Here is a 57,671-nt window from a genome sequence, read left to right on the forward strand (position 1 = left end):
ACCCTCGGCGATGCCGACCGCAAGGCCGAGGCGGTCGAGGTCGAGGAGCTCTTCGCTGCCTTCGCGGGCGAGGACATCGTCGTGCGTGGCACCTACGACGTGGCCGGCCTGCGCGCCGACGCCGACGTGATGTTCTGGCTGCACGCCGACTCCTCCGACAAGCTGCAGTCGGCCTACCACCGCCTGCGCCGCACCGCCTTCGGTGGCCGGCTCGTGCCGGTCTGGTCGCAGATGGCGCTGCACCGCCCGGCCGAGTTCAACCGGAGCCACCTGCCCGCGTTCCTCGCCGACGAGCGCACCCACGACTACGTCGCGGTCTACCCGTTCATCCGCTCCTACGAGTGGTATCTCCTCGACGACAAGGAGCGCCGCCGCCTGCTCGCCGAGCACGGCCAGATGGCCCGCGACTACCCGGACGTCCGGGCCAACACCGTCCCGTCCTTCGCCCTCGGCGACTACGAGTGGATGCTGGCCTTCGAGGCCGACGACCTCTCCCGCATCGTCGACCTGATGCGCCACCTCCGTGGCTCCGAGACCCGCCGTCACGTACGCGAGGAGGTGCCGTTCTACACCGGTGCCCGCGTCGAGATCGGCGACCTCCTGGAGCGCCTCCCCTGACGCATCCCTGACCGGCCGGAGATCTCGGAAATTCGCTGTCCGGCCCGGTACGTCTCCACTAGCCTTTCCCGTCGCGGTGGCTCGTGCTCGGGTTCGATTGCCGATCTCGTCATGGTCGCCTGATCTCCAAACGACCGCGGGAGGGCATGAGGATGGGGATGACGATCCCTGGGGAGCTGGATTTCGTTCTCGACCTGCTCGGCTATGAATGGCCGAACGTGGACGAGGATGCCGTCCGTGACGCCGCGCAGCTGCTGCGCGGGCTGGAGTCGGACCTGCGCGGCACTCTCGATGAGCTGCAGATCCGGGTCAACGAGCTCGGCGACGGCGCCAAGGCCCAGTCGACGAATGCCCTGATCAGGGCGTGGACCGAGAACCGTACGTCGAACATGGATGCGGTGCTCGACACGCTGCCCGGGGTCGCGTCGGGGATCGATGTCGCCGCCGATGCGATCGTTGCGTTGAAGATGAAGGTCATCGCCGAGCTGACGATCACGGCCGCCCAGATCGCCGCGGCCGCTGCGAGCGCGGTGGTCACCGCCGGCCTGAGCGTGGTCGGCAACGCAGCGATCATCGCTGCACGGAAGAAGGCCCTCGACATCGCGACCGATATCGCCATGGAAGAGCTGATCGGTCAGCTGGCGACGATGGTGGTCGAGCCGCTGACCGGCACGATCGCCGAGCTCGCCGTGTCGATCGCGGGGGCTCCGCTGGTGACCGACGGCGACGCGACCGCCGCGACCGAGCTCAGCTACGACGTGATGGAGCAGATCGCCACCGCGCTCAACGACTGCGGTGCGGACCAGTACGACCTGTGCACCACGTTCGCAGCCGAAGTGTCCGCCCTGCCCTTCTTCCAGTCCTAGGAGAACTTCGATGGCCAGAAAGATGGATGATGTCGTCGAGGAGCTCCGGGACGCGGCGACCAAGGCTCTCACCGACGTCGGACACTCGCTGAAGAAGAACGCCGACGACGTCGCCGACGGGATCCGGAAGCACGCGGAGGCACGTCGCGACCTGGACAGCGACATGGCGAGATCCGGCTCCGACAAGCCCGGCCGGACCGACAGCCTGCCCTCGGACAAGGGTGGTACGGACAAGGACGGAAATCGTGACCAGCAGGGTTGTGGTGACCCGGTCGATGTGGCCACGGGCGCGGTCTTCCTGCAGCAGACCGACCTGACGCTGCCGGGTGACCTCCCGTTGGTCTTGAGTCGGAAGCACTCGAGCGACTGGACCTACGGTCATTGGTTCGGCCTCTCTTGGTCCTCGACGTTCGACGAGCGGATCGATGTCCACACCGATCTGGTCGGACGACGTTCAGCGGTCGTGGTGGCCGCCGACACCAGGGCGCATGTCTTCAAGAACTTCACGGTCGGCGAGGACGCCCGGCCGGTCGCTGGCGGGCCGCTCCGGCTGCAGGCCACCGAGGATGGTGGCTATCGCGTGCTGGACACGGCGACCGGGGAGACCCGTCATTTCGGCGCCGTCGTGGGCGGGACTGCCTGGCTGTCGTCGATCTCGAACCCGTCGGGCGACTGGATCCGGTTCACCCGTGACGAGCAGGGCGCACCCGCGGAGGTGACCCACAGTGCGGGGTACCGGGTTCAGGTGGTGACCACCGGAAACCGGGTCACCGGGTTGTCGGTGACCCGTTCTGACGGTGCCGACGCGGTACAGGTCGCGGGCTACCGCTACGACGACCATGGCGATCTGGTCGGAGTCGTCAACGGCTCCGGTGAGGAGCTGGAGTTCGCCTATACCCAGCACCGTGTAACCCGCTGGGTCGACCGCAACGGCACCTTCTACGACTACGTCTACGACACCCAGGGCCGCTGTGTCAGCCAGGGTGGCTCCGACGGCGTCATGCGGAACACGTTCGAGTACGGCGAGCCCAACGCCAGCGGCCTGCGTGAGACCAGGGTCACCGACTCCCGTGAACTCACCACGACGTTCAAGATCAACTCCCGCTTCCAGGTCGTCGCCAGAATCGACCCGCTCGGTGGTGCCGCCAGCTCGGAGTGGAGCGGGCAGAACCAGCTGCTCGCGCGCACCGACCCGCTCGGCCGCCGCACGACGTTCGCCTACGACGAAGCCGGCAACCTCATGAAGGTCACTCGACCGGACGGTAGCCAGATCACGATGGAGTGGGTCGACACCGTAGCGGGGCCGCGACCGGCCAGCTACGTGCTTCCCGACGGGTCCGTGACGACGTTGAGCTACGACGAGGCCGGGCGGCGCACCTCGTCCACCGACGCCAACGGTGCGACCACCGAGTTCGGCTACGACGAGCACGGTCACCTGGCCTCGGTCACCGACCCACTCGGTCGAGTCCGCACCATCGAGACCGATGCCGCCGGTCTGCCGCGGCGGGTCGTCGGGCCGGACGGGCGCTGGGCCGAGTTCGAGCGGGACCACTTCGGCCGAGTCGTCGCCAGCACCGACGCCCTGGGCGCCCGCACCGCATACTCCTGGACCGTCGACGGTCAGCTCGCTTCTCGGGTTCTGCCGGACGGTTCGAGGGAGGCCTGGACGTACGACGGCGAGGGCAACCCGGTCTCCTACACCGATCCTGCTGGTCGCACCACCATGACCAGATTCACCCACTTCGACATGCCCGCCGAGGTGATGACGCCCGACGGCGCGACCACGCGCTACGCCTATGACCCCGAGCTGCGGCTCACCAGCGTCACCAGTCCTCAGGGTGCGACCTGGAGCTACGACTACGACGAGGTCGGACGTCTTGCAGCCGAGACCGACTACAACGGCCGGACGCTGACCTACGCTTACGACGCCGCCGGCCAGATGGTCGAGCAGGTCAACGGCGCAGGTCAGCGGCTGGCCTACGACTACGATGCTCTCGGCAACGTGGTCACCGAGCAGGCTGGCGACCAGACCACGACGATGGCGTACGACCCGCTCGGTCGTCTCCTGCGCGCGACCTCTCCAGGCGTCGATCTGGTCATCGAGCGTGATCCGCTCGGCGGGGTGCTAGCGGAGTCGGTCAACGGTCGGCGCGTGGCCAAGACGTACGACGCCCTCGGACGACCGACCCGTCGCTTGACGCCTGCGGGCGTCGAGACCGAGTGGTCATACGGCCTCGGCCTCGCCCCAGAGCGGATGACCGTCGCCGGCCAGGAGATCGCCTTCGAGCACGACCTGTCCGGCCGCGAGACCCGCCGCACCACCGGCGATCTAGTCCTGGAGCAGACCTGGGACCTCCTCGGTCAGCCCCTGACCCAGCGCCTCCAGCGGGAGACCACTTCGACGCCGGGTGATGTGCTCCAGGAGCGCACCTACGCGTACGAGTCCGCCGGTCGTCTGATCGGAGTCGAGGACCGCCTCACCGGCGCCCGCCGCTTCGAGCTCGACCTCGCCGATCGGATCACCTCGGTCGCCCTCGACGACTCCGTGTCCGAGGTGTACTCCTACGACCCGCTCGGCAACATCACCCGCTCCGCCGCCGGCGGCGGCGACACGGAGCGTCGCGACTACGAAGGCACCCTCCTCACTCGCGCCGGCCGCAGCCGCTACGCCTACGACTCCCAAGGCCGACTGGTTCGCCAAACTCGAACCCGGCTCTCCGAGAAACCGGACACGTGGCTCTACGAGTGGGACGCCAACGACCGCCTCACTGCCGTGCGCACTCCCGACGGCACCCGTTGGACCTACCTCTACGACGCCCTCGGCCGCCGCGTCGCCAAGCGCCGCCACGCTGAGTCCGGCGAGGTGGTCGAGGAGACCCTCTTCGCCTGGGACGGCCCGGTCCTCATCGAGCAGACCGATGAAAGCGGCGACACCCTCTCATGGGTGCACCAGGGTTACCGGCCCCTCGCTCAGGTTGAGCTCACCCAGGACGAGGTCGACGCCCGCTTCTACTCGATCGTGACCGATCTGGCCGGAGCACCTTCTGAGCTGGTGACCCCCGACGGAGAACTCGCCTGGCATGCCCGCCGGACGGTCTGGGGTGTGTCTACCGAGTCGACGGCGACCCCGCTCCGCTTCGCCGGCCAGTACGCAGACGACGAGACGGGTCTCTTCTACAACCACCAGCGCTACTACGACCCGGCGACGGCGCGCTATCTCAGCCAGGACCCGCTGGGGCTCGCGCCCGCGCTCAACCCGAACACCTACGTCCACAACCCGACGACCTGGAACGACCCCCTCGGCCTCTCGCCGTGCCGCGACGACATCAGGGACCGGCTCCAGGCGTATGTCGATGAAGCGGTCAGAAAGTTCGACGCAGGGGAGATCACTCTCACGCCGGCGCAGCGATACCTGGCAGACCAGGAAGGCAAGGAGTTCTTCGAAGCCATATTCCGCGGCGAGCGGATCGACAACTGGGTGAAACAGCAGGTCGAGGCCGACCCCAACATCAACGTGGGCGTCACCCCGCGGTTCAGGTACGGCCCGGACTTCTACTCGATCGACGGTGGCCCGAACGCTTGGTGGGACATCACCACGCGAGGAGAGATGAGAGCCCACGAGCGCGACTACAACGCCGACTGGGGACAGGGCCACGGACTCTTCACGAACTAGTGGGACGCGCGCGGGAGCGTCGTCGGCTGGCAGTCGGCCCTCTCGGCCATGTCCTAAGGTAGTGGCGCGTCTCCGACACACACGACTAGGAACGAGTTCAACGTGAGCAAGAAGGATGTCACGCAGCGTTGGAGGGACCAGCCAGGGCTGGCGGCGGCCACTGCGCGCTGGCTGTCGGACACATCAGCGCCACTGCCGGAAGGCATCGGGACGTTCGACGGGCGCGTCGATCTACGTGGCCTGCCGACGTTTCCTGCGGGTGACGTGCGCGAGCTGCGGGGCGTGCGCTGGAGCGGTATCGACCTGACGTACGCAGATCTCTCGGGTCTGTGGTTCTTCGACGTCGTGGTCGAGGACTGCGTCCTCGACCAGGCGAGCCTGAAGAACTCCCGCTTGCTGGGAGTCGAGAGCAGTCGGACGAGCCTCGTCGGTGCTGATCTGCAACAGGCCACCGTGGGCGGAGCGACGGCCGACTCGTGGCCGACGTGGACCGACGTGGACTTCAGCAAGGCCAAGCTCGGTCGTCGGATGTGGTCCGGGGTCACGATCACCAGGTGTACCTTCACCGACACCAAGATGAAGGGCACCGAGTTCTATCGTTGCTCGATCAGCGACACGATGTTCGCCACCGACCTGAGCGAGGTGATCTTCGACGGCAAGCGCTCGGGTCTGGCGCGCGACCTGCCGTTCCCCGAGCAGGAGTCGGTCGTGATGCGGCGGGTGGACCTCTCGCGGAGCAGGCTGATGTTCACCGGCTTCCGCACGTGCACGATGGAGGGCGTGTCGTGGCCAGAGGATCCGAAGGTTCGGGTGATCTTGGAGCCGGCGGACGTGGTCGAGAAGGCGGCCGGATGGCTGGAGGCCCAAGACGGCCGCGGCAACAGCGGCGCCGCGAAGGGGCTCCGTCGGCTGTTGGACGAGGTGAACGTGCTGCTACCCGACGGGACACCGTTCGTCGTCGTCAATCTTGCCGAGTGGGAGCAACCGGCGTACGCCGTCGACATGGAGGCCGCGCTCTTCGGCGAGGGCCAGAGGGATCGTTGACCCGGCTCGAGGGCGTAGGGCTCGGAGCGGGCGGACAGTCTGAGCTGATCCGATCAGCATCTGATCGAGGAAACGCGTGGAGATGGACGAACTGATCGCGCGGGGATTCTGGGGTCCGAGGCAGGAGTCACCGGTTCAGATCGCTGACAAGCTGGTGGCGTTCCTCGCGGCTCTGGACGACGTGGTCGGTGAGGCCCTTCGGTGGTCGTCGCCCCATCTCGCGGACGGGCTGATCGCAGATCCTGCGAACGCCCTGCAGGTGATAGGGGAGGCGTTCCGTCGCAACGTCGACGCACCGCATCTCGGGGTGACCCAGGCGTACGATGCGCGCGGAGAGAGGACCGAGGACTCCTCGATCACGATGAATGTGGGCGGGTATTCCGCGGCCCCGAACGTACGTAACGCCTTTGTGCTCACGTGGCGCGGAGAGGACGCGGGGGTGTTCGCGGACCCGATCTTGCGCCAGCTCATCTCTGTGTGGGAGCCGGACTGGGCCGCTGTGGGCCCGAGGTCCTTCATGCGCGCTCTCTCCGAAGTGCAGCCGGTCGGAACGCCTGAACCGAAGATCGGATGCCTGACCTACCTCTCCGTGGGGAGGGCGCAGGCGCTACCGGGTGGCATCGACAAGTACGTCGAGAGGCTCGATGACGGCGGTGTCGTCCTCGGGTCGGGTGAGGGTGACGGCTTCCTGTCCGTGGACGAGGCCACCGAGCTCGCCAAGATGCTTCGGCTCAGCGCTGCGTTCTCACCGACGTCCACCTCGCGCAGCAGGTTCTGAGCCAGGACGACGGCCGCGGACCTTCGCCAGCGCGCTCATCCCGTGGTAGATCACGACCGCGGCGATGGTGCCCAGCGCGATGCCGGTGAAGGTGAGGTCGCCGAAGGTCAGGGTGAGGTTGCCGATCCCGATGACCAGGGCGACGGCGGCGGTGAACTGGTTGACCGGGTCGGCGAAGTCGACCCGGTTGTCCAGCCAGATCCGGATGCCGATCAGGCCGATCAGGCCGTAGAGCGCGACGGTGATCCCGCCGAGCACGCCGGCGGGGATGGTGTTCAGGAGCGCCCCGAACTTCGGCGACAGCGACAGCAGGATCGCCACCACGCCGGCGACCCAGTAGGCGGCGGTCGAGAAGACCCGGGTGGCGGTCATGACGCCGATGTTCTCGCCGTACGTCGTGGTCGCCGAGCCGCCGAAGCCGCCGGCGATGGTGGTGGCGAGGCCGTCGGCGAACAGGGCTCGGCCGGTCTCGCGGTTGATGGTGTCGTCGCCCGCGAGGTGGGCGACGCTGCGTACGTGGCCGACGTTCTCGGCGACGAGGACGAGCACGACCGGCAGGAACATGGGCACCACTGACCAGGACACGGTCGGGGTGGAGAAGTCGGGGAGCCCGAACCAGGCGGCCTCCTGGAACGCCGAGGTGTCGATCTGGCCCATGACCAGCGCGGCGAGGTAGCCGACGACGACACCGACCAGGATCGAGAGTCGAGCGATCAGGCCGCGGAAGGCGACGGCGACGACCAGCACGGTCGCCAGGGTGATCGCGGCGACCAGCACGGCGCCGTTGTCGGGGTTGGCCGGGTCACCACCGACCACGTTGTTGGTTGCGGCCGAGGCCAGGTTGAGGCCGATCAGCGCGACGATCGCCCCGGTCACCACCGGCGGCATCAGCGCCTCGATCCAGCCGGTGCCGGTGACCATCACGATCACCCCGACCAGCGCCAGCAGCGCACCGGTGACCAGGATGCCGAAGAGCGCCGATCCCATCCCGCCGCCACCCATCGCGGCGCCGATCGGCGCGATGAACGCGAAGGACGAGCCGAGATAAGAGGGCAGCCGGTTGCGCGTGATCAGCAGGAACAGCAGGGTGCCGAGGCCGGAGAAGAACAGCGTCGTGGTCGGCGGGAACCCGGTCAGCAGCGGCACCAGGAACGTGGCGCCGAACATCGCGACCACGTGCTGGCCGCCGAAGCCGATCGTCCGGGGCCAGCTCAACCGCTCCCCGGGCTTGACGATCGCCCCTTCGCGTACGTTCTTGCCGTCATCGTGCAGATCCCAGCCGAGTCGCATCTCGCACCCTCTTCAGCTCTCGTACGGCGCGATTCGCCGCCTGCCGAACGATAGGGCCGATTCGCGCGGGGACGGAAGCCAGGCGCTCCGTAGGGTTGGACACATGACGATCCGAATCGGAGTCCAGATCCAGCCCCAGCACGCCGACTACGCCCAGATCCGCGATGCCGCCCGCCGCGCGGAGGAGATCGGCGTCGACATCCTCTTCAACTGGGACCACTTCTACCCGCTCTACGGCGAGCCCGACGGCAAGCACTTCGAGGCCTGGACCATGCTCGCGGCCTGGGCCGAGCAGACCACGCGCGCCGAGATCGGCTGCCTGGTGACCTGCAACTCCTACCGCAACCCTGAGCTGCTCGCCGACATGGCCCGCACCGTCGACCACATCTCCGAGGGCCGGCTGGTCTTCGGGATCGGCTCGGGCTGGTTCGAGCGGGACTACACCGAGTACGGCTACGACTTCGGCACCGCCGGGTCGCGCCTCGACGCGCTCGGCGAGGCGCTCCCGCGCATCGAGAAGCGCTGGTCCGAGCTCAACCCCGCGCCGACGCGCAAGATCCCGGTGATGATCGGTGGCGGCGGGGAGAAGAAGACCCTGAAGTACGTCGCGAAGCATGCCGACATCTGGCACTCCTTCTCCGACGTGGAGACCCTGGAGCGCAAGCGTGGCGTGCTCGCCGGCCACTGCGAGGCGATCGGCCGCGACGTGAACGAGATCGAGATCTCGACCGCGGCCAACAGCGCCGAGGCCGCCAAGCCGCTCTACGACGCCGGTGCCCGGCTGTTCACCTATGGGGTCGGCGGTCCCGACTACGACCTCAAGCCGCTAGAGGACCTCGTCGCCTGGCGTGACAGCCAGTCGAGTGCAACTTGAGCCTCGCCTCGGCCGTCTACAGGGTATGTGGCGATATGGATGGGTGCTGCTCCTCGCGGCGGCGAGCGCATGTGGGAACGACCAGGTGCTCGACCCTGCCGCGGGGAGCGGCACCGTCCGCTCCACGGGCACCGTGACGGTGCTCGACGACGGCGGTGGGCCGCAGCTGTGCCTCGGGGCTGTCGCGGAGTCGCTGCCGCCACAGTGCGAGGGGCTCGAGGTGACCGGCTGGGACTGGGCCGACCATCCCGAGCACGAGGAGGCCGGAGGCACCCGCTGGGGCGACTTCCAGGTCACCGGCACCCTCGACGACACCACGTTCGCCGTGACCGACGCGGTGCCGGCCGACGATGCGTCGGTCGCGCCGGAGGAGGAGGTCGTCGACTTCAGCAGCCCGTGCCCCGAGCCCGAGGGTGGCTGGAAGGTGATCGACCCCGAGCGGACCACGTTCGAGACCCAGGAGGCGACCGTGTCCGCCGCCCACCGGCTGCCGGGCTACAGCGACCTGTGGCTCGACCAGACCCGGGTGGAGCGTCCGATGAACGACCCGCGCAAGCTCATCCTCAACGTACGCGTCACCGGTGACCCCGCCGCGGCCGAGAAGGAGCTGCGCAAGACCTGGGGCGGGATGCTCTGCGTATCGCGCGCGACCGTGTCCCAGGAGGAGCTCGCCGACATCCAGGACGAGCTCGCGGACCAGCCTTACTACGTCGGCAGCGGTCTGTCCCGTGGTGCCGTCCACCTGCGTGTGCTGCTCGACGACGGCAGTCTCCAGCGGCGCCTCGACGAGACGTACGGCAAGGGCACGGTCGTTCTCGAGAGCGCCCTCTTCGAGCGGGTCGGGTGAGGCGTCAGGCGACGACCGTCCCGGTCGTCGCCTGCAGATCCGCGTACGCCTTCGAGAGCTGCTGCGTCATCGGCCCGCGCTCGATCGGCCGGCCGTCGAGGGAGACCACCGGGGTGAGCCCGCCCATCGTGCCGGTGACGAAGGCCTCGTCGGCCGTGTGGGCATCGGTGAGCGAGAAGTCGCCGACGTCCACCGGCAGGCCCAGCTCGGCGGCGAGGTCGAGGACGGTGGCGCGGGTGATCCCCTCGGGGCACGCACGGGTCGTCGAGGTGCGCAGCACGCCGTCGCGTACGTGAAAGAAGTGGGTGGCGTTGGTCTCGGCGATGAAGCCGGCGTCGTCCAGCATCAGCGCGTCGTCGGCGCCCGCGTTGGTCGCCTCGACCTTGGCCAGGATCGAGGGGATCAGGTTGTTGTGATGGATCTTCGGGTCGAGCATGTCGGCGCGCGGGCGGCGCTGGGCCGCGGTGATCAGCGTGATCCCGGAGTCGTCGTAGACCGGTGACTTGAACTCGGCCAGCACGATCAGTGTCGGACCCGACTGGTTGAGCCGCGGGTCCATGCCGGAGGTGACCTTGACGCCGCGCGAGAGCGTCAGCCGGATGTGGACGTCGTCGTGCATCTCGTTGGCGGCCAGGCACTCCCGGATCGCCTCGGTCATGTACGCGTCGGAGGGGATGTCCGAGAAGGCGAGAGCTCGCGCCGAGCGCCGCAGCCGCTGCAGGTGCTCGTCGAGCTTGAAGATGCGTCCCCGGGTGAGCCGCAGCCCCTCCCAGACGCCGTCGCCGCCCTGGGCGAGCGAGTCGAACGGCGAGATCCGCGCCTCCAGGCGGTGGCTGAGCTCGCCGTTGATCCAGACCTGGAGGTGGTCGTTGCGGGGGTCGTAGGTCTGAAGCATCAGTCGCCGTTCTTGATATCGGGGGCCATGACATAGGGGGCGAGGCGATCGTAGTAGGGCAGGCAGCGCTCCAGCAGCGGCTCCAGGCGCGCGGGCAGCGGGTCGGCGGCGCCGGGGGAGGAGGCGGCGAACCCGGTCGAGGCCCACACCCCGGAGTACCAGTGCGGGGCCCACACTCCGTCGGAGTCGCGGCGGCCGGCCGGCCACGACAGCATCGCCTCGTCGAAGCCGATCCCCAGCGCCTCGCACAGCCCGACGAGAGCCGCCCGCGGCGAGGCCAGGATCGAGGCGGCATCGACCACCGGCCCGCCGAACTCCTCGAAGAGCGCCACCTGCTGCGGCAGTCCGAGGTCCTCGAGCGTCGGCTCCTCACGGACCTTGGCGTACGAGGTCAGCACCCGCTCCGGGTCCCGGACCAGGAACGCGTGCGAGAGTCCGGCGAACGCGCCGTGGTCCATCTCCGGGAGCAGGTGATGCGTCATGTGCTTCTGGTACTGCACCGCCGACCCGACCGGCCCGGACGTGATCTCCTCGGCCACGACCCGCCAGTCGTTCGGCTGGGAGGCGAGGACGTCGTCACGGCCCGGGTGATCGAGGCCTGTGGCCGCGAGGTAGGCGGCGTACAGCGGCTCGTCGAGGACCGTGCAGTCCGGCCGGTTCTCGAACGAGCGCATCAACGCCGTGGATAGGTTTCTCGGTCCTGACCACATCGCGATCCGCACAGTCACGGCGCAACGCTAGCCGGGTCAGGCCTCGTCGGCAGGCTCCAGCGAGATCGAGATCGAGTTGATGCAGAACCGGTCGCCGGTCGGGGTGCCGTAGCCGTCGGGGAAGACGTGGCCGAGGTGGGACCCGCAGTTGGCGCAGCGGACCTCCACGCGGTCCATCCCGTGCGACTTGTCCTCGATGTACTCGATCGTGTCGCTGATCGGCTGGTAGAACGACGGCCAGCCGCAGCCGGAGTGGAACTTGGTGTCCGACTCGAACAGCTTGGCCTTGCAGGCCTTGCACGAGTAGACGCCCTTGGTCTCGGTGTCGGTGTATTCACCCGTGAACGCCCGCTCGGTGCCCGCCTGGCGCAGCACCGCGTACTCCTCCGGCGAGAGCTCTGCTCGCCACTCCTCGTCGGACTTCTCCACGTTGTAACCCATGGTTGAAATGGTACGTCTGGGGTGGGAGCACAACTCCATTGTCAAAGTCGAGTCATCTACTATACTTAAATCCACGACGCTTCTGGAGGAGGCCACCTTGACCGCACTAGCCATGCAGCCCCTGCTGGACGCCATCCGCACCTACGCCGACGACGACCTGGTCGCGCGGGTGCAGGCGCCCGAGACCGGGCGCGAGTTCCACCTGCTCCACCGCGACGACAAGGTCGAGGTCTGGCTGATCGCCTGGTCGCCGGGCGCCAGCACCGGCTTCCACGACCACGGCACCGCGACCACCGCCTTCACCGTGCTCGCCGGCAACCTGGTCGAGCACAACTGGCTCGGTGGCCTGCAGATCGCCGATGTCGGCCCCGGCGACGCCCGGGCGCACGACGCCGGCCACGTCCATGACGTACGCAACGTCGGGTCGCACCCGGCGATCAGCCTGCATGCGTACGCACCGAGGCTGGACGCGATGCACCACTACCACTTTCGCGGCGACCGGATCAGCCTGATCGGCGCCGAGCCCGGACGCCCCTGATCAGAAGCCGGTGATGCAGTAGGGCAGCGGGCCGCCGTCGGCCATCGCCGCCCAGGTCTCGATCGCCTCGGGCGAGCCCGTGATCCGGCCGGCGGCCGCCAGGGTGCGTACGTCGACGCCGCCGAGGTAGAGGGCGCCGAGGGTGTCCGCGGCTAGCTCCACCGTCGGGGCGTCGTCGGTCCGGGTGACCTCGGCCTTGCCGTCCGCGACGGCGACCCGCCAGGCACCGGCAGCGTGTCCGAGCTGGTCGTCGACGCCGAGGACGACCTCGCCGGCGGCGTACCAGGGTCGTGCCTGCAGTGCCACCGGCACATCGAGCACGCGCAGCCACAGCATGTCTTCGAGCTCGGCGCTCTTGACCGCGAACGGCTCGGCGAGCGCCCAGTAGAGCGGGTCCTGCAGCGGCGCCCGGCGCCAGCCGACCCGCTCGACGAGGTCGATGTCGGCGAGGAACCGCCACAGCCGTAGGTAGGCCGCCGGGGTCAGCGCCACCAGGTCGACGACCCGCGCCATCCGCAGGCCGGAGTCGTTGCGCTCGTCGGCGGTCTTGTAGATCGCGTAGCCGTCGGGCGTGCCGGAGGCGTCCAGGTGCAGCACGGTGCGCTGCTTCGACTCGCCCTTCGAGTCGCCGCCGAAGTCGTAGGCGCTGGAGAGCCACGGCTCGTAGAACTGCGGCCGGGTGACCGATCCGCGGGTGCGCTCCTGGAAGGTGCCGTAGATCTCGGCGACCGTCTTCCAGGCGTCGGCCGGCTCGACCAGGGTCACCGAGCCGTCGTCTTCCGGCACCTCGGGGCGGTAGCGGAACTTCGCGGTGACGTCGACCTCGACCTCGCGCAGATGGGTGGCCGTGCCGAACCCGAAGCGGCCGTAGATCGACCCCTCCGAGACGGTCAGCGCCGCCAGCGGTACGCCGGCGGCGACCGCGTCGGCCAGCGAGACCGTCATCAGCTTGCGCAGCAGGCCCTGGCGCCGGTGGGTCGGCGAGACGGTCACGTCGCTGATCAGCAGCGTCGGCAGGCTGACGCCGCCGCCGACGTTGACCGGCGAGGTCCAGGACGAGAACGTCGCGACCGGGATCGTGGCCGAGGAGAACTCCGAGCTCTCCGTCCACGCCCCCAGCAGCGTCACCGAGTCGGAGCGGGTGTGGTCGCGCCAGACCTGGATGCCGTCGTCGTTGCCTCGGGACTGGTGGAAGCCACGTCGCGTGCCTTCGTACCACCCCTTCAACAGGGCCTCGTCCCCGTCGAAGGGGTCGAGGCTGCGGAAGACGAGGCCGGGGTGCTCGAGCGCGCTCATGGTCAGAACGTACGCCGCCGAGCACCCCGATCTCGACTGGTTATTCCTCCGCCGGGCCGGTGGCCGGCACAGCGGCCGGCACTGTCGCGACCACCTGCTTGCGGCGTCGGGAGAGGAGCCAGACGGGCGCGATGAGGAGCAGGAGGACCGGCGTCCACGGGATGATGGCGCCGAGCGCGACCGCGAGGACACGGGCCGAGTCGCCCAGCGCGTCCCACCCGGCGCTCAGCCCCGCCAGGAAGCCGGGGTCGTCGTCGGAGGAGCCGCCGGGACCGGCACGGTCGATGTTGACCGTGATGGTCGACAGCGACGTCTGGTTCTCGAGGGCCGCCTGCTGGGCGAGCAGCGAGTTGAGGTCGGCCTCGCGTCGGGCGAGCTCGGACTCGATCGCGATGACATCCCCGATCTCCTCCGCGCGGGAGAGGAGCGTACGGATCCTCTCGATGCTCGTCCGGGCGTTCTTCACCCGCACCTCGGTGTCGACGACCTCGGTGGTGACGTCGGTGGTCGTGGTGTTGGAGTCGACCAGGGTGGCGGTGTCCTCGAGGTCGGCCATCGCGTCGTCGAACGACTTCGACGGGATCCGGAGGACCATCCGGGCATGGCTCGGTCCGTCGTCGTCGCTGTCGCTGGTCTCCTGCTCGGTGACCTGACCGGCGTACCTGTCGGAGATCTGCTGCACCTGCGTACGTGTCTTGCCGACGTCCTTCGCGTCGAGCGAGACCGAGCCGGTGGAGATGATCGATGGTTGCGCGACGGCCTGCTTCGGTGCCGCGGCGTCCGCATCCTGCGCGGCCATCTCCGGGCCGGCCGCCTTCCCGGCCGATGAGTCGGCAAGCGACTCGACCGAGCCGGAGTCGGCGGAGGACCCGCCCGATCCGTCCGAGCCGCCGCATGCGCCGAGGGCGAAGATGCTGACAATCACAAGGGCCGCACCCGAGATAGGCCTGACCTTTGCTGTTTTCATGCCCTCTGTACGCCCGGGGGCATGAAAACGGTGCGGGAGACGGCTAGTTCCTTCGTGCCATTTTCCTTCGGGTCGTCTCCGGATCAGCTCGTCGCCGCAGCCGCCACGAGATCGAGGGTTTGGGCCACGATGTCCGCCCGCATGTCGGCCAGCGGTTCGCCGCCGGCGTCCCCGTCGAGGACGGGTACGTGGATGTGACCCTGCTTGGTGTCGGCCTGGAGCGCGTCTCGGAGGGCGGTGGTGCGGTAGGCCGACTCGTTGGACAGGTAGTCACCGCCGCCACCGGCGACCGCCGTGGAGCCCGGCGTCGGGTCCTCCCGGGTGACCGGCGCGGTCGATCCGGCCGGGATCTCGGTGATGATCCGGTTGATGTTCACCGGGAAGGTGCCGGGCACGGCCGCCTTCATCGCCTCGACCGGCAGTGTGGTCCGGGTCCACTGCGGCTGCGGGTCAGCATGAGGTACGTCCTCGGGAATCGGGATCGTCTCGTTGACGCTGACGCGGTCGTTGTCGGGGAAGGTGCCGCGATGGGCGCCGTTCCAGACCTCCAGGTCGAAACGGCCCGCGCGGCCCTGGCTGATGGTGATGGCGGTGTCCACGTCGCGCTTGCCGGGGACCAGGTGCGGCAGGAACGCCCGCTCGACGCTGCCCTGCGCGAACGGCCCCCACAGCACCGGGAACACCACGGTCTGGATCTCGACGGGACCCTTCGCCGTCTGGACGACGCGCCCGTCCATCGCCAGCGCCGTCGCCCCGGACGGATTCGACTGGCGGATGTTGCGATCGAGGGTGAACGGGTCGAAGCCGGAGGCCAGCACCTGCCGTGACCGGCCGGCCTCGCCGCGGGCGAAGGCGGTCGACTCGATCCCGCGCGAGCTCCGGTCGAAGGCCGCCAGCACCTTCTCCCGGGCGTCCTCGGACCAGGTCGGGTACGGAGGAGCGACTCGTGCGATCTCCAGCTCGCCCGCGAGCCGAGCCCAGTAGAGCGGCCGGTCGTCGCTGCGAGGAAGGTCGCCACCGGCGTCGCCGCGGCCCTGCACGCGGTCGACCGCGCGCTGCCACAGCGCCTGGCCGACGAGCCGTGCCGCAGCGGTGGCGGCCCTGCTGCTGCCGGCCGCGCAGACGACCGTCCTCACCGTGCCGGCGACGTCGTCGAACCCGGAGCGGGCCAGGATGTCGCTCACCGCCGGGTCGGTGAGCCGGGTGTGCTCCACCCGGGTCTCGGGCGAGGCGACGGTCCGGCAGGCCGGGGTGGTGCTCGCGGTCGCGGGAGCGCCGGTGAGACCGAGGGTGATGGCGGCGGCCAAGGCCGCCGTGGCGGCGGTCAGTGCCGTGGTTCGAGTCGACATGTGGGGGTCCTCCGAGATCGTGGCGGTCGCCGTACGTTGGAGCGGATCATGCCGGTCTCGAGACGTACTGGCCAGTGAGTTGCCGATGTCGTCCGGGCGATTTCACTGGGGGAGGGGCGTGGAGCGGGCTAGGTTGGCGCCATGGCGAAGACACCGGCGGCACACGTGCAGGCAGGCGAGCGCGAGGTGCGGATCTCCAGCCCAGACCGGGTGATCTACGAGGCGACCGACCGCACCCCCGAGGTCACCAAGCTGATGGTCGCGGAGTTCTTCGCGACCGTCGGCGACCCGCTGATGCGAGCGCTGCGGGATCGCCCGACGGCTCTGGAGCGCTGGCCCGACGGCTGGCGCGAGGGCATGAAGCTGGCCACCGGCCCGACCGACAAAGAGGGTGACGGCTTCTACCAGAAGCGCACGCCCAAGGGAGCCCCCGACTACCTCGAGGAGGTCGAGATCACCTTCCCGAGCGGGCGTAAGGCGCGAGAGATCTGCCCCACCGAGCCTGCTGTCCCGGTCTGGTGCGCCCAGATGGGTGCGCTCACCTTCCACCCCTGGCCCGTCCGCCGCGCTGACGTCGATCACCCCGACGAGCTGCGCATCGACCTCGACCCCCAGCCGGGCACCGACTTCGCCGACGCCGTGCGGGTCGCGGGCGTCGCCCGGGAGACCCTCGAGGAGCTCGGCCTGCGCGGTTTCGCGAAGACCAGCGGCAACCGCGGCGTACACATCTACGTGCGCATCCGGCCGGAGTGGACCTTCGAGGACCTGCGTCACGCCGCGATCGGGTTCGGCCGTGAGCTGGAGCGTCGCGACGGGGGAGTGACCACCGCGTGGTGGAAGGAGGAACGCGGGGAGCGCATCTTCGTCGACTTCAACCAGAACAACCGAGATCGGACCATCGCGAGCGCCTACTCGCTGCGTCCCAAGCCCGGCGCCCCGGTCTCCACGCCGCTCACCTGGGACGAGCTGGCCGACCTGAAGGACCCGCGCGAGCTCAACCTCTTCACCGTCCCCGACTTCCTCGCCGACGGCGACCGCTGGGCGGAGATCGACGACGAGGCGTACGACCTCACGCCGCTGCTCGAGCTCTGGGAGAAGCTGCCCGGCGGCGAGCTCAACTTCCCGCCCGACTACCCGAAGATGCCGGGCGAGCCGCCGCGGGTGCAGCCGAGCAAGAAGGTCGCGTCCCACTGGGACGAGGAGGGCAACCGGATCGGCGACAGATAGCAGAAGTGCCCGCTCAGCGCGGATCCCCCGATCGCACGAGCAGGCACTTCCTTGTCGCTGGATCCCCCCGGAACAGCGAACCCCAAGATCCTATGGGAATGCTGTCCACAACTGCCAGGTGGAGCCGGTAACAGAGCGGTAACCTTCGGTGTGTCGCCGCTCACTTCTGTTGATTCGGCTGTCATCGAGACGAAACGCCTCACATGCCGGTGATTCCTTCGCCTTCGCCGGCCTGCTCGTCGAAGTTCTCGTGTTCGATCAGGTGCAGCACGGGGACGTGGAGATGGCGGCGGGCCTGGTGGGTCCAGTCGACGTGGAAGAACTCGGCGACCACGTGGGGGCGGGTCATGATGATCGCCTCGCGACCGTCGACCGCGGCGACCTTGGCGCGCAGCGCCTTGACCGGGTCCTGGACGAGCTCGCCGTGGGCGGAGGCGCCGGAGGTCTTCAGGACCTTCAGGGTCTGCTCGAGTGCCTTCTCGGCCTCCTCCTTGGCCTCCTCGCGCACTGCGTCGAGGTCGATCTCGTTCATCATCATCGCCGAGCCGAGGTATTCGGCCGCGCTGAGCGTGCCCATCGCCGACTCGATCCGGGCGGCAGCGTCCTCCAAGGGCAGCAGCACGTGGTAGACCGGGTCCTCGACTCCCTCGTGGAGGGAGTGGACTCGGGTCGCGTCGTCGAGGGTGATTGCCTGCTCGACCAGGAGAACGACGTCGTAGCTCATGGCTCCGACCCTAGCCGGATTTATCTGAGCTTTTGAGCAGGACCCCCGAGCACTTCGGACAGCTCGTACGCCACGGGTTCCTCGAGCTGCTCGTAGCCGCACGACTCGGGGTCGCGGTCGGGGCGCCAGCGCTTGAACTGAGCGGTGTGCCGGAACCGGCGTCCCTCCATGTGGTCGTAGCCCACCTCGAGCACTCGCTCCGGGCGCAGCGGGGTGAATGACAGGTCCTTCCCCTGCGACCAGCGGCTCTGAGTGCCGGGGACCCGGTCGGGGTTGGCGGTGAGGAACTCCTGCCAGCGGCCCCAGGGATGATCCTCGATGGGGACGACCAGTGGTTGAAGCTCCTGCCACAGCTCGGCGCGCCGCGCGGCGGTGAAGGACGCCGAGACCCCGATGTGCTGCAGCTCCGGCTGACCGTCCTCCCCGGGGGCGTACAGACCCAGCAGCAGGCTCCCGAGCAACGGATTCTCCGGCGTGGAGGTCTTGTGCTCGCGGTAGCCGGCGACGACCACGTCCGCCGTACGGGAGTGCTTGATCTTCAGCATCGTCCGCTTGTCGGGGACGTAAGGGGCATCGAGCGGCTTGGCCATCACTCCGTCCAGCCCGGCGCCCTCGAACCGGGTGAACCAGTCCTGGGCGACCTCGGGGTCGGTCGTCGTGGTGCACATGTGGACGTTGTCCGAGCTCACCTCTGCGAAGACTGCCTCCAGTGCCGCCCGCCGTTCCGTCAGCGGCTCGTCGAGGAACGACCTCTCGCCCAGTGCGAGCAGATCGAAGGCCGCGTACGCAGCGGGCGTCTCCTCCGCCAACAGGTTGATCCGCGACGCCGCCGGGTGGATGCGCTGCTGGAGCACCTCGAACTCCAGCCGGTCTCCGATCGCCACGAAGATCTCCCCGTCGAGCACGATCTTCTCCGGCAGCGCCTTCCGCAGCGCCTCGGCCACCTCGGGGAAGTAGCGGGTCAGCGGCTTGGTGTTGCGCGAGGCCAGCTCCACCTCGTCCCCGTCCTTGAACACGATGCACCGGAACCCGTCCCATTTGGGTTCTAGTTGCATGTTTGGCGCCATCGAGAGCACCTTCTCGAGCGATGCCGGCTTGGCCAGCATTGGCAGGATCGGCGGCATCACTGGAAGGTCCACATGCTCACCGTAGGCGATCGACGTGCGCTGTGTGCGACCACTCGAGATAGGCGTTGCAAGCGTCTCGCACTCGAGGCGTCCGGCATACGCCGGGCAGTCGCTGCCTTTGCGCGGGGGACCTTCACCAGTGCCGCATCAGGGCTCGGATCTGGTCGGGATCGAGCCCGTAGTTGGCCAGGCGACGAAACACCCGCATCTTCTTGGCACGCGTAGCCGTTCGACGTCGGTAGTCCTGCCCCCACTCCCGAGCGTCGGCGATCAAGAGTTCCTCGATGACCTGATCTGCGGTCTGGCCGACCAGTCGCCCCCACGCGGTGCGGATCTCCGGGGGAAGCGAGTCGGCCAGATCGGGCCAGGCGTCGACCAGGAGAGCGGCATCGAGGTGCTCGAATAGCTGGGTCTCCGTGCCATAGCGAAGCAGCCAGGCATAGCCCGCGGAGCGACGATCGCGGTCACCTAGATTGAACACGCGGTGGTCGCGTCCAAGGGTCACCCTCAGGGGCGCGAAGCATTGCTCGGGTTGCAACCGCCACAGACGGTTGGGCACAAGGGCCGTGGACCGTCCGGGCCCGGCAACTGCGATCTGGTGGAAGGTGACGCGTTCGTTGAGGGTGAGTTCGAAGTCGAGACACCGCAAGATGCGCTCGAGGACGGCGATGGTGGGCGACTTCGCGCCACGTTCGTAGGCCGACAGCGACGGCTGCGACGTACCGCATCGGCGCGCGAGCGCCTCTTGGGTCAACCCGCGAGCGACGCGAGCGGCCTCCAGCAACGAGTCCTCATGGCCGATGGCCATACCAAAACATAACTCTTCGGATCTGACACGCTCAAGAGCCGCATTCGTCGTGCGCACCTACCTGGTGAAGCCAGGAACAGGAGGCGAGATGAGTGTTGCAGACGAGTACGGATTCGACGATCCCGGATCGCCACTGCTGATCGAAGCGCGGACGGGATGGGAACGATGGTGCGCCGCCGATCCACGTCTCGCCGTCGTCGACGACCTCACAGACCTGCGGGAATGGACCCGGCACGCGAGTCTTGACGACAAGGTGGCGATGCTCCGCACGCTGGCGAAGCTGACTGCGACCGACCGTGCGGCGGTCGCGGCGCTGGTGTGGTTGCTGATTCCCGGGGCGTGTCGTGTCGCCGAAGCACTGAGCGATCTCTCCTCGGACATCGATGCGCTGGTCGCCTCCGAGCTATGGGTCCAGGCCTCCGAGGCGCATCGGGTACGAACGCCGTGGCTGGCCCGGGCACTCCTGAATGCGACCCGCCGTGAGGTCGCAGCCACGCTCGGTGTCGGCAGCCGTGCCGACCGTCATTGGAAGCATGTGCTGATTACTGACGAGCTCGCCATGCTCGCGAGCGTTGCCGGCGATCGCGCAGCGCTGGAGGAGGAGGTCGTGCCGGAGGCGGAACTGGGTGAGTTCCTCGACCAGGCAATCCGCGACCACGCAGTAGAAGAGGGTGAGGTGCGCCTCCTCCGCGAACTCGCCGTCGCAGCCGAGGTCGTCGGCGCACCGATGCGCCGCGGACGGCTGGGCCTGACCACACCTGCGGCGGTCGACCTGGTCGCCCACGACCACCCAGAGGCAGCCCGTACGCTGCGGCGCCGCGCCGCCCGCTCGTTGGACCGCTTGAAGGTCTATGCCGCGGTGTGGACCGACGACACCAGCCGGGAGCGCTCAGAGCAGAAGGGCAGTGAGATCGGTGCAGCCTGACTCTGGAGGCCTTGTTGACACCGTCTTAGAGGAGCCCGCAAGAAGGGCTTGGCGTCGAGCAGCGGTCCGATCCCTTACCAGCGGCGGCGTCGTCGGCGACGCCGGGAGTGCAAATAGAGCCAGTCTTGCTCTTCTTGGCCGAGATCTGGTGGCGGCAAGCTGCCCCGTTGCTTGAAGTGCCACATGACAGCCCGTGCGCTGTGGATGGTCATGCCGTCAGCCAGGAGTGCCTTGAAGGCGTCGAGGGATGCGCGGGTGACCCGGTAGTGGGCCTGGCCTGGGGCGTAGAAGCGCCTGTCGAGGCACCAGCAGATCTCGTTTGCCTTCCAGATGGGGACGTCCAACTCCGCTGCAACCCGGCGTGCCGACACGAGCAGTTTGGGCGGATCGGGCGGCTCCCAGTGCTCGGGCCGCATCCTCACCACCAGCCCTTTCCGGACTCTCGCGGCATCGAGTTCACCCAGGCGAGCAGCGATCCGTACACGATGCGATAGTTCCTTGCGCCCTCGCCGATGAAGACGCGGTCAAGATCACCGAGTGAGACTGCCTGACGGATCGCATGCTCAGGGAGGCTGAGCATCCACGCGGCCTCCTTGACAGTGATGAGGATCTTCTCGTCGTACGGATCGCTCACGTTGTCAGGGAACAGCGAGTCTCCCGCCGGTCTGCCTCCTCGGCGCCGCTTACCGACGGGCGAATCGATCGTGAGGTCGACCTCGGGTTTGGCCTCCTTCTTCTTCCCAGGCTGCTCCCGTGCCGGTGTCGTTGCAGGCGACTTGGACACCGGCTCGGGTTGCGACCAGAAGTGACCTGGCGGGTACGTCCCATGCTCGAGGTAATGGATCCCGGCGGCGGTGAGCGTCGCGTGCCATCGTGGTCCACGGCCTCTGATCTTGACGAGCCTTCGCCTCTCCAGGGCTCGTGCCGTTAGCCGCTGCGGGTTCGTCGCTTCGCCGGCACGGGGCTCCCTCGAAAGCCAGTTGAGCATGGCTACCTGGTTGTCGTTGAGTCGTGCTGTCACGTGCCCTGAGCCTAGGGCGATGAATCGGGGACCATCGAGCAGAACCGCGGTGGGACCGGATCGGCTCTGACTCGACCGCGAGCCCGGTCATAAGCTGGGCGCCGTTGGGCCAGCATGCCCAGCGGACTCCTGGCGCGACTGAAGCGTGTCGAGCGGAGTGAGCCTGCGGACGCGGTAGGTCAGAGCCGCGACGGCATGGCCGTCGGGCAACGGACCGCGCGCCAGGGCACGGTCTAGCAGGCCGCGAGCGTCGTGTCCCCCTCGATTGAGGGCGTCGAGCATGCGGGCGAGCTCGACGGCCTCGCCTCTGGCGTGGTCGTCCTGGGCCGGGATCCCTGCCCGACGGATGATCACCTCGTGCCAGCGCCGGACCGACTCGCTGTAACGACCGGTCAGCACGCGCAGGAGGTGGCGCTGGAACCGGGCAGCGACCGGGTCGGTGACGGCCGGCCCCGTCGGACGCGGATCATCCTCAGCCACCCCGCGGGCAGCCCGCCACAATGCCACGACGTCGTGGAGGTCGCCCAGGACATGGGCATACCGAGCAATCCAGGCGGGACGCTTTCCGCTCTCCGCCGCTGTTGCCCCGGGGCCGTCGGCGCTGCCCAAGTGGTCGAGGAATCCCCGCGCGGCCACCTCGACGTGCCGGGCACGAGCGGCAAGGTAAGGGCCCCAGAACTCGTCGACCGCGAGCTCGGCAGGAACTGCGGCCAGCCAGGGGAGGGGGCCCGCGCCAGCCGCCTCGAGGGCGTCGTCCCACCTGCTGCCGAGGATCCGCTCTGCCCCTGTGGCGACCGCGTCGGCATAGCGCGCGGAGGCGTCGTGGAGCTGGGTGGACCAGCTGCGCCCGCGGCGGAGCGTGGTGGTGGCCGAGACCGCAGCACCGTCACGCGCGACCACCTCGTCGAGCACCTGGATCGCTGTCAGCTGCTCCTGCGGCCCGGGCAACATGCACTGCTCCCGATCGGCATCGACAGGATCGACCGGTTCGAGCGCCACATGGACATGGTTCTCGCGCCGGCCGCGGGTCAGCATCGTGTACAACATCTGCCGGTCCTCGCGGCCGGCGACGATCCCATGGACGACGTCGGCGGTGAGACCCTGCGCGGTGTGGACGGTTGAGGCGTAGCCGAGCTCGACATGGTCGGCCACATAGTCGGCAGGCAACACCACCGTCAGGCCGGATCTGGCGTTGCGGACGGTCAGCGCGCCGTGGCCGATGCGGGTGATCGTCCAGCGGTCACCGTTCTTGACCCAGTCGGTGCCGGAGACGGCCAGGCGGCGCTGGTTGTGGCGCGTGATGATCGTGTCGCCGACTGAGGCCTGGTTGCCATCGGCCAGTTCGACCTCGGTGCGCGGTTCGATGCCGCCGAGGCGGCTGGATCGCGCCCGTTGGTTGAGCGTGGCGACCATTTCGCGTGTGGGCGCGAGCATGAGTGCGTCCAAGCCGCGATCTCGGTCATGATGCCAGGCGGCGAGGACCTCGGTCATCGTGGTTTCCTCGTCGCCGGTGTGGACGCGGTCGTGGTCGAGGTAGAACCCGATCGCGGACTGATCGCCGTCGCGAAGGTCGAGGGAGGCGGCGGCTTCGCCCGGGTCGACGAAGCGTACGACCTGCTCGAGCCGGTCGGCACCGTGCCGGTGGGTGATGTCACGCAGCACGCCACCGGCGCCGACGGCTGAGAGTTGCTGGTCATCGCCCAGGAGCCGGATGGTGGCACCACGTGAGAGGCAGAAGGCGACCACTCCGTCGAGGGTCAACGTGTCGGCCATCCCAGCCTCATCGATCACCACCAAGGTCTCCGCGCCGATGCGGGTGCTCAGCCCGCCGAGAGGGTTCCGCCCGGGGTGGGTGGTCTGGGTGAGGATCTCGTCGTCGATCTTCGCGAGGGTCTCGCACGGCAGTCCGGTGGCGTCCTGGAGCACCTTCGCCGCGGCGGCGGACGGAGCCAGCCCGATCGCGTCATAGCCGTTGGTCGTCCAGACGGCGGCCAAGACCTCGACCGCCGTGGTCTTCCCCGAGCCAGCAGGCGCCAGTGCAAGCCTGACTCGGGGGGCGCCGCCGGCCAGCGCATGCACCAGCGCGCGTTGCCCGTCATTGAGCCGCACGCCGCCGACGGTGCTGGCGGCCAGGACGATGTCGATCTCCTCAGAAGAGAACGCGAAAGCGCTGCCCAAGCCGGCTGCATCGACCAGCCGCTGTTCAGCTTGAAGGATCCGCTCACTGGCGTAGTGGTCCGCACCGGTATGCCGGTAGACGCTGGTCCCGTCCGAGCGCCGCAGGCCGACCGGCTCACGAAGATCGGGCCTCAGACGGACGGGATCGTCGTCCGGAGTCAGCGACACCGACATCCCAACGGCCGATGCGACGACCGCGTCGATCAGCGCGGGGAGGTCGTCTGCTCTGAGGTGACCAGATGCCGCGCTTCGCACTTGGCGCTCCGCTTCGGCGCGTAGATGCCAGCTTTGCCAAGTCGCGCGATGGGTTTCGAGCTCGGTGATCACGGCCACTGCCATTGCCCGGATCAGATGTGTGTCCATGGGTTCGCCGGAGCGCGCGCCGCGAGCCGGCAGAGACGCGTCCAAGACCGCTCGGGTCATCGCATCGAGGGTCGACTCGCTCCCCAGGAACTCGGATGCCTGGCGGCGCCAGATTCGTCGCTGCTCGGCCTCGGAGCGCGGTTCGTGCTTGGGATCACGAGTCTCCAGATTGGCCTGCTGCACCAGCCTGAGGCGCTCCGGTTCCGTCGGTGACCGCCTGTGTTTGTCCACGAACTCGGCGAGCAGGTCGCCCTCACGGCGATCGATGTCCCTGGTTCGTCGCGACCACATTCGGCACAGTCCGCCTGAGATACCCACGATCTCTCGGACCGGGCGCCGGTCCCGAGGGTTGGCGCGTTCGGCGAAAGTGATGCCGAGCTCGTCGGCGAGCCGGTACTCGAGTGCGGTGTTGTACGTCTCCGAGATCGCCACCGTGTGCTGGAAGAGCACGCGCCCGTAGATCGTCAGCCACTTGCCCGGGCGAGTCGCCTGCACCTTGTTGGCGACAGCGACGTGAGTGTGTAGGTCCGGGTCGCCGGCACGGGAGTCCCGGTGGCGAAAGGCGGCCGCGATCAGGCCTCGGGTCTCGACCTGCCGTGCCCCATCGGTCCCCTCTCGCGTGAACAGCACCTCGCGCTCGACATACGCCAACGCGTCACTGACCGCGGCATCGTGGGCCCGCTCGATCGCATGCGCAATCGGAGGCGGAGCGACCGCCCACAGCGTCGAGACCGACTTCACCGGACTAAAGGTCAGGTCGAACCCAGCCACTCCGTCTGACCGTGTTCGCCGACCCAACGGCCGCCCAGTGACGGGATGTTCCCCGGCACCGAACAGGCGCCCCATCTGCTCGGCCGTCACCACATCGCCCGAGTCGATCCCGTCTGGGCCGACGAAGGCGTTGAGCCCCGATCCGACCCACTGGCCAGGTGCCTCGCCCTTGGCCTTGTAGTAGTCGGCCAAGGCGGTGGCGCCGAGCTCGGTGGAATCGCCCGCCGCCACCTGCCGGGTCAAGTACTCGTACCCCGAGCCTGCGGCCAGCTTGTGGATCGTCATCGTCACGTACCCCAGGGCCGCTTGAAACTCACGTGTGGCCAAGGGGAGTCGGAATGAAAGAGGTCTGTCGTGAGGTGGAGGTAGTGCAGCGGGCGGCCCGATGAGGAAGGACTGTTAGTCGACGAGCCGACCGTCCGCGACCATGCCAGCCGCGTCGGTCACCAGTGAGCGCTCGATGATCAGGTTGGCCAGTTTGCCGGGGGCCGTGATCATGGGCCAGTGGCCGGCGTCGAGGGAGACGATGTCCATCAACTCCAAGGCGACGGAGGGCACCTTGAGGGTGTCTCGCCGGAGATCCACGAAGGTCGGTGGGGTCACGAACGCTGCCCAGGTGAACGACGGATCCGCCGTGTCTTCGTAGGTCGCGATGGGATGTGGGCTCGTCACCGCCTTGAACTGGGCGAGCAATTCTCCTTCCAGCCCGTGATCACCCCACCCATCTAGTTGCGTCCTAGTGAGCACGGGTATCGCCAATCCGTCGAACTTGAGTGACAACTTCCTCAGGTACGCCGCGCCGCGGCCGAAGTCGTCGAAGATGGACCGACCTGCGACCGGCAGGTTCGCGCCCAGGAGGATTGTGGAGACCTTCTCGCGTGCCTTCTGCGGCAGCCGCGCCACAGCCAGTGCCGCGGGAACACCGGCATAAGAGTGTGCGACGAGCAGGGTGGGTCCCTGGGTGGCCTCCATCGCCTCGACCACATCTCGTACGTGTGCGTCGAGGGTGGCTTCTTCGTTGTGGCGGTCTCCGAGGCCGGTCAGCTCAACGGCCGACGCTTGGATTCCGTGCGCTGTGAGTGCGTCTTGCACGGGCTCCCATACCTTCGCGGCCAGGAAGGACCCGGGAATCAGGACGACCTCAGCCACGATGGCCCTCGAAGAAGGCGACGGCACCCCGGGTGCGTACCGAATACCGCGTGAAGCGATCGGCCAGGATCGATTCGAGGCTGCGCACGTCGTCGTCGCGGTTGTGGAACGATCCCGCGTCGTTGTACTTCTCCATCATCCAGGATCCTGCCCGTCCGAGGCCGTGGTTCTTTCCAAGAACGGTGCACCCGAACAGCACGCCGCCCGGGCCCAGATTCGGGATCAGGTTGTCGAACACCACTGCCTTGTCCTTCATCGCACCGGGTAGACAGTGCAACACGTTCTGGATGGCGATGGACTCGAAAACTTCATCGGTCTGAAGCGGCAAGAGCGCGTCCTGCACCATGGTGCGGGGCCGGTACCGGATGATCCGATTCTCGGTGGTGCTCAGGACGAGTTCGTTCAGGTCTGCGACGACGATGTCCGGGTGCTCGACCGGGTAGGTCGCCTTGTCGAGGAAGAAGCCAGTTCCGGGCCCGATGTCGAGGTGCTTGCCCCGCACGTTGTCGTTGAAGAACTGCAGCATCGTTCCGCGTGAGCAGCGCCACGCGATGGGGCACACCATCCCGAGCGCGATCGGATCGTAGATCCGGAGCACAGGCTTGGTGTACATGCTGGCATCGCCGCTGAGCGAGTGGTCGTTGTCCAACTGGTCGGTCATCTGATCTTCTCCCATGGTGGGTGCTTGCTTCATCGGTCTGAATCGACGCCGTGCTCGGCAAGGCGCGCGTGGAACTCGGCCGGTGTCGTGACCCCGGCCACGGCTGAGGCGTACAGGTCACACAGTTGTGGGCTCGGAGCGATCGCCTCGAGCATTGCTCTACGAGCCGGATCCAGCTGCAATCGGGCGATGGCCAAGGTGGAGTAGTAACGAGCCAGGGACTCTTCATCGCGCTTGTGTTCGAACTCTCTCGTGGCCTGGTCGACTCGGTCAGAGTCGTCGATGGGGACCTGGGCCAGTTCGCCGGCGAGCATGGCCGACTGCACCAGGGCGTCGGTGATTCCTTGAGCGGTCAAGGAATCCTTGTGGTGTCCGGCATCCCCGATCAGCGCCCACCCTGGGCCTGATGCGGCGCGGTAATAGTTGCGCTGGTCACCCATCCCAATGAGTCGCTCGGCCTGCCTCGCGTCCATGACTTTCGCGTACAGACGGGCGTCCACCTCGGCGAGGGTCTGGAGGAAGGCGGCCTGGGGGTTGGCCTTCGCGGTGGTGAACTCGCCTTGGGGCAGATAGGCGGCGACCAGGTGCGCACCGGCGGTAGGGATCACTCCGACCCAGCGCCGCCCGCCTTGGAACTGGGAGAACGGGTCGTCCAACCCTTCGAAGAACCCGTAATAGCAGATCGAGGCCTTGGGCCGTTCCAGGTAGGTGCGAGCTTGCACCTTCTCTGCGACCGTTGAGCGCAGCCCGTCCGCCCCCACCACCAGATGAGCACCCAACAGCTGATCGCCTTCGGAGGTGCGGAAGCAGATCCCCGTGATTCGATCCTCGTCAGCGAGCAGGCCGGTCGCGCGGGCTTCATGGACAACGGTCGCGCCAGCGGCCTCTGCTTGAGTGCACAACAACTCATCCAGGTCCGAGCGACGGGGGGCATAGGCGACGTTGCCGTCACCGCACGCCGGCCCCCTGCCCTGCAGTTCCACGCCCTCGGCGCGGAACGTGAGCGTGTCCATGGCCGGCGCTCCCGCTAACGTGTCGCCCATCGATACCCCGAGGTTTCGAAGCTGCTGTACTCCCGGCTGGTGGATGTACAAGGTTGAGAGCTTGTCGCTTCCGCGCTTGGCGCGGTCGATGACCACCACCGACAGGCCTGCGCGGGCCAGATGTATGGCGAGGCTGGCGCCGGCACACCGCGCACCGACGATCGCTACATCGACGTGATCTGAGTATTTCCTACCGGCCACCCGGGAAGCGTGGATGGAGCAGGTTAGGCAACGGTAAGCCGTTCAGGCTCAGCCTTGCCCATTCCTTACTCGACCGTGTGACCGTCGGTGCGTTGTCGAGGAGGAGTCATGGCAGAGAGCCTACGAAAGCGATTGGAAGAGCGTGCCCAGCGAGCCCGATCGCAGGCACAGCACTCTGATACACACATTCGACCAGGTGCACCTGGAACGCGCGCTCCGGCCACTGTTGCGCAGCAAGGACTGTGGGTGGCCAACGAGCTCAGCGGGAACGTTGCGTTCACGGTCCCCGTGCTCCACGACGTGGAGGGGCCGTTGGACGTGGGGGTGCTCGACAGAGCGCTGGCGGCGTTGGTGGAACGGCACGTCGCATTCCGCACGACCTTCACCGACGCCGATGGCGACCTGACTCAGGTCTTGCAGCCAGCGCCGGCCTCCGTGCTCACGGTCAGGTCGTTAGCAGAGTCCAAAGCTGAACTGCGTGAGGTTCAGGCCGAGAGCATCATCGCTGCCGAGATCGCGACCACCTTCGACCTCACCGAGGATCTTCCGTTCCGGGCGACGTTGATCTCGCTCGGTCCCATGCGGCACAAGCTGTTGCTGACGATCCACCACATCGCGTGTGACCAGTGGTCCATGGGCATCTTCGCCAGCGAGTTGGCCACGACCTACGCCGCTCTTCTTCGCGGTGAAGAGCCGCAACTTCGGCGTATCGCGGTCGACTACTTGAACTTGGGCAGCGTCGAGGCGGGCAGCGGCGACGGTGACGGAGTCGCGCATTTCGTATCGCGCGCCCAGGGGAAAGCGGCGTTGCGCTTCGTGCCGGACAAGCAGCGGCCAGCGCAGAGTTCGTTCGGCGGTGATGAGCGAGCACTCTGGTTGGGGAGTGCACGGACCCGAGCGATCCAGGACTGCGCTCGCACGTTGAGCGCTTCGCCATTCATGGTCACCTTGGCAGCGTTCCTGGTGCTGGCTCGGGTGCATGGCGGCGAGGACGAGTTCGTGTTCGGCACAAGTGCCGCGGGCCGCGATTCCGAAGAACTGGCCGGGCTCATCGGATTCTTCGTCAAGACGCTGGTGCTGGACGCCGAGGTGCCGGCACAGATGAGTTTCGCTGAGCTGGTGGAGCAGGTGAAGGGCACCGTCAGCCGGGCCCAGGAGCGAGCGAACGCGCCGTTCGACGAGGTCGTGACGCGCCTGGGTCTCAGCGGCGACGGAACCGGGAAGGCGCTGACAGCGGTGTTGTTCCAGCAGGACAACACCCCCGGGAGCGCGTTCGTATTCGAGGGGTGTACGACCACGTTGGACGACAACGTGAACTCCCATGCGGCGAAGTACGAGCTGTTGATCAGTGTCCGGAACCAGGCCAGCGACACCCGGGTACACGTCCAGTACGACACCGACTTGTTCACCTCCAGCCGGGTCGAGGCCCTGCTGTCCGCGATCGACCACTGCCTGAAAGTCGCCTGCGAGGACCCGTCGCGGGCCATCGGCGAGCTACCTACCATCAGCCCCGCGGAAGCACAGACGCTGGCCGCCATCAACGCGACCGACGAGGAGTTCTCGGGCGCCGAAACCCTGCACGACCTGGTGCTGGCACAGGCTGAGACCCGCCCGGACGCCCCGGCCCTTCTGCTGCCCGGCGGTGTCGTCGTCACCTACAAGGAGCTCGTCACGGATGCGACCGCGGTCGCTGCTCGGCTGGTCAAGGAAGGGGCGGGCCCTGCGAAGACGGTCCTGGTTGCGCTTCCTCCCGGCCGGGAGTATCTCGTGGCCTGCTTGGCCACCTCGATGACAGGAGCAGCCTTCGTGCCGGTGGCGCACGACATGGCCGCCGAGCGACTCGACCAGATCCGGGAGGCTGCCAAGCCCGTTGCAGAGTTCACCAGCGTGGAGGTTGTCGAGTCGTGGGTATACCAGGGGGGACGAGCTGGCTTCGAACCTTGCGCCGTCGAACCTGATGCCCATGCGTACATCATCTTCACCTCCGGTTCGACCGGGGTGCCCAAGGGGGTGCAGATTCGCCATCGCGGCATCGTGAACAACCTCAACGATCTTGCCGCGCGTCTTGACCTCACCAGCGAGGACCGATGCCTGGCTATCTCTTCCACCGGCTTCGACATGTCGATCTTCGAGGGCTTCGGCATCCTCAGCGCCGGCGGGGCATCGGTGATCCTGGATCCCGAGTTCCGGCGTGACCCGTCCCACTGGCTCGAGCGCGCGGCCGACGAACAGGCCACGGTCTGGAACTCAGCCCCCGCTCTGCTGGGGGCCTTCCTCGACGAGCTCGAACAAGACGCGAGCCAAGAACCTCCTCCGCTTCGCGCAGCTGTTCTGGGTGGCGACTGGGCGCCCTTGTCGATGCCGGCACGGTGGTGGGCGTTCTTCGGTGATGCCACGTTCGATGTCCTCGGGGGTGCCACAGAGGCCTCGATCCATTCGACCTATACCCGCGTCACCGAGGTCGACCCGACGTGGAACGCGGTCCCTTACGGGCGCCCCATGGCCAATCAGAAGAGCATCGTCGTCGACGAGCAGGGCCGTCTGTGTCCCGTCGGTGTCCCCGGACGACTCTTGCTGGGTGGCGTGGGGTTGGCCTCTGGTTACTTGGGCGCCGAGGGCCTGACGCAGGAGAAGTTCCAGGCGCGCGAGGACGGAGAGGTTTGGTACGACACCGGCGACATCGCTCGATGGAACAACGAGCTGACGCTGGAACTGCTGGGGCGCCGCGACTTCCTGATCAAGCTGGCTGGGCTCCGGATCGAACCGGGCGACGTCGAAGCCGCCGTCGTCAAGTCCGGGCAGGTCACCTCTGCGGTCGTGTTTTCCGTGGCAGACCTGGACGAGCGGCTGGTGGCAGTCCTCGAGTCCGAGCAGCGACCAGACATGCGGGCGGTCAGGCAGAAGCTGGTCACCGAGCTGCCCTCATACATGATTCCGTCGGAGTTTCGGTGGGTCACGGCGATGCCTCTCAATGCGAGTGGGAAGCTGGACCGCGGTCAGGTACGCGTTCTGTTCGACACGGCGGAGAAACTCACCGCTTCGGCGCAGCAGGTGCCTCTGGGAACCGAACGTGAGGCTCACATCGCGAAGGTGTGGGCGGCCGTGTTGTCCACACCGGTGGAGAGCGCCGTGGACGACTTCTTCCTTCTGGGGGGCGACTCCTTCAAGGCGGTAAAGGCGGCCCGCCTCATCGATCCGGACCTGCCCACCGTCGCACTGTTCCGATACCCCACGGTGCGAGAGTTGGCGAACTACCTTGACTCCGACGGCTCCACCAACCACCTCAACCGATTGGTACGTCTGTCTGGCGGCGACGCGAGCGCGAAGGTTCGCTTGGTGTGCGTGCCCTACGGCGGTGGGAACGCGATCGCCTATCAGCCGTTGGCCGACCAGCTCGGCGACGCCGTGGAGGTCTTGTCTGTGAACCTGCCGGGCCACGATCTGGCAGACGGGTCCGCCATGAAGCCCATCAGCCAGGTGGCCGACCAGGTGGTCGAGGAGCTCAGGCAGCTGCCGACGATGCCGACAGCTGTGTACGCACAGTGCGCCGGCTGCGCGACCGCAGACCGGCTCGCCCGGGCGATGCGGCGGGATGGGATCCGCCTGGACGCGGTGTTCATGGGAGCGGCGCTGCCGGATCGCGACCCACACGCATCGATGGCGCTGGTCAGGGATGGCGACGACGCGCTGCTGCTGGGACACATGCGCGGTCTCGGCGGGTTCGACGGGGTCCTGGACGACTCGGACATCACCCGCATCCTGAAGGTTGTGCGACACGACCTGCAGGAGATGGTCCGGATGTACCTCACCGACCTCGACCAACCTCCCGCACCGCTGGACGTACCCGTCCACTGTGTCGTGGGCGGGGCAGACCCAGCAACCGAGGGTTTCCAGGACAGGTACGTCGAGTGGGGACGGTTGGGCAGCCCGGTGAGCCTGTCCGTGCTACCCACCGGTGATCACTACTTCTGCACCACGGACCCGGCCGGTTTGGCCACTCACATCCGAACGAGATTAGGGCTGAGGCCGTCAGCGACTTCAACTACCTAGGAGAGACCAGCATGGACTTCCTGCAGCGGTGGGAAAGCAAGCCGCTCGACGAGCGTCGTAGCGTGTTCGGGATCGAACCGACAACCACGCTAGACGATCCCGGCTCCGCAGTGCCCGTCACTCCGACCCAGGCGGCGATTCTCGCCAGCGAGGCCGAGGCAGCACCGTCGAGTCCCTACACGATCACGACGGCGTACGACGTGACCGGTGTGGTCGACACGGACCTGCTGGCGCGAGCTGTCGAGGAGACGCTGAAAGCTCACCCGGTGCTCAACACCGCTTATCGGGCCACGGTTGCGGGCATCGAGTCACACCTGGTGCCGGCAGCCGCGGTCGAGGTGGTCCGCGACGTCGACCTCGACACCGAGACACACCGCATCGCGTCGGAGCCGATCGACCCCCACACCGGGCCGTGCACCAAGGCGTGGGTGCTGCAGGCAGCCACCGCAGCCTCACGCGCACCCGACGGTGACCTGTCGACGTCGTTGGCATTGGTGGTCAAGACCCACCATGTGGTGGCGGACGGTCAGTCGATCGCCACACTGGCCGAACAGGTCTGTGCGCGGTACAACGGGGGATCCATCGACACATCCGACCAGTTCAGGGGCCTGGTCCAGGCCGGAGTGGTCGCTACTGACGTGGAACCCAGCGACCAGGCCCTGACCTGGTGGCGAGAGCAGTTGGGTTCGGCCATGCCGGCCCACTTCCCGCCGGATCGACCCGCGGGGAACAACGCCTCACGGTTTCGCGGTGGCCACCGCACCTTCCGCGTCGACGAAGCGGCGTGGGCGAAATCGATCACAGCTGCGAGCCGGGAGTCGGCTGGACCGTCGGCTTTGTTGATGCTGGCGGTGGCGGCTGTGTGTGGCCGCTACAGCGGAGAGTGGGACATGGTCGTAGGTCTATCGGTGTCCGGACGCAGATCTGCTCGGCTGTCCTCGACCGTGGGCCCGTTCGCAGACAGTCTGCCGATTCGGGTCGAGCTCCAACCGATGGAATCGGTGTCGGCCGCGTTGGCGCGGGTCGCGGCGGGCCCGGCCAGTGGAAACCTCGAGCACGAGGTTCCTTTCTCATCGTTGGTGCGTGCCCTGCGGCCACGCCGCGAGAGTGGCCTGAATCCTCTCTACAACGTGCTGGTGACCACTGATGCCGCGGACCCGCAGCCCCTGGCATTGGCGGGTGGAGGGAGCATGACGCCGCGCCCGGTGATGAACGAAACGGCCAGGGTTCCGTTCCAGGTGACGGCGTCGAACACTCCGATTGGGGACGTTGAACTGCGTATCGACTACGCGGAGTCGATGTTCACCCCCCAGTTCATCGAGCAGCTCGGTCATGACCTTGTCCAGGCGTTGAGCGATGTGGCACGCGGTGGGGCCGTAGGTGATCTGGGACGCCGGGGGTCGGCGGCGGACTTGGGCACGGTGAATGCCGAAGCCGCCGCCGACGTCGATGAGCTGTTCCTCCAGTCGGTGGAGGTGATGGGGGACGAGGTCGCTGTCGCACAAGGCCAGGTTCGCCTCACATATGCCGAGATCGCCGATCGGGTTGCGCGCCTGCGGGCAGAACTGCTCGAGTGTGGTGCTGCGACGGCGCTGGTGACCGCTGACCATGGGCCTGATCTCGTTGTCGCCCTGCTCGGATGCCTCTCGGCGAGGGTCGCCTACGTTCCGGTCAGCGATTCCTTGCCAGGCAGTCGCGTCGAGGCCATTCGGATCAAGGCACAGACGGATGTGGAGATCCGGTCTTCTTCCGGCGGGCTACGAGTCACACCTCGCGTGAACGGCGCGGTCGAGTCGACCGACCCGAACCGGCCCCTCGAGCATGCGTATGCGATGTTCACATCGGGGTCGACCGGCGAGCCGAAGGCGGTTTGGGTGGGACGTTCAGCGCTGGCTGAACATGTCCGCGCTGCGTCGAAGACGGAGTTCGTACGGGCCGGTGAACGAATGTTGGCTCTGACCAGCCCGACGTTCGACATCTCCATCGATGAGCTCCTGCTTCCGCTGGTCTGTGGGGCGAGCATTGTCTTCCCCGAGGGTGGGCACGGCCTTGGCGGAGTCTCGGATGCGGTAGCCGAGATCCGTCGCGGCAATGTCGACGTCGTCCACGGGACGCCGAGCATGATGGCGGCACTCTTTGCTGAGGGATGGGGCCCGGAGTCGAAGATCGCCCGGGTCGTTGTCGGGGGCGAGCGATTGAGTCAGTCCATGGCCACGGAGGTGGTGCGCCGCAGTCGTGACGCCCGCAATGTGTACGGGCCGACGGAAGCAACGATCTGGGCGACCCAGTTCCGGTTGCGTGATGACCTCGCCGCCGACCCGCCCATCGGGACACCCTTGCCGGGATACGTTGTGCGTCTCGTCAGTTCCTCGCATACCGAACCGGTGGCGCCCCGAGAGGTCGGGCACGTGTTGATCGGTGGCCCGGCTCTGGCACATGGGTACGGGGAACAACCCGCGCTCACCGCCGAGAAGTTCGTCGTGACCGAGGGCCTTCGCTGGTACGACACCGGCGACCGGGCGAAGGTGGTCGACGGCCAGATCGTGTTCCTGGGACGGTCGGACGACCAGGTCAAGGTGCGGGGCCACCGGGTGGAGCTAGGGGAGTATGAGTCGATCGCGTCCGCGGTAGAGGGAGTCGGAGCAGCCGCTGCGGCGTGCGACGGCGAGCGCGTCTACCTTCTGATCAAGGGGTCCCCGGACCCGACCGTGCTCCACGGCGCCTTCTCGAAGATGCCACGCGCGATCCGGCCAGATGTGGTGGCCGTGACCGCTGACTCCATGCCGCTCACCCCGAACGGCAAGATCGACAGACACGCCGTCATCGCCGCCGCGGCAGCTGGCGCGACAACCAGTGCCTCTTCGTCGCCCCCGGCGGCCGGCACTGACGTCTCGACGGCGGTGGACGACGATGTGGCCGAGCTCGAACAGTGGGTCTTGGAGCTGTGGGACATGCTCCTCCAACGCTCGTTGTCGCGTACGGCGAACCTGTTCGACGAGGGTGGCCACTCCTTGATCCTGGCCAGGACCGCGGCCGCGGCCCGCTCGGACCTGGGCGTGTCGTTGCGGATGAGCGAGCTGTACGACGATCCGACTGCGGCGGGAGTCGCCCTGCGCCTCAAGTCAGCCGCATTGGCTGAATTCGCGCAGGGAGGCAACTAGGTGTATGAGGCAACTACTTGTTGACGCGGCGCGGGATGGTGGACGCGGGCGGGTGCCCGTCGTGTGCGCCATGGGGTCGGTGGCAGTTGTAGTGCCGGTTCCAGACGACGAGCGCCGCGGTCGCCCGCTCCTGTTCGGAGTGCCAGGTGCGGGCGTCGAGGAACTCTTCGGCCAGTATGCGGTTTTGGCGCTCGATCGTCCCGTTGCGCCTCGGCGTGTAGGGGGTGATCCGCTGGTGTCGACACTCGCCGATCGCGTCAGCGGCAGCCGCGCGGTAGCAGGAACCGCGGGCGCGCGGGAGATTCCCCTCTCGGCGGCAACGTGCCCGATAGGGCGTGCGCGCCAGCGCTCCGCGAGCCGCCGCCGGCCCTCCCGGGCCAGCGGCGCGTTCTTTGCGTCATGGAATGGTTCGTCCGCCCTCAGTCTGTGCCTACGCCGAGAGCGATACGGCAGGAGCGAGCGCCATTTTGCCGACGGTATTGCGTGCTTCGAGATCCTGGAGTGCCTGCGGGCCGTCTGCCAACTCGTGCACCGTAGGAGTCCCTGGACTGAGGACCCCGCCCGCGATGAGGCCGAACATTTCTCCCATCACCTCGCCGAAGATGTGCGGCGTGGACTGGATCAGGATACCGATGTTCAGCCCGATGAGGTGGACTGGGTGCTTGTATACGAGGTCCCAGTTCGTGATCGACGCATCGCCGCCTGCAAGGCCGAACACGACGACGCGGCCCGTGATCCGCTTGGTGGCTGCCAGGCTCGCCTCAAAGGTCGCGCCGCCAACTGACTCCAGTACGAGGTCGACACCATTGCCTCCGGTGAGCCGAAGGACTTCTGCGGCGAGGTCGCTGCTGCCCGAGTCGAGGACGTGGTCCGCGCCCAGCTCCTTGATTACTGCGTGCTTCCCGGGGGAAGCCGCCGCGACCACCGTCGCGCCGTAGTGCTTGGCCAGCTTCACGGCCACTTGGCCGGTTCCACCCGCGGCCGCATGGATCAGCACCGTGCGACCCGCCTCGATTTGCCCGAGCGGCTTCAGCGCAGCCAACGCGGTCGGCCAGGACACGACCATCCCCAGCGCCTGTTCGTCGGTCCAGCCGGGCGGCAACGGTGCACTGCTGGCTGCCGTCAGGACGGCGTACTCCGCGAAGGCTCCTCCCATGATTGTCACCCCGATGACGTGAGAGCCGAGCTCGACGTCGGAGACACCTTCGCCCAGCGCGACGACTTCGCCCGCTGCCTCGATGCCGGCCAGGTATGGCGGCCGCGGGCCTCCCGCGAACACTCCAAGGGACTGCGAGATGTCGACGAAGTTGACGCCCGCTGCGCCGACTCGGATCAGCACCTCGCCCGGACCGGGGTTCGGAACTGGCGCATCGGGGACCAGCTTGAGGTCCTTGGGACCGTCGAAGGACGACTGCTGTAGGGCGCGCATCGTTGCAGGAATGCTCATGACCATCCAATCCGTTTTGTTTAGTGATTGACAAACAAAACGTGTCACGAAGCTCGGGGCCGGTCAAGCTAATGTTGGTCGAACGGCAAACAAATCACGGAGGCGCACAGATATGGCCAGTCGCGGGCGGCCGCTCACGTTCGACCCTGACGCTGCCTTGCAGCGGGCGCTCGAGGTGTTCTGGGAGCGCGGCTACGAGGGCACATCGATCAGCGAGTTGACTCGGGCGATGGGGATCGCCTCGGCGAGCATCTACGCCTACTTCGGAAGCAAGGAGAGCCTCTTCCGCCAGGTCATGGAACGCTACGGGGCGACCGCCGGCGCACCGCCGCGGAACGCACTCGACGAGCACTCGACGGCGCGCGAGGCGATCCACGCCATGCTGCGGGCGACCGTCGACCAGATCACGCGACCTGACGCCCCGCATTACTGCATGCTCATCCTCGCCGCGCCCACTGGCGCGATCGAGAACGAACCCATCCGCGAGTTCCTGGCCGACATCCGTCGCTCGCAATTATCCGCGATCAGAGACCGGCTGCGACGCGGGATCGACGAAGGCGAGCTCGACGCGAGCGAATGCGACGTCGACGCCGTCGCACGCTACTACGCCACCATCGTGCAAGGCCTGTCGATCCAAGCTCGCGACGGTGCAACGCTCGCCGAACTGGAAAGCATCGTCACGGGCGCGATGGCGGGATGGTCCGCACTCACAACACGCGCGTAGACAACGCCGCCGGCGCTCGCGTGGGAGCCGGCCGCTCCGTCGAGGGGCAGCATCGTCCGATCATCTGCCATGCATACCAAGCTCCAGATCAACAAGCTTTCTGGCCAACAACTGGGCGCACGTAAATATACGAAGGCATGCGCGGGAGGGGATCCGCGCATGCCTTCGTCACTGTGTGCGGCTTCTACCGTGGGCAGGGCTCCTTGATCCCGACGGCCGCGACCGCACGCTTGAACGCCACGAGGTCTGGATCCGGCGGGGTGTCGGGCCGCCACGCGGGGGTAGAGACGAGGCCCGGCTCGAGGAGGCGGTATCCGTCGAAGAAGCGCAGTACGTCACGCTCGAGTCGGGGGAACATCGGCTGGATCTGCTCGCGGTACATGCTGAGCACTTCTTCTGCTCCGGCGGGCCAGTCCTCCGAGGTCAGGGCATGCGACAGCACGAGGTGACTGCCGTCGACGCAAGCATCTCGGAACGCCGATACGGCCGCCCAGGGGTCGGTGTCGGTGGGTACGAACGGGAGGACGCCGGTCAAGACGATGGCGATCGGTTCGTCGAAGTTCAGCACGCCGACCGCCCGCGCGGCCTCGAGGGTGCCATGGGGATCGGACACGTTGCCGTGGATGAAGCCCACAGACGAGAGCCCTTCAATATGAGGTTCCCAGGCTTGTTCCACCTCGGTCTCGACATCGACGTACAGCACCCGCGCCTCCGGCCGGTGCTCGGCGATTACCTCGTGCAGGTTGGGCGTGTCGAGGGTGGGGAAGGAACAGCCCAGGTCCAGGAACTGTCGCACCCCGTACTTGCTGGCCAGGGTCCGGCAGGCTCTGAGCATGAAGTCACGGTTCTCCCGTGCCACGAACGGGGTCCCTGGATTGATCTCCAAGAGGCGCCCGTAGGCCGAGCGGTCAGCCTCGGAGAGATTGCCACCTCCGATGAGTGTGTCGTAGATGCGGCATGCGTTCGCCCGGCCGACGTCCATGTTTTCGCGCATATGAGATCCCTTCGAGTCGTCTCGTCCTGCCAGTGTCAGACCGCACGATGCGAGCTACGGTTAACGACGGTCTGTGCTCGCTTCTCAGGGCATAACCGCATGTTGCGACGGTGGTCGCCACATGCGAACTGGAGGGACGAATGACCGAGCAGCCGACTGTCGTCAAGCTTGAGAGCACCGACTTTGCCTCGCCCCAGACCATCTACGCCAAGACGGGGGTCACTGAGGGGTGTGTGCGCGTGATCCTCCCGGACGGGATGCCCAGCTGGCTCGCCGTCGGACAGGAGGCGGTCGAGGCCGTGTTCGCGAACCGTGACCTGGTCCGCAGCGCCGACGCCGCCGATCCGACGATTAGACGATTTCTGTCTTTGGCGGGTGACTTCCCGCTCGCACAGCACATTCTGTTCGCCGACGACGAGGATCACCGGCGCATGAAGAGCGTGTTGAACGATGCCTTCATACGTAAGAACGTGGAGCCCCTTCGACCGTGGATGACCACCTTTGTCGACGGACTCATCGACACGTTCATCGAAGCGGGAAGAACCGACTACGTGACGTCGGTCGCGTTGCCGCTGCCGATCGCGGTGATCAGTCGGATTCTGGGTGTCGAGGAGGCCGATCAGGAGGACTTCGAGGCCAACGCTTCGGTCATCACTGGGGTCGGAAACGACCTTGACCAGAGCGCTATCTTCACCGCTGGTACTTGGTTCTACGACTTCTCCGGTGAACTGCTGGCCAGGCGCCGGGTAGAGCCGCGCGAGGACGTGATGACGACCATGGCTCGCGCCGTCGACGAGGGCCGGCTCACGGAGGTCGAGGCTCGCTCGAACACGTTCCTCTTCCTGTCTGCCGGCTATGAGACGACGGTCAACCTGTTGGCCAACGGCCTGTTGGCGCTGTTGAGTCACCCCGAGCAGCTCAGCCGGGCCTTGGCACACCGTGACGACAAGTCGACAGCGCTGCTCGTGGAGGAGCTGTTGCGATTCGACTCCCCGGTCTCGGCCGTCACCTACCGTTTCGCGCGTTCAGAGGTCAGCATCGGTGATGCCACGATCGCACCGGGTGAGCACGTGGCGATCGCGCTGCCCACGGCCAATCACGACGAAGCGGTGATCCAGTGCCCTGCCCGACTGGACGTGGCCAGGAAGCCGAACCCGCACCTGAGCTTCGGCAAGGCGACTCACTTCTGCCTGGGCGCGCCGTTGGCGAGGCTGGAAGGAGAGGTCGCGTTCCGCCGTACGCTGGACCGGCTCGAGGGCTTGAGGCTTGATGCTCGAGCCGAGGACCTGGTGTGGCTGAACTCCATCACCGTGCACCGGCTCACGTCGTTGCCTATCCGGTTCGACCCGTCGGCCCGCGTCGGTTGAGGCTGGTCGGCGCCCCATCCCGGTGGGATACGAAGGCTGGGGTGGGGGGCCGTCGGCCCAAGGAGGCGACGGTCACCAGGTGGGGCTGTCCCGTCCGTGGCCACACTAGGTGTGAGCTCAGGTGTACGGCCCCGACCTGCACGCTGTCCATATGGGGTGCCCCGGCGCTGACCGTCCCGAAGTCGTCGAGGCTGCACAGCCCCAGCTTCACCAGACACTCCTTGCGGGTCCACAGACGGAGCCGGCCCAGGGAGTCCGCATCGCGTTCCCGGCGGGTCAAGCCGGAGTCTGGAACATCTGCTCCTGCCCGTATCGGCTCCAGATCCACAGCGACCGGGACACCGCTGGCCGCCGCGGCGACCAGGTCCCGGCGCCGTGATGCCGACAACCACGCCTCGCCGCTTCGCGGCCGCCCATGCGACGTCGACCCGCACTGAGTGCATTCCCGCGTGATCAGAACCTGTGGAGTCGGAACGTTGAGCACTCGGCCGGCAGCTTCACTTGTCAGCCATCTGGACGTCAGGAACGCTTCGGCATCGCGGTGGTCGGCGAACTTCGTCGCCAGGTCTTCGTCGAGTCTCGTCGACCACGCATTCGCCTGGCGCAGCGCGGGGCACGCGAGCAGGCAGAACGTAGGAAGGACTACTTCCAAGTCGCTGCAGCCTTCAACAGCCGGTCGATAGAGCCTCGGTTCCTCGTCGTCGCCACGCCACCAGTGGCCCGCTCCAGTTCGAAGGTGGGACTCCCCGCGGAGTTGCGGGGTTTGCGGATCAGGCTCAAGGCGATCCCGTCTCCGACATGCAGCACGTCGACGTCGTCCTTGGCGTTGGTCCACGGCGTCGACCAGCTCGGCTTCGTGCCGCCCTGGAAGAAAGTCACGGTTTCGCGGTACGTGTGGGGGGATTCGTGCTTCTCGAACACCCCCAGCGCCAGCAGCTCCTCGAGGTCCGCCAGCGGCCTCACGATGGCCGCGTCGTCGTACCCCGCCGTGGCGGCCAACTCGCTTGCTGCCGCAGCCACAACGCCCTCGGGGTCCTCGGACTTGATCAACACCGTCCCATTCGTTTGGAAGGACTTCACGTGCGAGGCACCGCCCCGCTTGAGCGCACCCTCCAGCTGCTCCCGGTTCGGCGACCCGGCGTGACCGAGATTGAGGTTCCTATAGAACACGACGTGCATCATTGCCTCCTGGTCCGACAGTCTCCCGCCAGGGTCAACGGCGAGAGCGAACGCCGGCCGAGCGGTTAACCGATACCTTACTGAGGGTCCACATGCTTGCGGCTATGGCCGAGCAAGGTGGACGGATCAAGTTCTTCGGGATCAACGGGTCCGAGAGAGCTGACGGTAACGGGGCTCACGCCTACCGGTTCCTCGAGGCAGTTCTCGCCGGGGAAGGCGTGGAACTCGAGGTCGTCAATGTGTGGGATATGGATCTGCGCCCGTGCGGAGCGTGCGGTGACTGCAATTTCCGCAGTTCGCCGTGTGAGGTCGACGACGCGCTTCCCGGGCTGATCCCGAAGCTCGCTGCCTGCGACGGGGTCATCTTCTCGGCCCCGGTGCACGGGTTCGGGCCCAGCCCCACGTTGCCGACCTTCATCGAGCGCATCGGTACCGGACACCTGCGCTTCGACAGGGTGCTGACCAACAAGGTGGGCGGTGCGTTCGTCACGGGCCGGCGCTACTCCCACGTCGAGACGTACAACTATCTGCTTCAGCACCTCCTGCTCAACCGAATGATCCTGCCGGGCGCGGGATTTCCGGCCGTGCTCTTCGGCGACGCCGCGGGTGAGGTGCTCGAGGACACCGAGGGGATGGAGATGCTGCGGCGCATGGCCGTACGCATGGCTCGGCTTGCCCGCCTGCTCCGCCAGCACGCCGAACTGGGCGGAGCCGACCTTTTGGCCGAAGCGAGCTTCAGCGAACGCGATCGCTGACCAACGAAGAGGAGAAGATTGATGCTCGAAGAATGGAGCCTGGGAACGATCCCGCACCCTGCGGGCAGAGACCCGGAGCTGCTCGACGCTCCCAACTCAGATTTCGTAAAGCCGATGCAGAAGCTGTTCAGTTGGTCTCAGGAACTGGGGCCGATCTTCGAGACCCAGGCGCCGGGATTCGGAATGGTCGTCGCCTCGGGGTCGGAGGTGTGCAAGGACCTGTTCGACGACAGTCGGTTCGAGAAATTCGCGGGCTTCGGAATGGAAGCATTCAGGCCGATTACCGGAGATGGTCTCTTCACCGCCCGCAACGACGAAGAGAACTGGGGCCTTGCCCACCGGATTCTGGTGCCGGCGTTCTCGAAGGAGGCCCTGGCCCGCTACCACGAACCGATGCGGGAGTCGGTGGAACAGTTCATCGACTACTGGCGCGAGCAGCGCGAACCTGTCGACGTGGGCAGTGAGGCCACGAAGCTCTCGCTCGACATCATTGGGCGGGCCGGGTTCGGCTACGACTTCGGGACGATGGGGCCTGAGGCCGGCCGCCACCCCTACGTCGATGCCATGGTCGAGGCGCTGATGTTCAGCGTGTTGCCCCCCGATCTGCAGGAGCAGCGGCGGGCGGACTTCGAGGGCTGGGTGCAGTTGCTGAACCAGACGGTCGACGCCGTCATCGAAGAGCGCAAGTCCAACCCGAACCGCGAGCAGCGCGACCTGTTGGACGCGATGTTGACGAACGTGGACCCGGAAACAGGGCGGACGCTCCCTGAGGAGAACGTGCGCTACCAGATCACGACTTTCATGGTGGCCGGGTACGGCACGACCGCCTCACTGATCTCGTTCGCGTTGATGTACCTCTACGCCCACCCCGAGGTCCTCGAGGAGGTGAGGCAAGAGGGTGCCGATGTCGTCGGACGTCAGTACCCCACGTTCGCTGAAGTGCCCAAGCTGCGTGCTCTGCGGCGTGTAATCGACGAGACGTTGCGCCTCTGGCCGCCCACGCCCGCGTTCTTGCGGGTCGCGAAGGAGGACGCGACTGTCGGCGGTGTCCATCAGGTGGCCAAGGGCGGGTGGGCCGCGGTGCTGACCCGAGCTCTGCACCACGACGAGGCCTGGGGACCGGATCGACACGAGTTCCGTCCCTCCAGGTTCCAGCCCGAGGAGGTGAAGGGGCGCCCAGCGCACATCTACAAGCCGTTCGGCACAGGCCCGCGCATGTGCATCGGGCGCCAGTTCGCCATCCACTCGGCAACGCTGGCGCTCTCAGCCCTGACGAGTGAGTTCGACCTACAGCTCTCCGAGGAACCCTTGTCGGTCGCGGAGGGGGGCTTCTTCATCCCCGACAATCTGACCGCGACCTTGACCCGACGGTCCTAGCCAAGCAGCGAGGCGAGCCCCGGCTGCCCGGATTCTTGCTCAAGAATCCGGGCAGCCCGTGACTCGCCACCTTGGTTGACTCGAAGAATGTCTTCGAGCATGAGTTCGATAGTGACCTCGTTGAGCACTTCGGCCATACGCAGTTCAGCCAGACCATAGACGGCTGTCAGTGTCTGGCTGATGCCGCCGCCCACCGGGCAACTGAAGTCCGGGGGTGAGGTGTGGAGGCCGAAGGGTCCTGACAGGCCCAGAGCGGTATGCAGGTCCAAAAGTGTGATCTCCGAAGCGGGCCGCGCCAACGCCCAGCCCGATCCCGGACCACGTCCGGTGCGCAAGATTCCGGCGTCTCGAACTCTGCCAAGGACCTTGCGGACCGAGACCGGGTTACTTCCCAGGCTCTTGGCGAGCTTGTCGGACGTGAGGAACTCCTTGCCCTCACGGCGCCAATACTCGAGCCAACACAGTGCGTGTGAGGCGAGCGTCAACCGGGCATTCGACATGCGGGACCTCCCTTAGGATCAGGGTACGCGCATCTGGAGACCGCCGCACGATCGGGTGGTTGTTGAGTCATGCATCCTCATTCGCCGGCGGGGCCACGCCTGAGTCGAACTCAACCGCAGTAGTTGGCCGAGCGCCGCCTGGTGACCGACTCAATAGTTGGATCTCGCTGTCGGCGACCCCGGAAGTTGTCCGAAGGGCGAACGAGTAGCCGCGTTATGTGCGACAAATGCGGATGGCGGAGCCGGCCCCGCCATCCCTCCAGCAACGGTCGTGGGCGATTGAGTTTCACCGCATCAGCCTTCTCGGCTGTCAGGCGGAGCGCCACGCCCCTATGGCGCCGATGGCGGGCTGCACCGCTGCCGCTAGGCGTTGGTGATCAGCTTGCATCGGTTGAGCATCTCTTGGCCGTGACGTTCCAGGAGCGCTCGGGCCGCTGACCGGACCGTGGGGTGGATGAACATCGTCCGGGCATCGACGTCGAACTCTGTCAAGGAGCTGAATCGCATCGTCGCCTTCGCCACGTCCAGCGAGGTGCCGCCGACGCTGAAGAAGTTGTCGTCCCGCCCGATCCGGTGCCCGAGGAGACTCAGCCAGCAGGCCGACAGGACGACCTCGATGGCATCGCGTTCGACGGATCCGTCGTCTTGGGACGCCGCGGCCGCGACGGCCTCAGCTGCGGTCTCCTGTAGGGACAGCAGATCGACCTTCCCGTTGGGGGTGAGCGGGAACTGCGGGACCGCGATGACCCTTGCCGGTACCGCCGGGCGTGGAAGCAGGTTCGACACGTGGGTCTTCACCGCGATCTCGCTCATCGCGACGTCGTCGCTCCTCGTGAAAGCGACCAGGGGTGAATCCGAGGTCCCGCCTGCTTGCACCACCACCGCGTCGTGGACCTCGGGCAGGGTCTTGAGTGCTTCGACGACTTCGCCCAGTTCGATGCGTATGCCGTTGACCTTGATCTGGAAGTCCTTGCGACCGGTGATCTCGATGAGTCCGTCCGGCCTCCAACGGCCCATGTCTCCGGTGACGTATCGGCGGGTACCGGGGGTGGCGGCGTGCAGGAACTTCTCTGTGGTCTCGCCGGGGAGGTTCAGGTATCCCTCGGCCAGTCCGACCTCACTTTCGACGACCATCTCGCCTTCGACCCAGTCGGGCACTTCATGGCCGAGGTGGTCCAGCAGCAGATAACGCTGATTGCGCATGGGCAACCCGTAGGGAACTGAGGGGCTCGACGCCGGGAAGTCGACGGGCACGGGGTAGTAGACCGACCACACGCAGGTCTCGGCCGGGCCCCCCGACGCGATGAGGCGCGAGTTGGGCGCCAGCCCCGCCAGGCGGTGGGGCAGGTGCCCCGGGATCCGATCGCCGGCCAGGATCACCGTACGCAGGCTGGTGAGGGTCTCTCCTCGGGATTCGGCGGCATCGAGCAGCAAGCTCAGCAGCGCCGGGGTGGAGTTCCACACCGTGACCCGTTCACGTTGGACGTCGTTGAGCCACCTCAGCGGGTAAACGATGGGCGGTGCGACGACCACTGTCCCTCCGAGGGCCGGCATGCCGAGCGCCTCGAACATGCCCAGGTCGAAATGGAAGGGGGAGACGGCGTAGGCGACGTCGGTGTGGTCGATCGCTCCGATCTCGCTCATGTGGGCGAACGCGTTCGCCACTCCCGTTTGGCCCACGACCACGCCCTTGGGTTTCCCGCTCGTGCCGGATGTGTACACGACGTAGCACGCCTCAGGGGGTGTGGCCTGGATCCGGAGAGCCTCGTGCGCCTGTGCCTTGGCCACCGTGAGCACGGGGGCTTGCGTGAGCGAGGCGAGTGCTGATGCCAGCGGCTCGTCTGCGATGACGAGAGCGGGACACGCTGAGTCGAACGCGCGCTGCAGCCGGGTCAGGGGTTGGTCCGGGTCCAGGGCGACGAACGTGCGGCCGGCATAGTTCGCCGCCTGCGCGGCGACGAACTGCGCGGTCTGCTTCGCCAGCACGATGGCGACCGGGCCGTCGGCGTGGGCGGATTCGGTGACTGCCCCGGCGACGTTTCTCGCGGCTTGAGCCAGTTCGGCGTAGGTCAGGCGGTTGCCGTTTTCGCTCACCAACGCCGTTGCGGTGGGTCGTGACTCGACGTGACTCCAGAACGACTGACCCAAGGTGTTCGCCGGAACGGGACCGTGGGTGCTGTTCGCGCGCGCTCGCGCGGCCGCCTGGCGGGTCGGGAGCTGGGCTATGCAGTCGGCGCTGTCCCAGACGTCGTCTCGCGACAGGTCACGGAAGACTCGACCGAACTCCGTGAACATGTCTTCGATCAGGCCGTGCGGGAACGCACTGCGCCGGAAGTCCCAACTCCACGCCAAGGCGCCTTCGACCTCAGCCACCTGCACGTCGACGCTCACCTGCGGCGTCCTGGTGCTGGTGTAGGTGGAGACGCCCAGGTCGGTGTGGTAGCGGCGAGGGGGCTGACCGAGCAGGCTGGTGAGCACGAACGGGAAGCTGACCTGTGTGGCGCCCGAGGTGCGAGCCATCTCGCGCGCGACGTGGATGCCGCTGAACGCCGAGTGGGGCAGGTCGCTCCACAGCTGCCGCTGCACTGCTTGGGCCCGGGCCGCGAACGAGTCGCCGGCCCCGTCCACCTCGAGGAGGATCGTGCTGGTGAAGTCTCCCACCACTCCCGCGTACGCCTCGGATGCACGTGATGCCACGAAGGTGGGCACCGTGATGGTGAACTTCTCACCGGCCCCCCAACGTCGCAGCACCTCACCGAGCGCTGCTGCCACGAGTGCTGTTCCGGCCACCCGTCGCTTGCCGGCGGTCTTCTGGATGGCAGCCCATCCGCGAGCGTCCACGGAGTCTTCCAAGCGAGTGAACTCCGTCCCCTCGCCCGGTCCTCGAGGCAGTTGCGGGGCGGGGGCCAGGCTCGGCAGCCGGTTGACCCAGTACTGCTCTGCTCGTCGCCACGAGGCCGACTCGCGGGTGGCACGTTCCTGGGCGATGACCCAGTCCTGGAACGACACTTCCGGCACCGCCGGCAGGTCTTGGCCGAGAAGAAGAGCCGCGAACTCCGGGACCAGGACCTGGTAGTAGCTCCACGCGTCGGCGACCAACAGGTCCAGGCTGAAGTGGATGTAGGCGTTCTGGTCAGGCATCAACGACACCTGCACGTCCCACAGGGGGAAGGTGTTGGGGTCGAACAGATGATGCGACAGTTGGTCTCGAAGCTGGGCCAGCTGGTGGTCGGCCTGATCGGGTGGGAGCTGGGACCAGTCGTTGAAGGTGAAGGTCCACGCGGACCCCGGAGGGAGCGTCCTCTGCGACGAGCGGCCGCCGGTGATCACCGTTCGGAGCGACGGGTGCCGCTCCACGATCGTGGTCCACGCATCGCGGACCTTGGCCTCGTCGCCCGGCTGGTAGGGGCGTTGCCACTCCCAGTAACCCTGGCAACCGACTTCGCCGAAGTCCACGCCTGTGCCGCGCCCGACCAGATAGGCCTCCTGCGTGGCGGTGAGAGGGAACGAGTCGTGGTTGGTCGTGGTCATGCCGATACGCCTCTCGTTGCGGTGGCCTCTGAGTACGTGGTCCAGAGCTCTTCCATCAGCGTCGCCGTTTCGATACGGGTCGTTTCGATCGTGTCCCGCAGCTGGTCGGTCTCTGCCTGCCGCAGAGCTGCGAGCACCGCGGCGACCATGTCCGCGACGAGGGTTGCCTCGGCGTCCGAGGCGCCGAGCTGAGCAAGGCTGTTCAGCCCCAGTCGGATTCCGCTGGGCCGGCTGGGCGGCCGGGGGTCGTGGGGGATGGCGTTGCGGTTGACCAGGATCCCGGCTTCCTCGAGCGCTCGCTCGGACTCCAAGCCGTACAGCCCGGCCGCCGACGTGTCGACCAACACCATGTGCGTGTCGGTTCCACGCGTGACGATGCGATGGCCATGGTTCGCCAGCCGGTCGGCGACGATGCGCGCCAGGTCGACGATGCGAGCGGCGATCGCGCGGAACTCGGGGCTGGCCACGTAACCGAGCGCCCACGCCTTTGCCGCGACCGCTGCGCCGTTGGGCGTACCCTGAAGGCCCGGAAAGACGGCCTGGTCGACTCGTCGGTGCAGGGCCTGAGCGTCTGGCACGTTCGTCCCGCCCAGGATCAGCCCTCCGCGCGGCCCGGCGAGCTGCTTGTAGGTGCTGGTGGTGACGAGGTCGGCGTGGGGGATGGGAGAGGGGTGCTGCCCGGCCACCACGAGTCCACTGATGTGAGAGATGTCGGCGATGAGGGCAGCTCCGACTTCCCGGGCGATGTCCGAGAACGCCGCGAAGTCGATCTGCCGTGGGTACGAGCTCGCGCCGCAGATGATGAGAGCCGGTTTCACCTCGCGTGCTTGTGCACGGATCTGGTCATAGTTCAGGAATCCGTCGCCGTCGACGTCGTAGTGGACGTACTCGAACCAGCGCGACGTCTGTGACGCTCGCGCGCCGTGCGAGAGATGGCCGCCGGCCTTCAGATCCATGGACAACACCCGTGAACCAGGGCTGGCCAGCGCGGCCGTGGCGGCCTGGTTCGCCGTGGAACCCGAGTGTGCCTGCACGTTTGCGAACGATGCCCCGAAAGCCGAGCAGGCTCGGGCCTGGGCCAGTTCCTCGACCCGGTCGAAGACTTCACATCCGGGGTGAAAGCGTGCGCCCGGGTAACCCTCTGTAGTCAGGTCTCCGAACTCGGAACCGGCCAGCGCTCGCATCTCGGGGTGCCCGATGGACGCCGAGGCCACCAACGGCACCGCGGAGCGCGCACGACGCACCTCAGCGTCGAGCAACCCTGCGAGCGGTTCGTCGCGGGCCAGATCAGTTTGGCGAACACCTACCGGGCTCAGAACGTTGGGCATATGCACCACCTCCGCGGCCATTCCTAGACCAGCCGGAGTAAAGGGTCGGTGGGTCCGGCTTCGGAGGCTGCCGGATACCTAACCGATACGTAACTGACCTGGCTGATGGTGTGGGCGTGTACGCAACTTCGCGGGCGAGAAGCCTGCCGACAAAGGAGACAACGTGAGTTCGCCCAACGACGACACGACGGTGGATGCGCAGAAGTCGGAGTGGGGGAGTGAGAGCGCGCCGAACCCGAAGCGATGGACGATCCTGTGGGTGCTCGCCACGGCTCAATTCATCATCTTCCTCGATGCGACCATCGTGAACGTGGCTCTTCCGTCGATCCGTGACGACCTCGAGATGTCCAACTCGATGCTCACCTGGGTCGTCAACGGATACCTACTGGCTGCAGGAGGTCTCCTCCTGATGGGCGGTCGACTCGGCGACGTCGTCGGACGACGCAAGGTGTTCGTCGCCGGTGCCCTCATGTTCGGAGTGGCCTCCGTCGTCGCGGCGACGTCGACCTCCGCCGAAGTGCTGCTGGGCGCGAGAGTGCTTCAGGGTGTCGCCGAGGCCCTCGCGGCGCCCGCGGCGCTGGGCATCATCGCCCTGACGTTCTCCGACCCCAAGGAACTTCAGAAGGCCTTCGGTATCTGGGGCGGACTGTCCGGTCTGGGGTCTGTAGCCGGCGTGCTCTTGGGCGGGGCCCTGGTCGACCTCATCAGCTGGCGGTGGATCTTCTGGATCAACGTGCCCCTGGCGATCATCCCGGCCGTACTGATCGTCGGCCTGGTGGCCGAGTCCAAGATGCAGGGCAAGATCTCCGACGGGCCCCTGAGCGCCCTGCTGGTCACCGGAGGCACCGTGTCGCTGGTGCATGGCATCCTCCAGATCGCCGAGCACGGCCTGATGTCGGGTACGACCCTGGCCCCGCTGCTCATCGGGCTGGCGCTCCTGGCGGCCTTCGTCACCCTGCAGGGCCGGTCCTCGACGCCGCTGCTGCCACTGAGCTTCCTGCAGGACGGCGTCCGGGCAGCTGGCTACCTGGGTCTGGGCCTGCTCAACGCAGCAACCGCAGGCATGTTCTTCCTGCTGGTCCTGTACATGCAGTCGCTGCTGGGCTACTCGCCCCTGCAGAACGGACTAGCGTGGGTGCCGTACTGCATCGTGTTCATGGTCGGCATCCAGCAGGCCATCGCGAGGATGCCAACCGTGGGCGTGCGCGGCGTCATGATGACGGGCTTGGGCGTGGCTGCTGTCGGCATGGCGCTCCTGGCCTCGCGCCCCTTCGGCGACGGCTTCTGGGAAGGCCTCTTGCCGGGGATGATCCTCGTAGGTCTCGGCGGCGGCGTGACCTTCCCGGCCGCGCAGACCGCCGCGCTGACGAACCTCACCATGCAAGACGCCGGGCTGGGATCGGGCATCGTCACCACGCTCGGGCAGCTGGGCCAGGCGATCGGGCTGGCCTCCCTGACGGCGATCGCCTTGGGGGTAGGCACGAAGGGTGCCTTCGACGAAAGCACCATCGGAAGTGCCATGTGGGTGTCCACAGGCATCCTTGTTGTAGCGGCCGTAAGCGTGGCACTGGTTCTGAGGGGAAGTCGTGCGGATGCAGGCAAGGTTCCTGCATGAGATACCCGGCGGGCGGGCGGGAACCACGGTCGTGGTCTTTCCGCCCGCCGGCCGCGGCGCGTACAGCTTCGTGGGCAGGCTCAGCAGTCCCCACCGTGCGATGGCGGTCGTACTTCCCGGCAGGGAAAGACGACTGGGTGAACCCCTTGCTTCGCGCATCTCACAGCTGATCGACCCGTTGTGCGACGAACTGGAAACCCTCGCCGCTCGCGGAAGGCTCCTGCTCCAGGGCCACAGTCTGGGCGCCTACATCGCCCATGCTGCTACGAAGGAACTGCAGGGGCGCGGCGTCCAGGTCGATGGGCTTGGGGTTGCAGCGGCCGAAGCTCCGGTTCAACCACCCGCCCTGGTGAGGCACGAGCTCGACGACGAGAGCTTTGCTGCGGCGATCAGCGTATTGGGAGGGACACCGCCGGAGGTGTTTGCAGAGCCCTCGCTGCGGGCGATGTTCCTGCCCCTCCTGCGCGCGGACTTTGCTCTGGCCGAGACCTACGCGCCTGACCCGGAGCCGGTGAGCTGTCCGATCTCTGCCAGCTACGGTCTCGAGGACGCGGACGTCGACCCCGAGGGAGTCAAGCGGTGGGTCGAGCTCACAACCGGCCCCTTCGAAGTGACCGGATACCGCGGCGACCACTTCTTTCCCGACCAGCACCTGAACGATCTATGCGCCAACCTCGACGACCTCGCCGCCGGCGGCCCGCCGCGTGACAGATCGGCTCGGACCCCCGAGTCAGCTCAGGCCCATCGACTCGAGTAGGCGGCGGAGGGTCGGTACGGATCTGGCGAGAGGTCTGCTGTGCTGACGCTCGCGCGATCTACTCCTGCGCCTGGTGGAGGCCGTCCACGATCCGCGCGATGCGGTCGAGATCACCTCGAAGGCGGGCCCAGTCGACATCGTCGGCGGTGGCTTCGATCTCCCGCACCCATGCATGGTGAGCGTCCTGGATCGTGGCGAGCGTGACCTTGCCGGCCGCAGTGGCGGCGAGCAGCGGCGACCGGCGGTGGCGAGGATTCTCTTCGTAGCGAGCCAGGCCGTCCCGGACCAGCTCGTCGGCCACACGCTGGACGCTCTGGCGCTGGAGCCCGAGCTTGCGGGCGATGTCCGGCACGGTGGCGCGGTCGCCGACGGCCTGCAGGACCATCCGACGAGAGTGTGTTTGGCCCGTTGCTGCGGAGATTCGCTCGCTGGCGTCGCGTAGGCGACGGTTCGCGTCGAAGATGGCGTGTAGGGCTGCGTCGACATCCACATCCGTCACGATGCCCTCCTTTTGACAGGCTCCTGTCAGTTTCTTAACGTGGGTGATGTGACAGCATGCTACCAACTTCTCGTGGGTGCCCTCCCTGGTGGGGGGCCGGGTATGGAGGCACTCGGTCGTCGTTTGGGCGAGACGCGATGGCCGGTGTTGCCGCCCGCCGATGGCCGGGCGCGCGGAGTCACGGCATCGACAGTGGAACGGTTCGTCTCTGAGTGGGAGCAGTGGCTCGCGCAACCGCAGAGCCCGGGACTCGGCGACCACGAGGTCCTCGACGTAGGTGGCCAGGGCGTGCACGTGGCCAGATTCCCAGGGGCCGGCCGCGTACCGATCCTGCTCCTGCATGGCTGGCCGACCTCCTTCCTCGCGTTCCACCAGGTGATCGGGCCACTACGAGCTCTGGTATCCGAAGTCGTGTTGGCTTCGTTGCCAGGATTCGGTACGTCCCAGGTGCCGCTCGGTGCCTGGTCGGTTGCCGACTCGGCGCGGCTCCTGGCCGACGCGATGGCGGCAATGGGCCACGACCGGTTCATCGTCCATGGACAGGACTGGGGATCCGTGGTGGCCCGTGCGGCCGGCGCGATCGCACCTGACCGGGTCATCGGCGTCCATGTCAGCGCGGGCCTGAAGGGCTTCATGGCTGAAGGTTCGAGCGACGAGTCGGCCTGGAGTCGGCTGGGCGAGTTCGTGGCGGGAAGCGGTGGGTACCTTCACCTGCAGAGCCGCCGCCCGGACTCGCTGGCCTACGCACTCTCTGATTCGCCAGTTGGTCTGCTTGTCTGGCAGCTCGACAAGTACCAGTTGTGGCAAGGGGGCCTCGGCGACGATTTCGGGCTTGGAATGGACTTCATCCTGGCGAACGCCACGCTGTACTGGCTGACGGGCAGCGCCGGAAGCAGTATGCGGATCTACTCCATGGGTTCAGCCGAGGTCGATGCCGTCACCGCGGGCGTGCCGACCGCGGTGAGCGTGTTCGGTAGCGGGGACTTCGCTGGGCGTGCGGTCTCCGCACGCGAGAACAACCTCGTCGCCTGGTACGCCCATGACGGCGGCGGCCACGTCGCCTCCCTTGACGCTGCCACCGAGTTCATCACGGATCTGGACGACTTCATCAATCGCGTAGGAGTGAACGCATGAATGCCAACAACCCCATCGTGCTCATCGGTGGTAGTGGACTCGGGCCCTGGGTGTGGGAGCGCATCACGCCACTGTTGAGAGAGTGTGGGTTTCAATCCGTGACGCCCCAGCTGCGCACTACTGGCGGTGATGCCACTCCAGCGGAAGCCGTCGACCTGGACGCATGGGTCGAGGACGTCTGTGAGGTGCTGTCTGACCTTTCCGAGGTGACCCTGGTTGCCCACTCCTTCGCCGGCTACGTCGCCGCTGCCGTTCTGGAACGACAGCCGCACAGTATCGGGCGACTGATCTTCATCGACGCGATCCTGCCGAAGCCCAACAAGTCATGGTTCGAAGTCATGGGGTCTGGTGTGGCTGCGTTCATGACGGGTCTGGCGCAGGATGGAGCGATCCCGTGGTTCACGCGAGAGCAGCTCGACCAGCTCTATCCGGGGCACGGCATCAGCGATGCTGACTTCGCGTGGATGCGGCCGCGGCTGACCGGGCAGCCGGTCGCAACGTACAGGCAGGCGGCGATCAAGGACCCGATGCGCGCAGAGGCGGCGCGCGTGGCCTATGTGCAATGCCTGGTCACCAACCCACCGGTCGAGAACCTGTCCACCGAGCAGCTCGGCTGGGAGCGTCGCACGCTGGCTACCGGGCACTGGCCGATGGTCACTCATCCGGCGGAGACGGCACGCGTCATCATGGAGCTGGCCGGTTCGTAGTCCCGGTAGCCGGACCGGGTGGTGTCGGGCTAAGCGTCGGTATGGCTGGGCGCGTGGGTGGAAACCGCGGGGCAACCCTCCTCCGGCACGGTGGCCGCGTGGCGATTTCAACGGAGGACCGACGGCCTGAGGCTCTCAAGCGCGCGTGGGAGAACGTGGAGAACCGCTGGGATGGGGACCCGCGCTCGCCCGTCCTGGAGTCTTGGCGGGCTGAGCGATTGGAGCAGGTGCGTGCCCTGGTAGCGCGACAGTCTGTGTTCTACTCCCGGCGGGCCGAGCAGCTGGGCCGTCAGTGGACCGGCGAGTTCACCACGAAGGCAGATCTGGTCGAGGCCGGCCTGGACATTCTGGCCGGCTCGGTCGCCGAGGCGGAGGTCTATTACGAGACGACCGGCACCACCGGCCCGCCCACGCCGTGCCCCCGCGGGGAGCTGGAGGTGTGGGCCAGCAATCGCACGCTGATCCGTGCGTGGACGTCGATGCTGGCCCAGGACGGGCGCCCATCCGTGGTGGCAATCATGGGCCCCAGCGAGCTCTACGCCTTTGGAGACGTGTTCGGGGCGGTGGCTCGTACGGTGGGGGTTCCACAGGTCAAGCTGTGGCCGGATTCGCCCCGCGTGGGCTTGTCGAAAGCGTTGCGAATCCTGCGACAGCTCAAGGTGACGCATGTGGTGTGCGCGCCGTCGATGGTGCTGGAGCTTGCCGAGGTCGCTTCGGCCGCGGGACTGAGCCCACAGGACTTCGCCATCAAGAGGTTCTTGGTGCTGGGCGAGCTGTCCACACCGGAATTTCGGTCGAGTGCGGAGTCGTTCTGGCCCGGGGCACGGGTGTCGCCGGCGATGTACGGATCCCAAGAGGCGCTGTGCGTCGCCTCGGGTTGGCCGGACGGGTCACTGCGACTAAATGAGCTGAACTACCACGTCGAGCTGGTGAATCCCCATGACGGTGCGCCCGTTGCGGTGGGCCAGGTGGGTGAGCTGGTGGTGACGTCGTTGATCCCGGGGCTGCGCCCGATGATTCGCTTCAGAACCGGCGATCTGGTTGCGCTGGAGCCCGGCCCTCTCGACGGCTATCCGGGCCGAACGCTCACGGTGCTGGGGCGGGTAGCCGACCAGGTTCTGACGGGCGACGGGCGCCGGGTCTCTGCCTACGATGTGGAGCGCTCGGCATTGCAGGACCTGCAGGGGTGCTTGGGATACCAGGTCCTCATCGCTGGTTCTCACCAGTCGCCCGAGGCGCGACTGCGGCTGCTGGTTCCTGATCCAGCGAACCGCACACCGGAGGTCGGCAAGGCGCTGGGCGACCTGCTGGCGATGCCGTTGACGGTCGAGTTCGCCGACTCGCTGAACCCGCGTACCAAGACTGGTGCTACGGCTAGCTGGAAGGCTGCGCGCCTCGTCGACTCACGGTCGTCGCGATGAAGGTTCACGACGATGGGTCCGTGTGGGCTGAGCTCGAGGGCGAGCAATCGTCCGACGTGTGGCTGCTGCACGATCAGACCTCGAGTACGCCGACCCTGATCGCTCGTGGGGTGAGGCTACGCGTGTCTGTGTTCGTGGACAGGTTCGAAGTGTTCGATCCTGACCATCTTCTGACCCGCGGCTGGTGGTCCCTGGGCCGACGGTTCAAGACTCGGCCGTGGGTGCTGTTCGATGCGGCGTTGGATGAGCCCGGGATCCGCGAGGTCGCGGAGCAGACCCCGGTTCTGTTTCACCTCGCCTTCGAGGCCACGCATGCCGATGACTCGATCCCGTACCCTCCGGGGGTCACGAAGGACACGCTCCTTGCTGAGTTGGTGCTTCCCGAAGCAGTCCACGAGGTCAGCATGAGCGCCGGGAGCCCGGAGCGGCCGCACGCGCCGCCTCGTGCGTCAGCGGACTCCGGTGCGGCACCCGAACTGGGCGCTGACCCTTCGTACCGGGCTGCCTTCGAGGCGGTGATCGAACACATCGCCCGGGGTGATGCCTACCAGGTCGTGCTGAGCCACAGCGTCCGTGACCAGGGCTCGATGTGCCCCCGCGCCCTGTTCAAGGAGCTCACGAGCCGTTCGCAGGTTCCGTACGCGTTCATGTGGCCGTTGAGCGATGGGCGGACGTTGGTGGGTGCGAGCCCGGAGTGTTTCGCCAAGTCCGATGGGGTTGAGCTGCACCTCCGCCCGTTGGCCGGCACGGTGCGTCGCTCAGGTGTCGAAGAGGTGGACTCGGCGATGCTGGCTCTGTTCGAGACGGACGCCAAGGAGCTCGGCGAGCACTTGATGCTGCTCGACCTGTGTCGCGACGACATTGCGAACACGTGTGTGGGTGGGTCTGTCGAGGTGCGCAGCGAGTTCGAGGTGGAGGCGTACGGGAACGTGTTTCACCTCGCCTCCCACGTGGCCGGGCGGCTGGACCGCAGTCGTGGTCCCTTCGAGACCCTACGAAGGGTCTTCCCCGCCGGCACGATGACGGGTACGCCGCGGCTCCGGGCGATGGAGATCATCTCCGCCCTGGAACCAGAGGCCCGCGGGGCGTACGCGGGGGTGGTCGGCTACGCCTACTCCGACGGTCGATTCGACTCGGCCATCTGCATCCGGATGGTGGAGGTGCTGCCGCAGGGCCACCGCATCAGAGCTGCCGGCGGGGTGCTGTGGGACTCGTCCCTGGCAAAGGAGTGGGAGGAAGTGCAGACCAAACTCTCCGGCAGCCGGCAAGCAGTCAAGAGGTGCTCATGAAGGTCCTCGTGGTCGACGCCAGAGACAGCTTCGTGCACGTGCTCGCCGACTACGTCGTTAGGCGACCCGGTGTGGAGGTGGCGGTCGTCCGGCCGGACAAGGTTGGTGTCGAGTCGGTCGTTCGAGAGGCCACCGACCCACGCACGGATGCTGTGGTCCTCGGGCCTGGGCCCGGGCATCCATCGCACTCGTGCCACGTGCCTGTGGCCTTGGCGACGATGGAGACCAAGCCCGTGCTGGGCGTGTGCCTGGGACACCAGGTCCTAGGTCTGCTGGCGGGTGCATCCATCGAACAGCTTGACCGCCCCCGGCATGGGTACATCTCGCGTGTGGTTCATGGCGGGTCGGGGGTTTTCGCGGGGTTGCCGGCAGAGGCCGAAGTCGCCCGCTACCACTCGCTGGCGGTCAACCCCGCGACCGCCGGTCCGAGCCTTCGTGTGATGGCCAACGCCGCCGATGACGGTGTGGTGATGGGGATCGGGGTCGGCGCGTTGGCCGTTGGCATCCAGTTCCATCCGGAGAGCCATGGCAGCCGCGACGGCCACCGGATCGTGAGCAACTTTCTCGACTCCGTCACCGCGTCGACCAGTGATGGCTTCACGAGCAGTTTTTCGACACTTCGAGTCACGGAAACGGACGTGCGAACATGAGTACCTATTCGACGAACTTCCGCGCCGCTGTATGGGATGCGCTCGGCACCCGCGGTGCGCGCGAGGTTCTCACCAGAGTTGCCACTCGCTACCGGCCTGACGGCGTGGTCGAGATGGACGATGCCGAGGGATCGTGGACCTGCATTCAGGACGACGGGTATCGCGAGCAGCCCAGGAGTGCCACCTCCGGCGTCCAGGTGGACGTCGAGCTCGTCACCGACGGCGTGGTCCGATCGCCGGCCGCAATGATGTCGGTGGAGGTCACCGGGGACATGGTCGAGTTCATCGGTCGTGGTCCGATGGCTGGAACGGACGAGGTGCGTGGCTTCGCCGCGTCGGTGGCTCAGCTGCTGGGAGAGGACGGGGCCGAGGAGCGGGCCAGGTCCGTCGTCCGAGACGAGCTCACGGTCGGGATGGGGCCGGTTGAACCTGGACCCGCGTTCGGAGTGTGGCGGGCAGTGCTGCGACACGCACTGGCGAGTCCGGAGAAGTGCGCCATCGAGGAGGGTGAGCGTTCGACCAGCTATGACGAGCTGGCGAGGCTCGCGGTGGCGAACGCTCGACTCATCGCCGGCCAGGTACGGCCGCGTGAGCCTGTGGCGGTCGGGCTGGAGAGAGGTACGCAGAGTGCGGTGGCTCAATTGGCTGCGTTCTTGGCCGATTGTCCCGTGGTGCTGATCGATCCGACGCTCCCGCCGGCGCGAGTAGAGGCGCAGCTACGCCAGTCGCGGACCGCGGTCGTGGTGGGAGATAGCAGCACCGACTCAGTGCGACACAGTGCCGCTGCGGCTGGGTTGAAGAT

General features: G+C 67.2%; 46 protein-coding genes and 1 pseudogene (2 of these 47 only partly in view). 24 read left to right on the forward strand and 23 right to left on the reverse strand.

Features of this window, described 5'->3' with window-relative positions; all coding sequences use genetic code 11:
• The 5 genes from hemQ to ABT304_RS11510 all read left to right on the forward strand — a co-directional run.
• Positions 1 to 618, forward strand: the 3' portion of a protein-coding gene (hemQ, locus tag ABT304_RS11490; protein ID WP_160027130.1) for a hydrogen peroxide-dependent heme synthase. Its footprint begins 102 nt before the window's first position; only the last 618 of its 720 coding nucleotides appear in the window; the start codon falls outside the window, past its left edge; it ends in the stop codon at positions 616 to 618.
• A 158-nt stretch (positions 619 to 776) separates the two neighbouring features.
• Positions 777 to 1,484 (forward strand): WXG100-like domain-containing protein, encoded by a 708-nt coding sequence (locus ABT304_RS11495; RefSeq protein WP_350715236.1) that lies wholly within the window; start codon positions 777 to 779, stop codon positions 1,482 to 1,484.
• A gap of 10 nt (positions 1,485 to 1,494) precedes the next feature.
• Positions 1,495 to 5,157 (forward strand): RHS repeat-associated core domain-containing protein, encoded by a 3,663-nt coding sequence (locus ABT304_RS11500; RefSeq protein WP_350715238.1) that lies wholly within the window; start codon positions 1,495 to 1,497, stop codon positions 5,155 to 5,157.
• A 102-nt stretch (positions 5,158 to 5,259) separates the two neighbouring features.
• Positions 5,260 to 6,201 (forward strand): pentapeptide repeat-containing protein, encoded by a 942-nt coding sequence (locus ABT304_RS11505; protein ID WP_350715239.1) that lies wholly within the window; start codon positions 5,260 to 5,262, stop codon positions 6,199 to 6,201.
• A gap of 82 nt (positions 6,202 to 6,283) precedes the next feature.
• The gene (locus tag ABT304_RS11510) at positions 6,284 to 6,979 is read left to right on the forward strand and encodes an Imm52 family immunity protein (protein WP_350715241.1); all 696 of its coding nucleotides are present in this window, start codon (positions 6,284 to 6,286) and stop codon (positions 6,977 to 6,979) included.
• Here the strand turns inward: ABT304_RS11510 and ABT304_RS11515 are convergent.
• Positions 6,947 to 8,269, reverse strand: coding sequence for a uracil-xanthine permease family protein (locus ABT304_RS11515; protein WP_350715243.1), 1,323 nt, complete (start codon positions 8,267 to 8,269; stop codon positions 6,947 to 6,949). The two genes, ABT304_RS11510 and ABT304_RS11515, sit on opposite strands and share 33 nt — an antisense overlap.
• A 103-nt stretch (positions 8,270 to 8,372) precedes the next feature.
• On the opposite strand from ABT304_RS11515, the gene ABT304_RS11520 reads away from it, so the two are divergent.
• On the forward strand, positions 8,373 to 9,143 hold the full coding sequence (locus tag ABT304_RS11520) for an LLM class F420-dependent oxidoreductase (protein WP_350715245.1): 771 nt from the start codon (positions 8,373 to 8,375) through the stop codon (positions 9,141 to 9,143).
• A 25-nt stretch (positions 9,144 to 9,168) separates the two neighbouring features.
• Complete coding sequence (locus ABT304_RS11525; RefSeq protein ID WP_350715247.1) at positions 9,169 to 9,990, forward strand: hypothetical protein; 822 nt, start codon at positions 9,169 to 9,171, stop codon at positions 9,988 to 9,990.
• 4 nt (positions 9,991 to 9,994) lie between these two features.
• On the opposite strand, the gene ABT304_RS11530 is transcribed toward ABT304_RS11525, so the two are convergent.
• From ABT304_RS11530 to msrB, 3 genes are read right to left on the reverse strand one after another with little or no spacing between them, the layout of a single operon-like run.
• The gene (locus tag ABT304_RS11530) at positions 9,995 to 10,885 is read right to left on the reverse strand and encodes an aminotransferase class IV (protein ID WP_350715249.1); all 891 of its coding nucleotides are present in this window, start codon (positions 10,883 to 10,885) and stop codon (positions 9,995 to 9,997) included.
• Positions 10,885 to 11,595, reverse strand: coding sequence for a sulfotransferase-like domain-containing protein (locus tag ABT304_RS11535; protein ID WP_350715452.1), 711 nt, complete (start codon positions 11,593 to 11,595; stop codon positions 10,885 to 10,887). The genes ABT304_RS11530 and ABT304_RS11535 overlap by 1 nt, the downstream gene beginning before the upstream one ends.
• 36 nt (positions 11,596 to 11,631) lie before the next feature.
• Positions 11,632 to 12,036 carry a peptide-methionine (R)-S-oxide reductase MsrB gene (msrB, locus tag ABT304_RS11540; protein WP_350715251.1) on the reverse strand — a complete coding sequence of 135 codons (405 nt, stop codon included), beginning with the start codon at positions 12,034 to 12,036 and terminating at the stop codon, positions 11,632 to 11,634.
• A gap of 97 nt (positions 12,037 to 12,133) precedes the next feature.
• On the opposite strand from msrB, the gene ABT304_RS11545 reads away from it, so the two are divergent.
• Positions 12,134 to 12,574: a cysteine dioxygenase gene (locus ABT304_RS11545; RefSeq protein ID WP_350715252.1), complete on the forward strand. Its 441-nt coding sequence runs from the start codon at positions 12,134 to 12,136 to the stop codon at positions 12,572 to 12,574.
• On the opposite strand, the gene ABT304_RS11550 is transcribed toward ABT304_RS11545, so the two are convergent.
• The 3 genes from ABT304_RS11550 to ABT304_RS11560 form a co-directional block, all read right to left on the reverse strand.
• Complete coding sequence (locus ABT304_RS11550; protein WP_350715254.1) at positions 12,575 to 13,870, reverse strand: GNAT family N-acetyltransferase; 1,296 nt, start codon at positions 13,868 to 13,870, stop codon at positions 12,575 to 12,577.
• A gap of 40 nt (positions 13,871 to 13,910) precedes the next feature.
• A complete protein-coding gene (locus tag ABT304_RS11555; RefSeq protein WP_350715256.1) occupies positions 13,911 to 14,795 on the reverse strand; it encodes a DUF4349 domain-containing protein in 885 nt (294 codons plus the stop codon).
• A 125-nt stretch (positions 14,796 to 14,920) separates the two neighbouring features.
• Positions 14,921 to 16,186, reverse strand: a complete 1,266-nt coding sequence (locus tag ABT304_RS11560) for a PA0049 C-terminal domain-containing protein (protein ID WP_350715258.1) — start codon at positions 16,184 to 16,186, stop codon at positions 14,921 to 14,923.
• A 141-nt stretch (positions 16,187 to 16,327) separates the two neighbouring features.
• Here ABT304_RS11560 and ABT304_RS11565 point away from each other — a divergent pair, with 141 nt between their 5' ends.
• Entirely contained in the window at positions 16,328 to 17,413 is a 1,086-nt protein-coding gene (locus ABT304_RS11565) for a DNA polymerase domain-containing protein (protein ID WP_350715260.1), read from the forward strand.
• Between the two features lie 199 nt (positions 17,414 to 17,612).
• Here ABT304_RS11565 and ABT304_RS11570 read toward each other — a convergent pair whose 3' ends face one another.
• From ABT304_RS11570 to ABT304_RS11580, 3 genes are all read right to left on the reverse strand, one after another.
• Positions 17,613 to 18,137: a hypothetical protein gene (locus ABT304_RS11570; RefSeq protein ID WP_160027160.1), complete on the reverse strand. Its 525-nt coding sequence runs from the start codon at positions 18,135 to 18,137 to the stop codon at positions 17,613 to 17,615.
• Between the two features lie 20 nt (positions 18,138 to 18,157).
• Positions 18,158 to 19,276, reverse strand: coding sequence for an ATP-dependent DNA ligase (locus tag ABT304_RS11575; protein ID WP_350715261.1), 1,119 nt, complete (start codon positions 19,274 to 19,276; stop codon positions 18,158 to 18,160).
• A 121-nt stretch (positions 19,277 to 19,397) separates the two neighbouring features.
• Positions 19,398 to 20,129, reverse strand: coding sequence for a helix-turn-helix domain-containing protein (locus ABT304_RS11580; RefSeq protein ID WP_350715263.1), 732 nt, complete (start codon positions 20,127 to 20,129; stop codon positions 19,398 to 19,400).
• On the opposite strand from ABT304_RS11580, the gene ABT304_RS11585 reads away from it, so the two are divergent.
• Positions 20,122 to 20,997, forward strand: a complete 876-nt coding sequence (locus ABT304_RS11585) for a hypothetical protein (protein ID WP_350715265.1) — start codon at positions 20,122 to 20,124, stop codon at positions 20,995 to 20,997. The two genes, ABT304_RS11580 and ABT304_RS11585, sit on opposite strands and share 8 nt — an antisense overlap.
• 418 nt (positions 20,998 to 21,415) lie before the next feature.
• Here ABT304_RS11585 and ABT304_RS11590 read toward each other — a convergent pair whose 3' ends face one another.
• From ABT304_RS11590 to ABT304_RS11610, 5 genes are all read right to left on the reverse strand, one after another.
• Positions 21,416 to 22,018: an excisionase gene (locus ABT304_RS11590; RefSeq protein WP_350715266.1), complete on the reverse strand. Its 603-nt coding sequence runs from the start codon at positions 22,016 to 22,018 to the stop codon at positions 21,416 to 21,418.
• 87 nt (positions 22,019 to 22,105) lie between these two features.
• Entirely contained in the window at positions 22,106 to 25,615 is a 3,510-nt protein-coding gene (gene mobF, locus ABT304_RS11595; RefSeq protein WP_350715268.1) for a MobF family relaxase, read from the reverse strand.
• A 114-nt stretch (positions 25,616 to 25,729) separates the two neighbouring features.
• Positions 25,730 to 26,479 carry an alpha/beta fold hydrolase gene (locus ABT304_RS11600; protein ID WP_350715269.1) on the reverse strand — a complete coding sequence of 250 codons (750 nt, stop codon included), beginning with the start codon at positions 26,477 to 26,479 and terminating at the stop codon, positions 25,730 to 25,732.
• A complete protein-coding gene (locus ABT304_RS11605; protein ID WP_350715271.1) occupies positions 26,472 to 27,140 on the reverse strand; it encodes a class I SAM-dependent methyltransferase in 669 nt (222 codons plus the stop codon). The genes ABT304_RS11600 and ABT304_RS11605 overlap by 8 nt, the downstream gene beginning before the upstream one ends.
• A gap of 29 nt (positions 27,141 to 27,169) precedes the next feature.
• Entirely contained in the window at positions 27,170 to 28,384 is a 1,215-nt protein-coding gene (locus ABT304_RS11610) for an NAD(P)/FAD-dependent oxidoreductase (RefSeq protein WP_350715273.1), read from the reverse strand.
• Between the two features lie 108 nt (positions 28,385 to 28,492).
• Between ABT304_RS11610 and ABT304_RS11615 the strand changes: the two genes are divergently transcribed.
• Together ABT304_RS11615 and ABT304_RS11620 are read left to right on the forward strand one after the other, a co-directional pair.
• Positions 28,493 to 32,434: a non-ribosomal peptide synthetase gene (locus tag ABT304_RS11615; protein WP_350715275.1), complete on the forward strand. Its 3,942-nt coding sequence runs from the start codon at positions 28,493 to 28,495 to the stop codon at positions 32,432 to 32,434.
• 11 nt (positions 32,435 to 32,445) lie between these two features.
• Positions 32,446 to 35,595, forward strand: a complete 3,150-nt coding sequence (locus ABT304_RS11620; protein WP_350715276.1) for an AMP-binding protein — start codon at positions 32,446 to 32,448, stop codon at positions 35,593 to 35,595.
• Here ABT304_RS11620 and ABT304_RS11625 read toward each other — a convergent pair.
• Positions 35,592 to 35,881, reverse strand: a pseudogene (locus ABT304_RS11625) (integrase core domain-containing protein); the annotation flags it as partial. The gene ABT304_RS11620 and the pseudogene ABT304_RS11625 sit on opposite strands and share 4 nt — an antisense overlap.
• Before the next feature lie 144 nt (positions 35,882 to 36,025).
• Positions 36,026 to 37,042 carry an NADPH:quinone oxidoreductase family protein gene (locus tag ABT304_RS11630; protein WP_350715278.1) on the reverse strand — a complete coding sequence of 339 codons (1,017 nt, stop codon included), beginning with the start codon at positions 37,040 to 37,042 and terminating at the stop codon, positions 36,026 to 36,028.
• 112 nt (positions 37,043 to 37,154) lie between these two features.
• Between ABT304_RS11630 and ABT304_RS11635 the strand changes: the two genes are divergently transcribed.
• Positions 37,155 to 37,766, forward strand: a complete 612-nt coding sequence (locus ABT304_RS11635; protein ID WP_350715280.1) for a TetR/AcrR family transcriptional regulator — start codon at positions 37,155 to 37,157, stop codon at positions 37,764 to 37,766.
• A 184-nt stretch (positions 37,767 to 37,950) separates the two neighbouring features.
• Here the strand turns inward: ABT304_RS11635 and ABT304_RS11640 are convergent, their stop codons facing one another.
• On the reverse strand, positions 37,951 to 38,760 hold the full coding sequence (locus ABT304_RS11640) for an SAM-dependent methyltransferase (RefSeq protein WP_350715281.1): 810 nt from the start codon (positions 38,758 to 38,760) through the stop codon (positions 37,951 to 37,953).
• A gap of 140 nt (positions 38,761 to 38,900) precedes the next feature.
• Between ABT304_RS11640 and ABT304_RS11645 the strand changes: the two genes are divergently transcribed.
• A complete protein-coding gene (locus ABT304_RS11645; RefSeq protein WP_350715283.1) occupies positions 38,901 to 40,127 on the forward strand; it encodes a cytochrome P450 in 1,227 nt (408 codons plus the stop codon).
• A gap of 642 nt (positions 40,128 to 40,769) precedes the next feature.
• Here ABT304_RS11645 and ABT304_RS11650 read toward each other — a convergent pair.
• Positions 40,770 to 41,306 carry a DUF1697 domain-containing protein gene (locus ABT304_RS11650; RefSeq protein WP_350715285.1) on the reverse strand — a complete coding sequence of 179 codons (537 nt, stop codon included), beginning with the start codon at positions 41,304 to 41,306 and terminating at the stop codon, positions 40,770 to 40,772.
• Positions 41,307 to 41,410: 104 nt separating this feature from the next.
• On the opposite strand from ABT304_RS11650, the gene ABT304_RS11655 reads away from it, so the two are divergent.
• Complete coding sequence (locus ABT304_RS11655) at positions 41,411 to 42,061, forward strand: flavodoxin family protein (RefSeq protein ID WP_350715287.1); 651 nt, start codon at positions 41,411 to 41,413, stop codon at positions 42,059 to 42,061.
• A gap of 21 nt (positions 42,062 to 42,082) precedes the next feature.
• On the forward strand, positions 42,083 to 43,438 hold the full coding sequence (locus ABT304_RS11660; RefSeq protein ID WP_350715288.1) for a cytochrome P450: 1,356 nt from the start codon (positions 42,083 to 42,085) through the stop codon (positions 43,436 to 43,438).
• Here ABT304_RS11660 and ABT304_RS11665 read toward each other — a convergent pair.
• From ABT304_RS11665 to glyA, 3 genes are all read right to left on the reverse strand, one after another.
• Complete coding sequence (locus ABT304_RS11665) at positions 43,435 to 43,938, reverse strand: Rrf2 family transcriptional regulator (RefSeq protein ID WP_350715290.1); 504 nt, start codon at positions 43,936 to 43,938, stop codon at positions 43,435 to 43,437. The two genes, ABT304_RS11660 and ABT304_RS11665, sit on opposite strands and share 4 nt — an antisense overlap.
• Positions 43,939 to 44,301: 363 nt before the next feature.
• On the reverse strand, positions 44,302 to 47,469 hold the full coding sequence (locus ABT304_RS11670) for a non-ribosomal peptide synthetase (RefSeq protein WP_350715292.1): 3,168 nt from the start codon (positions 47,467 to 47,469) through the stop codon (positions 44,302 to 44,304).
• Entirely contained in the window at positions 47,466 to 48,797 is a 1,332-nt protein-coding gene (glyA, locus tag ABT304_RS11675; protein ID WP_350715293.1) for a serine hydroxymethyltransferase, read from the reverse strand. The genes ABT304_RS11670 and glyA overlap by 4 nt, the downstream gene beginning before the upstream one ends.
• A gap of 163 nt (positions 48,798 to 48,960) precedes the next feature.
• On the opposite strand from glyA, the gene ABT304_RS11680 reads away from it, so the two are divergent.
• Both ABT304_RS11680 and ABT304_RS11685 read left to right on the forward strand, forming a co-directional pair.
• On the forward strand, positions 48,961 to 50,412 hold the full coding sequence (locus ABT304_RS11680; protein WP_350715295.1) for an MFS transporter: 1,452 nt from the start codon (positions 48,961 to 48,963) through the stop codon (positions 50,410 to 50,412).
• Entirely contained in the window at positions 50,390 to 51,169 is a 780-nt protein-coding gene (locus tag ABT304_RS11685) for a thioesterase II family protein (protein ID WP_350715454.1), read from the forward strand. The genes ABT304_RS11680 and ABT304_RS11685 overlap by 23 nt, the downstream gene beginning before the upstream one ends.
• Positions 51,170 to 51,227: 58 nt before the next feature.
• Here ABT304_RS11685 and ABT304_RS11690 read toward each other — a convergent pair whose 3' ends face one another.
• Positions 51,228 to 51,554, reverse strand: coding sequence for a MarR family winged helix-turn-helix transcriptional regulator (locus tag ABT304_RS11690; protein WP_350715296.1), 327 nt, complete (start codon positions 51,552 to 51,554; stop codon positions 51,228 to 51,230).
• 216 nt (positions 51,555 to 51,770) lie between these two features.
• Between ABT304_RS11690 and ABT304_RS11695 the strand changes: the two genes are divergently transcribed.
• The 6 genes from ABT304_RS11695 to ABT304_RS11720 all read left to right on the forward strand — a co-directional run.
• Entirely contained in the window at positions 51,771 to 52,802 is a 1,032-nt protein-coding gene (locus ABT304_RS11695) for an alpha/beta fold hydrolase (RefSeq protein WP_350715298.1), read from the forward strand.
• Entirely contained in the window at positions 52,799 to 53,509 is a 711-nt protein-coding gene (locus ABT304_RS11700) for an alpha/beta fold hydrolase (RefSeq protein ID WP_350715300.1), read from the forward strand. Before ABT304_RS11695 ends, ABT304_RS11700 begins: the two co-directional genes overlap by 4 nt.
• A gap of 98 nt (positions 53,510 to 53,607) precedes the next feature.
• Positions 53,608 to 54,930: a phenylacetate--CoA ligase family protein gene (locus ABT304_RS11705; protein WP_350715301.1), complete on the forward strand. Its 1,323-nt coding sequence runs from the start codon at positions 53,608 to 53,610 to the stop codon at positions 54,928 to 54,930.
• Between the two features lie 149 nt (positions 54,931 to 55,079).
• Complete coding sequence (locus tag ABT304_RS11710; protein WP_350715303.1) at positions 55,080 to 56,219, forward strand: chorismate-binding protein; 1,140 nt, start codon at positions 55,080 to 55,082, stop codon at positions 56,217 to 56,219.
• Positions 56,216 to 56,869 (forward strand): anthranilate synthase component II, encoded by a 654-nt coding sequence (locus tag ABT304_RS11715; RefSeq protein WP_350715305.1) that lies wholly within the window; start codon positions 56,216 to 56,218, stop codon positions 56,867 to 56,869. The genes ABT304_RS11710 and ABT304_RS11715 overlap by 4 nt, the downstream gene beginning before the upstream one ends.
• 197 nt (positions 56,870 to 57,066) lie before the next feature.
• On the forward strand, positions 57,067 to 57,671 hold the 5' portion of the coding sequence (locus tag ABT304_RS11720) for a non-ribosomal peptide synthetase (protein WP_350715307.1). It continues 1,390 nt past the right edge of the window; 605 of the gene's 1,995 nt are visible here — the first part of the coding sequence; the start codon lies at positions 57,067 to 57,069; the stop codon falls past the right edge of the window.

Origin of the sequence: Nocardioides sp. NPDC000445 (genome assembly GCF_040300245.1) — a bacterium.
Lineage (GTDB): Bacteria > Actinomycetota > Actinomycetes > Propionibacteriales > Nocardioidaceae > Nocardioides.

What these genes read in the sequence shown, in the direction of transcription:
- ABT304_RS11495 (WP_350715236.1), top strand. Translation starts at nt 777, where the DNA reads ATGACGATCCCTGGGGAGCTGGATTTCGTTCTCGACCTGCTCGGCTAT.
- ABT304_RS11500 (WP_350715238.1), top strand. Translation starts at nt 1,495, where the DNA reads ATGGCCAGAAAGATGGATGATGTCGTCGAGGAGCTCCGGGACGCGGCG.
- ABT304_RS11510 (WP_350715241.1), top strand. Translation starts at nt 6,284, where the DNA reads ATGGACGAACTGATCGCGCGGGGATTCTGGGGTCCGAGGCAGGAGTCA.
- ABT304_RS11515 (WP_350715243.1), bottom strand. Translation starts at nt 8,269, where the DNA reads ATGCGACTCGGCTGGGATCTGCACGATGACGGCAAGAACGTACGCGAA.
- ABT304_RS11520 (WP_350715245.1), top strand. Translation starts at nt 8,373, where the DNA reads ATGACGATCCGAATCGGAGTCCAGATCCAGCCCCAGCACGCCGACTAC.
- ABT304_RS11525 (WP_350715247.1), top strand. Translation starts at nt 9,169, where the DNA reads ATGTGGCGATATGGATGGGTGCTGCTCCTCGCGGCGGCGAGCGCATGT.
- ABT304_RS11530 (WP_350715249.1), bottom strand. Translation starts at nt 10,885, where the DNA reads ATGCTTCAGACCTACGACCCCCGCAACGACCACCTCCAGGTCTGGATC.
- ABT304_RS11535 (WP_350715452.1), bottom strand. Translation starts at nt 11,595, where the DNA reads ATGTGGTCAGGACCGAGAAACCTATCCACGGCGTTGATGCGCTCGTTC.
- msrB (WP_350715251.1), bottom strand. Translation starts at nt 12,036, where the DNA reads ATGGGTTACAACGTGGAGAAGTCCGACGAGGAGTGGCGAGCAGAGCTC.
- ABT304_RS11550 (WP_350715254.1), bottom strand. Translation starts at nt 13,870, where the DNA reads ATGAGCGCGCTCGAGCACCCCGGCCTCGTCTTCCGCAGCCTCGACCCC.
- ABT304_RS11560 (WP_350715258.1), bottom strand. Translation starts at nt 16,186, where the DNA reads ATGTCGACTCGAACCACGGCACTGACCGCCGCCACGGCGGCCTTGGCC.
- ABT304_RS11565 (WP_350715260.1), top strand. Translation starts at nt 16,328, where the DNA reads ATGGCGAAGACACCGGCGGCACACGTGCAGGCAGGCGAGCGCGAGGTG.
- ABT304_RS11570 (WP_160027160.1), bottom strand. Translation starts at nt 18,137, where the DNA reads ATGAGCTACGACGTCGTTCTCCTGGTCGAGCAGGCAATCACCCTCGAC.
- mobF (WP_350715268.1), bottom strand. Translation starts at nt 25,615, where the DNA reads ATGACGATCCACAAGCTGGCCGCAGGCTCGGGGTACGAGTACTTGACC.
- ABT304_RS11605 (WP_350715271.1), bottom strand. Translation starts at nt 27,140, where the DNA reads ATGACCGACCAGTTGGACAACGACCACTCGCTCAGCGGCGATGCCAGC.
- ABT304_RS11615 (WP_350715275.1), top strand. Translation starts at nt 28,493, where the DNA reads ATGGCAGAGAGCCTACGAAAGCGATTGGAAGAGCGTGCCCAGCGAGCC.
- ABT304_RS11620 (WP_350715276.1), top strand. Translation starts at nt 32,446, where the DNA reads ATGGACTTCCTGCAGCGGTGGGAAAGCAAGCCGCTCGACGAGCGTCGT.
- ABT304_RS11630 (WP_350715278.1), bottom strand. Translation starts at nt 37,042, where the DNA reads ATGAGCATTCCTGCAACGATGCGCGCCCTACAGCAGTCGTCCTTCGAC.
- ABT304_RS11635 (WP_350715280.1), top strand. Translation starts at nt 37,155, where the DNA reads ATGGCCAGTCGCGGGCGGCCGCTCACGTTCGACCCTGACGCTGCCTTG.
- ABT304_RS11640 (WP_350715281.1), bottom strand. Translation starts at nt 38,760, where the DNA reads ATGCGCGAAAACATGGACGTCGGCCGGGCGAACGCATGCCGCATCTAC.
- ABT304_RS11645 (WP_350715283.1), top strand. Translation starts at nt 38,901, where the DNA reads ATGACCGAGCAGCCGACTGTCGTCAAGCTTGAGAGCACCGACTTTGCC.
- ABT304_RS11650 (WP_350715285.1), bottom strand. Translation starts at nt 41,306, where the DNA reads ATGCACGTCGTGTTCTATAGGAACCTCAATCTCGGTCACGCCGGGTCG.
- ABT304_RS11655 (WP_350715287.1), top strand. Translation starts at nt 41,411, where the DNA reads ATGGCCGAGCAAGGTGGACGGATCAAGTTCTTCGGGATCAACGGGTCC.
- ABT304_RS11660 (WP_350715288.1), top strand. Translation starts at nt 42,083, where the DNA reads ATGCTCGAAGAATGGAGCCTGGGAACGATCCCGCACCCTGCGGGCAGA.
- ABT304_RS11665 (WP_350715290.1), bottom strand. Translation starts at nt 43,938, where the DNA reads ATGTCGAATGCCCGGTTGACGCTCGCCTCACACGCACTGTGTTGGCTC.
- ABT304_RS11670 (WP_350715292.1), bottom strand. Translation starts at nt 47,469, where the DNA reads ATGACCACGACCAACCACGACTCGTTCCCTCTCACCGCCACGCAGGAG.
- glyA (WP_350715293.1), bottom strand. Translation starts at nt 48,797, where the DNA reads ATGCCCAACGTTCTGAGCCCGGTAGGTGTTCGCCAAACTGATCTGGCC.
- ABT304_RS11685 (WP_350715454.1), top strand. Translation starts at nt 50,390, where the DNA reads ATGCAGGCAAGGTTCCTGCATGAGATACCCGGCGGGCGGGCGGGAACC.
- ABT304_RS11690 (WP_350715296.1), bottom strand. Translation starts at nt 51,554, where the DNA reads ATGGTCCTGCAGGCCGTCGGCGACCGCGCCACCGTGCCGGACATCGCC.
- ABT304_RS11695 (WP_350715298.1), top strand. Translation starts at nt 51,771, where the DNA reads ATGGAGGCACTCGGTCGTCGTTTGGGCGAGACGCGATGGCCGGTGTTG.
- ABT304_RS11700 (WP_350715300.1), top strand. Translation starts at nt 52,799, where the DNA reads ATGAATGCCAACAACCCCATCGTGCTCATCGGTGGTAGTGGACTCGGG.
- ABT304_RS11715 (WP_350715305.1), top strand. Translation starts at nt 56,216, where the DNA reads ATGAAGGTCCTCGTGGTCGACGCCAGAGACAGCTTCGTGCACGTGCTC.